Source organism: Marinomonas ostreistagni (genome assembly GCF_016888445.1).
GTDB classification, from domain to species: Bacteria; Pseudomonadota; Gammaproteobacteria; order Pseudomonadales; family Marinomonadaceae; genus Marinomonas; species Marinomonas ostreistagni.
On sequence record NZ_JAFEKF010000004.1, the window covers coordinates 1 to 57385 of the forward strand.

At 47.8% G+C, this 57385-nt stretch carries 57 protein-coding genes, 3 tRNA genes and 1 rRNA gene (1 of these 61 cut by a window edge); 46 read left to right on the top strand and 15 right to left on the bottom strand.

The window, feature by feature from the left end; translation table 11 throughout:
* The first annotated feature begins 96 nt into the window (after positions 1-96).
* A 5S ribosomal RNA gene (gene rrf / locus JQX58_RS11395) occupies positions 97-211 on the top strand.
* Between the two features lie 739 nt (positions 212-950).
* Positions 951-1574: a hypothetical protein gene (locus tag JQX58_RS11400; protein ID WP_204146990.1), complete on the top strand. Its 624-nt coding sequence runs from the start codon at positions 951-953 to the stop codon at positions 1572-1574.
* Here JQX58_RS11400 and JQX58_RS11405 read toward each other — a convergent pair.
* Complete coding sequence (locus JQX58_RS11405) at positions 1555-2502, bottom strand: LysR substrate-binding domain-containing protein (RefSeq protein ID WP_204146991.1); 948 nt, start codon at positions 2500-2502, stop codon at positions 1555-1557. The genes JQX58_RS11400 and JQX58_RS11405 overlap by 20 nt on opposite strands.
* 106 nt (positions 2503-2608) lie before the next feature.
* Here JQX58_RS11405 and JQX58_RS11410 point away from each other — a divergent pair, with 106 nt between their 5' ends.
* Positions 2609-3499: a DMT family transporter gene (locus JQX58_RS11410; protein WP_204146992.1), complete on the top strand. Its 891-nt coding sequence runs from the start codon at positions 2609-2611 to the stop codon at positions 3497-3499.
* Between the two features lie 44 nt (positions 3500-3543).
* Here the strand turns inward: JQX58_RS11410 and JQX58_RS11415 are convergent, their stop codons facing one another.
* Positions 3544-4095 carry a hypothetical protein gene (locus tag JQX58_RS11415; RefSeq protein WP_204146993.1) on the bottom strand — a complete coding sequence of 184 codons (552 nt, stop codon included), beginning with the start codon at positions 4093-4095 and terminating at the stop codon, positions 3544-3546.
* Between the two features lie 234 nt (positions 4096-4329).
* On the opposite strand from JQX58_RS11415, the gene iscR reads away from it, so the two are divergent.
* The 18 genes from iscR to JQX58_RS11505 all read left to right on the top strand — a co-directional run bounded on the left by iscR (position 4330) and on the right by JQX58_RS11505 (position 22254).
* Positions 4330-4821 (top strand): Fe-S cluster assembly transcriptional regulator IscR, encoded by a 492-nt coding sequence (gene iscR / locus JQX58_RS11420; protein WP_204146994.1) that lies wholly within the window; start codon positions 4330-4332, stop codon positions 4819-4821.
* Positions 4822-4872: 51 nt separating this feature from the next.
* The gene (sufB, locus tag JQX58_RS11425; RefSeq protein WP_204146995.1) at positions 4873-6309 is read left to right on the top strand and encodes a Fe-S cluster assembly protein SufB; all 1437 of its coding nucleotides are present in this window, start codon (positions 4873-4875) and stop codon (positions 6307-6309) included.
* 19 nt (positions 6310-6328) lie between these two features.
* Positions 6329-7114 carry a Fe-S cluster assembly ATPase SufC gene (gene sufC, locus JQX58_RS11430; protein ID WP_204146996.1) on the top strand — a complete coding sequence of 262 codons (786 nt, stop codon included), beginning with the start codon at positions 6329-6331 and terminating at the stop codon, positions 7112-7114.
* A gap of 2 nt (positions 7115-7116) precedes the next feature.
* Complete coding sequence (sufD, locus tag JQX58_RS11435) at positions 7117-8340, top strand: Fe-S cluster assembly protein SufD (protein WP_204146997.1); 1224 nt, start codon at positions 7117-7119, stop codon at positions 8338-8340.
* A gap of 11 nt (positions 8341-8351) precedes the next feature.
* Positions 8352-9569, top strand: coding sequence for an aminotransferase class V-fold PLP-dependent enzyme (locus JQX58_RS11440; protein WP_204146998.1), 1218 nt, complete (start codon positions 8352-8354; stop codon positions 9567-9569).
* Between the two features lie 8 nt (positions 9570-9577).
* On the top strand, positions 9578-9928 hold the full coding sequence (locus JQX58_RS11445; protein ID WP_204146999.1) for a HesB/IscA family protein: 351 nt from the start codon (positions 9578-9580) through the stop codon (positions 9926-9928).
* A gap of 3 nt (positions 9929-9931) precedes the next feature.
* Positions 9932-10462, top strand: a complete 531-nt coding sequence (gene sufT, locus JQX58_RS11450; protein WP_204147000.1) for a putative Fe-S cluster assembly protein SufT — start codon at positions 9932-9934, stop codon at positions 10460-10462.
* A gap of 96 nt (positions 10463-10558) precedes the next feature.
* A complete protein-coding gene (locus JQX58_RS11455) occupies positions 10559-10984 on the top strand; it encodes a SufE family protein (protein WP_204147001.1) in 426 nt (141 codons plus the stop codon).
* A 17-nt stretch (positions 10985-11001) separates the two neighbouring features.
* Positions 11002-12153, top strand: coding sequence for an IscS subfamily cysteine desulfurase (locus tag JQX58_RS11460; RefSeq protein ID WP_204147002.1), 1152 nt, complete (start codon positions 11002-11004; stop codon positions 12151-12153).
* Positions 12154-12300: 147 nt separating this feature from the next.
* Positions 12301-12708, top strand: a complete 408-nt coding sequence (gene ndk, locus JQX58_RS11465; protein ID WP_067206960.1) for a nucleoside-diphosphate kinase — start codon at positions 12301-12303, stop codon at positions 12706-12708.
* A 153-nt stretch (positions 12709-12861) separates the two neighbouring features.
* A complete protein-coding gene (rlmN, locus tag JQX58_RS11470) occupies positions 12862-13977 on the top strand; it encodes a dual-specificity RNA methyltransferase RlmN (RefSeq protein WP_204147003.1) in 1116 nt (371 codons plus the stop codon).
* Positions 13978-14297: 320 nt separating this feature from the next.
* Entirely contained in the window at positions 14298-15317 is a 1020-nt protein-coding gene (locus JQX58_RS11475) for a RodZ domain-containing protein (protein ID WP_204147004.1), read from the top strand.
* 8 nt (positions 15318-15325) lie between these two features.
* Positions 15326-16438: a flavodoxin-dependent (E)-4-hydroxy-3-methylbut-2-enyl-diphosphate synthase gene (ispG, locus tag JQX58_RS11480; protein ID WP_204147005.1), complete on the top strand. Its 1113-nt coding sequence runs from the start codon at positions 15326-15328 to the stop codon at positions 16436-16438.
* A gap of 11 nt (positions 16439-16449) precedes the next feature.
* The gene (gene hisS / locus JQX58_RS11485) at positions 16450-17730 is read left to right on the top strand and encodes a histidine--tRNA ligase (RefSeq protein WP_204147006.1); all 1281 of its coding nucleotides are present in this window, start codon (positions 16450-16452) and stop codon (positions 17728-17730) included.
* Between the two features lie 43 nt (positions 17731-17773).
* On the top strand, positions 17774-18415 hold the full coding sequence (locus JQX58_RS11490) for a tetratricopeptide repeat protein (RefSeq protein ID WP_204147007.1): 642 nt from the start codon (positions 17774-17776) through the stop codon (positions 18413-18415).
* Position 18416: 1 nt separating this feature from the next.
* The gene (gene bamB / locus JQX58_RS11495; protein ID WP_204147008.1) at positions 18417-19544 is read left to right on the top strand and encodes an outer membrane protein assembly factor BamB; all 1128 of its coding nucleotides are present in this window, start codon (positions 18417-18419) and stop codon (positions 19542-19544) included.
* A gap of 94 nt (positions 19545-19638) precedes the next feature.
* Positions 19639-20976 carry a ribosome biogenesis GTPase Der gene (der, locus tag JQX58_RS11500; protein WP_204147009.1) on the top strand — a complete coding sequence of 446 codons (1338 nt, stop codon included), beginning with the start codon at positions 19639-19641 and terminating at the stop codon, positions 20974-20976.
* A gap of 135 nt (positions 20977-21111) precedes the next feature.
* Complete coding sequence (locus JQX58_RS11505) at positions 21112-22254, top strand: enoyl-CoA hydratase/isomerase family protein (protein ID WP_204147010.1); 1143 nt, start codon at positions 21112-21114, stop codon at positions 22252-22254.
* Here JQX58_RS11505 and rsmS read toward each other — a convergent pair.
* Complete coding sequence (gene rsmS / locus JQX58_RS11510) at positions 22196-22354, bottom strand: pleiotropic regulatory protein RsmS (RefSeq protein ID WP_204147011.1); 159 nt, start codon at positions 22352-22354, stop codon at positions 22196-22198. The two genes, JQX58_RS11505 and rsmS, sit on opposite strands and share 59 nt — an antisense overlap.
* 107 nt (positions 22355-22461) lie before the next feature.
* On the opposite strand from rsmS, the gene tmpT reads away from it, so the two are divergent.
* From tmpT to JQX58_RS11525, 3 genes are all read left to right on the top strand, one after another.
* On the top strand, positions 22462-23103 hold the full coding sequence (gene tmpT, locus JQX58_RS11515) for a thiopurine S-methyltransferase (RefSeq protein ID WP_204147012.1): 642 nt from the start codon (positions 22462-22464) through the stop codon (positions 23101-23103).
* Between the two features lie 94 nt (positions 23104-23197).
* A complete protein-coding gene (locus JQX58_RS11520) occupies positions 23198-25489 on the top strand; it encodes a YgiQ family radical SAM protein (RefSeq protein ID WP_204147013.1) in 2292 nt (763 codons plus the stop codon).
* 221 nt (positions 25490-25710) lie between these two features.
* On the top strand, positions 25711-26205 hold the full coding sequence (locus JQX58_RS11525) for a GNAT family N-acetyltransferase (protein WP_204147014.1): 495 nt from the start codon (positions 25711-25713) through the stop codon (positions 26203-26205).
* Positions 26206-26282: 77 nt separating this feature from the next.
* On the opposite strand, the gene JQX58_RS11530 is transcribed toward JQX58_RS11525, so the two are convergent.
* Positions 26283-26960 carry an anti-sigma factor gene (locus tag JQX58_RS11530; protein ID WP_204147015.1) on the bottom strand — a complete coding sequence of 226 codons (678 nt, stop codon included), beginning with the start codon at positions 26958-26960 and terminating at the stop codon, positions 26283-26285.
* Entirely contained in the window at positions 26957-27499 is a 543-nt protein-coding gene (locus JQX58_RS11535) for a sigma-70 family RNA polymerase sigma factor (protein WP_204147016.1), read from the bottom strand. The genes JQX58_RS11530 and JQX58_RS11535 overlap by 4 nt, the downstream gene beginning before the upstream one ends.
* 171 nt (positions 27500-27670) lie before the next feature.
* Here JQX58_RS11535 and efpL point away from each other — a divergent pair, with 171 nt between their 5' ends.
* Entirely contained in the window at positions 27671-28243 is a 573-nt protein-coding gene (gene efpL / locus JQX58_RS11540; protein ID WP_204147017.1) for an elongation factor P-like protein EfpL, read from the top strand.
* A gap of 82 nt (positions 28244-28325) precedes the next feature.
* Here the strand turns inward: efpL and JQX58_RS11545 are convergent, their stop codons facing one another.
* Complete coding sequence (locus JQX58_RS11545; protein ID WP_204147018.1) at positions 28326-30161, bottom strand: ABC transporter ATP-binding protein; 1836 nt, start codon at positions 30159-30161, stop codon at positions 28326-28328.
* A 169-nt stretch (positions 30162-30330) separates the two neighbouring features.
* On the opposite strand from JQX58_RS11545, the gene JQX58_RS11550 reads away from it, so the two are divergent.
* From JQX58_RS11550 to JQX58_RS11585, 8 genes are read left to right on the top strand one after another with little or no spacing between them, the layout of a single operon-like run.
* Positions 30331-32103 carry an AAA family ATPase gene (locus JQX58_RS11550; RefSeq protein WP_204147019.1) on the top strand — a complete coding sequence of 591 codons (1773 nt, stop codon included), beginning with the start codon at positions 30331-30333 and terminating at the stop codon, positions 32101-32103.
* Between the two features lie 43 nt (positions 32104-32146).
* Positions 32147-33472, top strand: coding sequence for a cobyrinic acid a,c-diamide synthase CobB (locus tag JQX58_RS11555; protein ID WP_204147020.1), 1326 nt, complete (start codon positions 32147-32149; stop codon positions 33470-33472).
* Between the two features lie 6 nt (positions 33473-33478).
* Positions 33479-34600 carry a cobalt-precorrin-5B (C(1))-methyltransferase gene (locus JQX58_RS11560; protein ID WP_204147021.1) on the top strand — a complete coding sequence of 374 codons (1122 nt, stop codon included), beginning with the start codon at positions 33479-33481 and terminating at the stop codon, positions 34598-34600.
* A 9-nt stretch (positions 34601-34609) separates the two neighbouring features.
* Entirely contained in the window at positions 34610-35377 is a 768-nt protein-coding gene (gene cobK / locus JQX58_RS11565) for a precorrin-6A reductase (RefSeq protein WP_204147022.1), read from the top strand.
* 5 nt (positions 35378-35382) lie between these two features.
* On the top strand, positions 35383-36024 hold the full coding sequence (locus JQX58_RS11570) for a precorrin-8X methylmutase (RefSeq protein WP_204147023.1): 642 nt from the start codon (positions 35383-35385) through the stop codon (positions 36022-36024).
* Positions 36025-36044: 20 nt separating this feature from the next.
* Positions 36045-37322, top strand: a complete 1278-nt coding sequence (gene cbiE, locus JQX58_RS15535) for a precorrin-6y C5,15-methyltransferase (decarboxylating) subunit CbiE (protein WP_204147024.1) — start codon at positions 36045-36047, stop codon at positions 37320-37322.
* Complete coding sequence (gene cobI, locus JQX58_RS11580) at positions 37319-38035, top strand: precorrin-2 C(20)-methyltransferase (RefSeq protein ID WP_239090329.1); 717 nt, start codon at positions 37319-37321, stop codon at positions 38033-38035. The genes cbiE and cobI overlap by 4 nt, the downstream gene beginning before the upstream one ends.
* The gene (locus tag JQX58_RS11585; RefSeq protein ID WP_204147026.1) at positions 38032-38790 is read left to right on the top strand and encodes a cobalt-precorrin 5A hydrolase; all 759 of its coding nucleotides are present in this window, start codon (positions 38032-38034) and stop codon (positions 38788-38790) included. Before cobI ends, JQX58_RS11585 begins: the two co-directional genes overlap by 4 nt.
* 32 nt (positions 38791-38822) lie before the next feature.
* Here the strand turns inward: JQX58_RS11585 and JQX58_RS11590 are convergent, their stop codons facing one another.
* Positions 38823-39974, bottom strand: a complete 1152-nt coding sequence (locus JQX58_RS11590; protein WP_204147027.1) for a pyridoxal phosphate-dependent aminotransferase — start codon at positions 39972-39974, stop codon at positions 38823-38825.
* A 148-nt stretch (positions 39975-40122) separates the two neighbouring features.
* Between JQX58_RS11590 and JQX58_RS11595 the strand changes: the two genes are divergently transcribed.
* On the top strand, positions 40123-40554 hold the full coding sequence (locus tag JQX58_RS11595; protein ID WP_204147028.1) for an acyl-CoA thioesterase: 432 nt from the start codon (positions 40123-40125) through the stop codon (positions 40552-40554).
* Between the two features lie 64 nt (positions 40555-40618).
* Here the strand turns inward: JQX58_RS11595 and JQX58_RS11600 are convergent, their stop codons facing one another.
* The 6 genes from JQX58_RS11600 to JQX58_RS11625 all read right to left on the bottom strand — a co-directional run bounded on the left by JQX58_RS11600 (position 40619) and on the right by JQX58_RS11625 (position 44879).
* Positions 40619-41131, bottom strand: a complete 513-nt coding sequence (locus JQX58_RS11600; RefSeq protein ID WP_204147029.1) for a chemotaxis protein CheW — start codon at positions 41129-41131, stop codon at positions 40619-40621.
* 105 nt (positions 41132-41236) lie between these two features.
* Complete coding sequence (locus JQX58_RS11605) at positions 41237-42094, bottom strand: TIM44-like domain-containing protein (protein WP_204147030.1); 858 nt, start codon at positions 42092-42094, stop codon at positions 41237-41239.
* A 14-nt stretch (positions 42095-42108) separates the two neighbouring features.
* Positions 42109-43119, bottom strand: coding sequence for a tryptophan--tRNA ligase (locus JQX58_RS11610; RefSeq protein WP_204147031.1), 1011 nt, complete (start codon positions 43117-43119; stop codon positions 42109-42111).
* A 106-nt stretch (positions 43120-43225) separates the two neighbouring features.
* Entirely contained in the window at positions 43226-43840 is a 615-nt protein-coding gene (locus tag JQX58_RS11615) for an alpha-ketoglutarate-dependent dioxygenase AlkB family protein (RefSeq protein ID WP_204147032.1), read from the bottom strand.
* On the bottom strand, positions 43833-44681 hold the full coding sequence (locus JQX58_RS11620) for a methylated-DNA--[protein]-cysteine S-methyltransferase (RefSeq protein WP_204147033.1): 849 nt from the start codon (positions 44679-44681) through the stop codon (positions 43833-43835). Before JQX58_RS11620 ends, JQX58_RS11615 begins: the two co-directional genes overlap by 8 nt.
* A 122-nt stretch (positions 44682-44803) precedes the next feature.
* Positions 44804-44879 (bottom strand) — tRNA-Ala (locus JQX58_RS11625).
* Positions 44880-45070: 191 nt separating this feature from the next.
* On the opposite strand from JQX58_RS11625, the gene JQX58_RS11630 reads away from it, so the two are divergent.
* The 4 genes from JQX58_RS11630 (at position 45071) to trxB (ending at position 48520) form a co-directional block, all read left to right on the top strand.
* Complete coding sequence (locus tag JQX58_RS11630; protein WP_204147034.1) at positions 45071-46297, top strand: EAL and HDOD domain-containing protein; 1227 nt, start codon at positions 45071-45073, stop codon at positions 46295-46297.
* Positions 46298-46354: 57 nt separating this feature from the next.
* A tRNA-Leu gene (locus JQX58_RS11635) sits at positions 46355-46440 on the top strand.
* A 234-nt stretch (positions 46441-46674) separates the two neighbouring features.
* Positions 46675-47427 carry a HesA/MoeB/ThiF family protein gene (locus tag JQX58_RS11640; protein WP_204147035.1) on the top strand — a complete coding sequence of 251 codons (753 nt, stop codon included), beginning with the start codon at positions 46675-46677 and terminating at the stop codon, positions 47425-47427.
* Between the two features lie 124 nt (positions 47428-47551).
* Positions 47552-48520 (top strand): thioredoxin-disulfide reductase, encoded by a 969-nt coding sequence (gene trxB / locus JQX58_RS11645; RefSeq protein ID WP_204147036.1) that lies wholly within the window; start codon positions 47552-47554, stop codon positions 48518-48520.
* Positions 48521-48593: 73 nt separating this feature from the next.
* On the opposite strand, the gene ppa is transcribed toward trxB, so the two are convergent.
* The gene (gene ppa, locus JQX58_RS11650) at positions 48594-49124 is read right to left on the bottom strand and encodes an inorganic diphosphatase (RefSeq protein ID WP_204147037.1); all 531 of its coding nucleotides are present in this window, start codon (positions 49122-49124) and stop codon (positions 48594-48596) included.
* Between the two features lie 207 nt (positions 49125-49331).
* Between ppa and ihfB the strand changes: the two genes are divergently transcribed.
* The 7 genes from ihfB (at position 49332) to JQX58_RS11685 (ending at position 54727) form a co-directional block, all read left to right on the top strand.
* On the top strand, positions 49332-49631 hold the full coding sequence (gene ihfB, locus JQX58_RS11655) for an integration host factor subunit beta (protein ID WP_476703437.1): 300 nt from the start codon (positions 49332-49334) through the stop codon (positions 49629-49631).
* Positions 49632-49705: 74 nt separating this feature from the next.
* A complete protein-coding gene (locus JQX58_RS11660) occupies positions 49706-50026 on the top strand; it encodes a LapA family protein (protein ID WP_204147039.1) in 321 nt (106 codons plus the stop codon).
* A 4-nt stretch (positions 50027-50030) separates the two neighbouring features.
* On the top strand, positions 50031-51203 hold the full coding sequence (lapB, locus tag JQX58_RS11665; RefSeq protein WP_204147040.1) for a lipopolysaccharide assembly protein LapB: 1173 nt from the start codon (positions 50031-50033) through the stop codon (positions 51201-51203).
* 22 nt (positions 51204-51225) lie between these two features.
* Positions 51226-51933 (top strand): orotidine-5'-phosphate decarboxylase, encoded by a 708-nt coding sequence (gene pyrF / locus JQX58_RS11670; protein WP_204147041.1) that lies wholly within the window; start codon positions 51226-51228, stop codon positions 51931-51933.
* A 106-nt stretch (positions 51934-52039) separates the two neighbouring features.
* The gene (locus tag JQX58_RS11675; protein ID WP_204147042.1) at positions 52040-52315 is read left to right on the top strand and encodes a ComEA family DNA-binding protein; all 276 of its coding nucleotides are present in this window, start codon (positions 52040-52042) and stop codon (positions 52313-52315) included.
* Positions 52316-52530: 215 nt separating this feature from the next.
* On the top strand, positions 52531-54561 hold the full coding sequence (gene uvrB, locus JQX58_RS11680) for an excinuclease ABC subunit UvrB (RefSeq protein ID WP_204147043.1): 2031 nt from the start codon (positions 52531-52533) through the stop codon (positions 54559-54561).
* Positions 54562-54650: 89 nt separating this feature from the next.
* Positions 54651-54727: transfer RNA gene (locus tag JQX58_RS11685), tRNA-Val, on the top strand.
* A 59-nt stretch (positions 54728-54786) separates the two neighbouring features.
* Here JQX58_RS11685 and JQX58_RS11690 read toward each other — a convergent pair.
* On the bottom strand, positions 54787-55878 hold the full coding sequence (locus tag JQX58_RS11690) for a response regulator (protein WP_204147044.1): 1092 nt from the start codon (positions 55876-55878) through the stop codon (positions 54787-54789).
* 266 nt (positions 55879-56144) lie between these two features.
* On the opposite strand from JQX58_RS11690, the gene JQX58_RS11695 reads away from it, so the two are divergent.
* Positions 56145-57385, top strand: the 5' portion of a protein-coding gene (locus tag JQX58_RS11695; protein WP_204147045.1) for a response regulator. It continues 742 nt past the right edge of the window; the window shows 1241 of its 1983 coding nt (coding positions 1-1241); its start codon is at positions 56145-56147; its stop codon lies off the right edge, out of view.

Consider the following 57385-nt stretch of genomic DNA (forward strand, 5'->3'; position numbering starts at 1 on the left):
CTGTTTCAAAAGACAATTGTTGAAGACATCAAGTTTATGAACTTGCGTGTTTTGGAAAAAGCAACAAGCTACCCAAAACGAACGCAAACCCGTTTGCTTGACGATCATAGAGGCGTTGAACCACCTGATCCCATCCCGAACTCAGAAGTGAAAGGCGCCATCGCCGATGGTAGTGTGGGAGATCCCATGTGAGAGTAGGTCGTCGTCAAGCTTTTAAATTAAAAGAACCCCGTCCTGCGAAGCAGGGCGGGGTTTTTTAATTTCAGAATCCCGTCACCTATCTGTCCACTACAACGGATCCATGTGATGACACGATGCTCCGAAGGAGCCAGTGGCAGACATCCGAAGGATGCCCGCAGGGGATGAAGCGAAGCTTCAGATCATTGTGGTCGTCGTCTCATAACCCTTCATCATTTCGAGTATCATCGGTCAGGGCTTTTTTACGTCTGGCGAAAAAGCCTAGGCTTGAGAGATTTGTGGTTGAGCGTCGGCGCCAAACACCTTTTACGCGCCACATATCGGCACCACGCGCCAATATGAAATGGGCGCTGCAAAAGGGTTATGACGCCTACCTCAAAGTTTCTTCAGGGCTTCGGTTCTTGTACGAGGGCGTTTCATGCGCGATCGCAAGCAACGCTTGCTGGGCTTAAGCAAAGCGGCTAGCGCCGTTAGTCACGGGCAATAGCCTTTTCACGCAGAGTTCCTTCTCAACACAACCCAGTGTACGAGCGTTCCACGCGCGATCGCAAGCAACGCTTGCTGGGCTTTCGTCCATATTATTTGTCATTTATTTCAGTTAAGTCTTAAGGTGTCGTTAAGAAAGCGTATGTTTGCACGATATCGGCATAAAGCAGGTGTTAATGATAAGTATGTAGGAAGCGTGCATTTTAGCGTGGCAAGGTAGGAAGGTTATCGATTAGAATTCACGCGCTATTTTTTGGAGAGAGTTAATGTTTATTGTTCGTGGTTTGATTTATTTGTTGGCGTTAGCCGCTGTGGCTTATGGAATTGGTATTGAGGCGATCGAGTACGGTCCTAGTGCGGAGTACAGTGAGCAGTCGCTGACAGAAAGGTTGCAAGACTTATTTACCTTCAGCAGTGCAATGTTGTTTTACTTGTGTGCTTACCATTCTAAGCCACTGCGTCAAGCCTGTATCTTGCTGGGCTCTTTAATGCTAATGATGTGGATACGTGAATCCGATTCTTTCTTAGATCAAAATGTGTTTGATGGTGCATGGCAGGTCTTTGTATCTATTGTGTTGGTATGCACGCTGTTTATTTTGCGTAAGCAAGTTAAAGAAAGTTATTTCTCACTACGTCGTTTTTCTCAGACTTCAAGCTTTGGCTTTGTTACCTCTGGTTTGGTGATTATTCTTGCCTTCTCTCGCATGATGGGACGTGGTGAAATATGGGAAAGCTTATTGGGCGAAACCTACATTCGTGCGGTGAAAAATATCGTTGAAGAGGGTGTTGAGCTTCTAGGCTACTCAATTGTTATGATCGCTGCCGTTGAGTTGTGTGCTTTTGTGCTTGCTAACCGTAAGCAAGACAATGCTACTGAAAAGCTGAGCTAAGCTCGTTAAACTCTGTTAAGAGCCAGCGTCTGAGTTGATTCAGCGCTGGTTCTTGTCTTCTACTGCTTTTATAAGCAATATAAAAACTGTCTTTAGCGTCGTGTACAGTACACGGTAGCTTCACTAAGCCGTCTTTTGGCTCCTTTTCGTTAAACATATAGTCATTTACCAGTGCGATGCCAAGCGAATGTATGGCTGCTTCATGGGCCAGCATTAAATGACTGAAACGGTGAAAATTAATCCCCTCAGGTAAATCTGTACCTTGTTGCTCAAACCAACGGCGCCAGTCTTCAGCGTAACGTTCATACATGCTATACGACGTAATCAGCGGGAATTGTGCTAGCGCCTGTGGATTTTCTGCCAGGATTATTTCGAGCTCTTCTAGGGTATTTACTTGTAACTCATGTTGTATGGTTTGGAGCATGGTCTGGCTGCAGACTGGAAACAGTCGTTCGGTATAAAAGTGCTCAAACATGAAGCCACGCTTTTCGCTATCCACGGTAATAAAACAGTCGGCAGTGCGATCTGATAACTCAGGCTCAGAGAAAGTCATTTCTATGGTGATATCTAGGTTTGGGTGTAGCCGTTTGAGTTTAGGGAGACGCGGTATTAGCCAATACACAGCGAATGAGCTGTAGACCGCTAAGCGCAGTTTGGTTTCAGTAACGCCTTTAATGTTTTCGGTCGCTCTGGCTATTTGGTTCAGCGAGCCAGTAATGGAATCCAGATAACCTTTGCCTTCATTAGTCAGTTCTAGCTTACGCCCTTGGCGAATAAACAACTGCTCCCCTAAGTGGTCTTCAAGTTGCTTAATATGATGTGATACAGCGCTTTGAGTGATGTGCAGCTCTTCCGCTGCCAATGAAAAGCTATTGAGACGCGCCACACTTTCAAATACAGGTAAGGACTTAAGAGGGGGGAGGTTCATATTTACTATCTAAAAAATTAATACTAGTTAAATTTATATCATTTTAATGAATTTATAAACCTTCCTATACTGCGGTTATTCAAAGCTCGGGCTATTAGGAGGGGTTATGTCCGGACGTACAGTAAGCAGTGCCATTTTAGTATTGGTGTTAGGGAACTTGATGGCCACTTTGTGTGATGTGCTAATTAAGTTCGCACAAGCAGATGCTGCCGTTTTTCAATTTACTTTTTTTCGAGTGTTATTCATGTGTCTGGTGTTAGCGCCATTTGTGCTCAGTCAACGTGTAGAGCAGCCTTTTGCAGGTCTGCGTTTGCATCTGGTACGCGGTAACTTGTGGGTGTTAACGTCGATTTTATTAGTGATTTCCTTAGCGCAACTACCCTTGGCTACGGCGAATGCCATTTTCTATACCGCTCCTATTTTTATCATTCTCTTAGCTGTCGTGTTTTATAAAGAGAAGTTAACGGCACCTGTCTTGTTGGCGGCTATTTCTGGTTTTTTAGGGGTTTTGGTGATCCTTAAACCGAGTTATTTGGGCTGGGGAATGGTGAGTGCGTTAGCGTTCGCTTTGGCATTAGCGGTAAATAGTCTTTTGGTGCGTAAGCTTCCTGCCGGTCAGAGTGCCATGCATGGTTTGTTGATAGCTCAGGTATGCGCGTTACCGTTGGCGGCTGGGTTGGCTATCTGGGAGGGCGGTTCGCTCTCATGGGCGCAAATTGGGTTTGCGTTTGGATCTTCTATTTGTTCGGTGTTGTATAGCTTAGGTTGTCTAATTGGGTATCGTTATGTTGCCTCAAGCCAAGTAAGCTCAGCAGAGTATTCTGGTCTATTGTTTGCGATGTTTGCAGGTTGGTTCTTTTTTACCGAAACAATCGACTTGAGCCTACTGTTGGGCGCAGCCCTGATTATCACACCACTATTGCTGCTAAGTCGTAAAGATATCGCCTTAGCGAGACAGCGTAAGAGGCAGCTAAAACTGGCTGCCTTGCAAGACTAGTCGTGTCGTTTGCGCAAAAGACTTCGCCCAGTGCGGGCGAAGTTTTAGTTGTTTGTGCTAGGGGATTGGGCGGGCACTGCGTCGCTAGGCTTGGGCGGCTCGCCTGTCTTAAGAAGGCGTAATAAGCTGGCGCGTTCCATGCTGGATTTTAAAGCTAAATCCATTTGGTATTGGTAAGTGGTTTCCCATTCTGTACTACGAGGGACGATTTCTGCCAAATCGCCAATGGCTTGGCGCATGACCGATAAGTACGCCTGTATATTCTCTTCTTGGTTAATCATGATGTTTTTGATGGAATCGGCGCTACTATGACGTAAGTAGGTGCGAAGTGTTTCATTTTCGCCGCGCATAGCACTTAGTGTCGTATTCTGCTGCTCTATACTCTGACGCATGGCGGATAATTGCGTATCCAATTGGCTTTGTAACGTAGTCAGTTGCTGTGAATTGTTTTGGCTTGACGTTAGCCAAAAGGTAATGCCTGCAGACGCGCCAACACTCAGTAGAAAACAGACAGCGAAACCAATGATTAGAGCAATCGGTTTCTTCTTTTTAGCGCTAACATCCAGCGCTTCGTTTTCATCGGTTAGTTTTGCCATTTTACGCTCCTTGGGCAAGCCGTTAACTAGGGTTATTACTATAACGGCCAAAAACCCGAAAGATATAGTAACAAATACGCGTTAAGCGATTCAGTTTTGCCCTCTATACCCTTAAAATACCTCAGTTTTTGCTCTTGTGCGAATACCCTAGTAGGCGACTCAGGTAAATACTTGATCAAAATACTAGGTTTTTGTATGATGCGAGTCATCCATAAGCATTTGAGTGGAGCGTTTATGCGCTTAACAACAAAAGGTCGTTATGCGGTAACTGCAATGCTGGATTTGGCTTTGCATGCAGACAGTGGTCCGGTATCGCTTTCTGACATATCAAATAGGCAGGGGATTTCGCTGTCTTATTTGGAGCAGTTGTTTGCTAAATTACGCAAACAAAAGCTCGTGCTCAGCGTGCGTGGTCCAGGTGGCGGTTATTTATTAAGTCGCGATCGTAATGAAATTTTCGTTGCTCAGATTGTCGATGCGGTCAATGAGTCCGTAGACGCAACTGGGTGCCAAGGGCGCAGTGATTGCCAAGGTGGGCATACTTGTTTAACACATCATTTGTGGTGTGATTTAAGTGATCAGATACATGACTTTTTGAGTCAAATTAGTCTTGAAAAGTTAGTTAAGCGCCAAGATGTTCGGCAAGTTGCTGAACGACAAGATAATGATAGCAAGGTGTCGGCTTCGGCAGCGAAAGAAAAAATTTCCGCGGCCCTCATCGGTTAACGAACACAACTAGTCGGGCGTTGCCCCTAGAATAATGAGTGAGTTTCTAATATGACTGAGCAGATTGATAAGGCGTTAGCTCGAGAATATGAAGCGGGCTTCGTTTCTGCAGTGGAATCAGAAACGTTTGAGCCAGGCCTCAATGAAGATGTAATCCGCCGAATCTCTGAGGTCAAAGGTGAACCTGAGTGGATGCTGGAATGGCGTCTCAATGCGTTTCGTGTTTGGCAAGAAATGGAAGAGCCTGATTGGGCTCACGTGGATTACCCAAAAATCGACTTCCAAGCGATTTCATACTACTCGGCACCAAAAAGTATGAAGGATAAGCCTAAGTCTTTGGACGAGGTTGATCCGGAACTTTTGCGTACCTACGAAAAACTTGGTATCCCACTGGTTGAGCAGCAAATGCTAGCAGGCGTTGCCGTTGATGCTGTATTTGACTCTGTATCAGTCGTAACCACTTTCCGCGAAAAGCTAGAAGAAGCCGGCGTTATCTTTTGCCCAATTTCTGAAGCGCTGCACAAGTACCCAGATCTGGTTAAAAAATACATCGGCAGCGTGGTGCCAACCAAAGATAACTACTTCGCAGCATTAAATTGTGCGGTCTTTACCGATGGTTCGTTTGTCTACATTCCAAAAGGTACTCGTTGCCCAATGGAGCTGTCGACTTACTTCCGTATCAACGAACAAAACACTGGTCAATTCGAACGTACTCTAATCGTTGCCGATGAAGGTTCTTATGTAAGTTACCTTGAAGGTTGTACTGCACCACAACGTGATGAAAACCAATTGCACGCTGCGGTGGTGGAGCTGGTTGCGTTAGATGATGCTGAGATTAAGTACTCAACCGTACAAAACTGGTATCCAGGTGATGAGGAAGGTAAAGGCGGTATCTATAACTTTGTGACCAAGCGTGGCATTTGTCATACCAATGCCAAAATCTCTTGGACACAAGTAGAGACAGGCTCTTCTGTGACGTGGAAATACCCAAGCTGTGTACTAAAAGGCGATAACAGTGTCGGTGAATTCTACTCGGTTGCTTTGACGCGTGGTCGTCAGCAAGCTGACACCGGTACCAAGATGATCCACCTAGGTAAAAACACTAAGTCGACGATCATATCTAAAGGTATTTCTGCAGGTCGCAGTAATAACTCGTACCGTGGTCTTGTACGCATGAATCCAGGTGCGGAAGGCGCGCGTAACTTCACTCAGTGTGACTCGCTATTGATCGGTGATCAGTGTGGTGCCCATACGTTCCCTTATGTGGAAAGTCGCAATCCATCTGCGATTATTGAGCACGAAGCGACCACCTCTAAAGTCAGCGATGACCAAATGTTCTTGTGTCAGCAGCGTGGCGTCGATCCTGAAAAAGCGGTCTCAATGATCGTTAATGGCTTCTGTAAAGAAGTCTTTAAAGAACTCCCTATGGAGTTTGCCGTTGAAGCAGGCAAACTTCTCGAAATTAGCCTTGAAGGCTCTGTTGGTTAGGTTGAGGAACCCATTGAACATGTCAAACGAAAACGTTTTGTTATCGATTAAAGATTTGCACGCAAGTGTAGAAGAAAAAAACATTCTCAAAGGTCTCAACCTAGACATTAAACCAGGTGAAGTACATGCCATTATGGGCCCTAACGGTGCCGGCAAGTCGACTACTGGTTACGTATTGTCTGGCCGTGATGGCTACGAAGTTGACAGCGGTGAAGTAACGCTAGCTGGTGAAAATCTGCTAGAAATGGAAGTAGAAGAGCGCGCACGCGCAGGCCTTTTCTTAGCGTTCCAATACCCTGTTGAAATCCCAGGTGTAAGCAATCTTGAGTTTTTGAAAGCAGCAGTCGACGCCCAGCGTGAAGCGCGTGGCGAAGAAGCGGTTACATCTGCTGAATTTTTGAAAATGGCGAAAGAAGCCTGTAAGCAAGTCAACTTGCCAGTGTCTTTCCTAAAGCGTGGTGTTAACGAAGGCTTCTCTGGTGGTGAGAAGAAGCGTAATGAAATCATGCAGATGATGTTGCTTCAGCCTAAGCTATGCATTTTGGATGAGACCGACTCAGGCCTAGACATCGATGCAATGCAAGTAGTCGCCAACGGTGTAAACAGTCAACGTGATGGTGAGCGTAGCTTTATCGTAGTGACGCACTATCAGCGTCTACTGGATTACATTAAGCCTGACTTCGTACACGTATTGGCGGATGGCAAAATCGTTAAGAGCGGTGATGCATCATTAGCGAAAGAGCTTGAAGAGCAAGGCTACGCTTGGATTCAATCAGAGCCGACTGAAGACGAACTAGAGGATTAATCATGAGTGAATGGTTACAACAAGCCATCGCTCGTGCGGACAGCATTCAAGATGGTTTCTCCGACCAGCGTGCTGCGTCACTAGCGTTGCTAAAAGACACAAAGTGGCCGACGCGTAAAACAGAAGCATGGAAATACACACCGTTACGCGCGGTAGAACGCACTACGGCGGTGGCTAAAGAAGAGCCAGCTGAGTTGGCGCCGGTAGCGATTGACGGTGTTGATTTCTTAGAGTTGACCTTTATCGATGGCCAACTGATTTCACTGCCGGAAGAGCTACCTGAAGGCTTAACGGTTGAGATGCAAGAGTCGACACTGTTCGGCTCCATCAAGCCTAGTCGTCATGTGTTTGGCTTGGTGAACGATGTGTTGGCAGCAGATGTTGCCGTCGTTACGGTAGCTGAAGGCGTGTCTATCGCTCAGCCGCTACGAATTAACAATCTCTTGAGCGAAGGCTCTGAAGGTCATATTCGTGTGGTGGTTGAGCTGAAAGCCAATGCCTCTTTGAGCGTTATTGAAAATGGCGAAGGCTATGGCGCGACATTAGCTACAGCGTTCACCGAATACCAAATTGGTGCGCAGGCCAGCCTTGAGCATTACCGCTTTGCTCTGCAAGTAGATGACAATGTTGCAATCGGTGGCTGTCACTTTAAGTTACTTGAAGAAGCCAAGCTAAACAGCTCTATCATTGGTTTCGGTAGTGCGCTACAGCGTATTGATACCGACATCATTCATGCGGGCGAGAAAGCGGATGCGAAGCTGAACGCTATCTACCTACTGGATGGTCAAGAGCTGTTTGATTTGCATGCGACAGTTGAGCACGAAGTGCCTAACTGCACCACAGAAGAGAATATTCGTGGTATTGCAGCGGATCGCAGTCGTGCAGTGTTTAATGGTCGTATCCACATTCATCGTGATGCTCAGAAAACATTAGCCGAGCTGAATAACCGCAACTTGCTGATGTCTAACAAGGCTGAGATCAATACCAAGCCTGAGCTTGAGATCTATGCAGACGACGTGCGTTGTGCTCACGGTGCAACCGTTGCTGAGATCGATAAGAAAGCGTTGTACTACTTGCAAACACGCGGTGTGAGCCGCTCGCAAGCGCAGTTAATGCTAAGCTTTGGTTTTATTAATGAGTTGATTGATCAGATGCCAAATGAAGCTTTGGCTGAGTGGGTTCGTCCTATCATTCGTGATCGATTTGCCCAGATGGAAGTAAAATAAGCGAGAAGTCCATGAGTCTTGATGTTGCTGCTATTCGTGAGCAGTTCCCTATATTGAAGCGCGAAATTGATGGTAAGCCTTTAATCTATCTAGATAACGCTGCTACCACACAAAAGCCCCAGTGTGTCATTGACGCACTGGTGGAGTACTACTCGCTTTACAACTCAAATGTACACCGTGGGGCACACCGCTTGGCGGATGAGGCGACACGTAAATTTGAAGCGGCACGCGACATCATTAAAGACTTCATCAATGCGCCAGCGCGAGAAGAAGTTATTTGGACCAGCGGTACAACCGAAGGCATTAATATGGTGGCCAACGGTTTGTCAAAACTGCTTAAAGCGACTGATGAAGTGATCGTGACCGGCATGGAGCATCATGCCAATATCGTGACTTGGCAGCAGGCGTGTAAAGCAGCAGGTGCAACCTTGCATACGGTTCCGGTAACGGATAAAGGTGAGCTTGATTTAGAGGCCTATCAAGCGCTACTAAACGACAACACCAAGCTGGTTGCTTTCCCGCATGTGTCGAACTCTCTTGGCACGGTCAATCCAGTAAAATGGTTGACTGAGCAAGCCAAGACTGTCGGTGCTTGGGTGATGATCGATGGTGCTCAAGGTATCGCGCACGGTGATGTTGATGTGCAGGCAATCGGTTGTGATTTTTATGCTTTCTCGGGCCATAAAATTTATGGCCCAATGGGAATCGGTGCGCTGTGGGGCAAGACTGAGCTTTTAGCTGACTGGCCTGTTTGGCAAACCGGTGGCGAGATGATCGCAACGGTTACGTTACAAGATGCCACGTGGAATGTTTTACCGTACCGCCTAGAAGCGGGTACACCGAATGTTGGTGATGCGATTGCACTCGGTGAAGCCATTCGTTGGTTTAATGCCCTTGATCATGCAGCGGTGGCTGAGCATGAGCAGGCCTTGATGGCACGTGCTACTGAGCTTGCCAAAGACTTTGATGGCTTACGTATCATAGGTGAAGCCGAACACAAAGTCGGCGCTCTGAGCTTTGTCTTTGAAGGTGGTCACCCAGCAGACATTGGTTTCTTGTTAGATCGCCAAGGCATTGCCATTCGTACCGGTGACCACTGCGCTCAGCCTCTGATGGCGCGTTTTGGCGTGCCGGGTACGGCGCGTATGTCATTTTCGATCTATAACACAATCGAAGAAGTTGAGTTGTTTTTTAAAGCGCTCAAAAAAGTTCACATGATGTTGGCGTAGGAGGCATTATGGCGACCGAAACATTTGATCCGAATCAGTCTGTTACTCTGACAGACAACGCGCGTAAGTTTTTTGCATCCAAGCTTGCGGCACAAGAAGGCGCATTAGTGCGTTTAAGCACCAAAGAAAGCGGCTGCACTGGTTACGCTTACGTATTAGATATCGTTGCAGCGCCTGAAGCAGGTGACGCAGTCATGGATTTTGATGGCGTTAAGCTCGCGATTGATGATGAGTCGTTAACGCTGTTGCAAGGTACAGAAATCGACCTTGTGCGTGAAGGTATTAACCAAGTCGTAAAGTTCAATAACCCAAACGTAGTAGCTGAATGTGGCTGCGGCGAAAGCTTTAGCGTGAACTAAATTATGCAAAAGATGGTTGTCACTCAACGTGAGTGTCCCGCACGCCGAGTGCCAAGTGGTGAGCCCACGACAATCCCTGAAGGGCAGTTTATTACCATCAATCAAGCATTGGGTGGTAATTATACGGTCACCTTCCAAGGTAATATGCTACGTATTGATGGCACTGATGCGGATGCTATTGGTCAAGAGCCTGAAGTCTTGGCGTTTCTTGATGATGGCTCAGGTCAGATTATTGCAGAGCAGGTTTGGCAGGCTCTGGACAGTGTTTATGACCCAGAAATTCCAATCAGCTTGGTGTCGTTGGGTCTAATCTATGATGTGACACTTGATCAGTCGGCTAAGCAAGTTAATATTCAAATGACGTTAACTGCGCCAGGCTGCGGTATGGGGCCTGTATTGGTCAGTGATGTGAAATACCGCGTCGAAAAAGTACCGAATGTAGACCTAGCCAAGGTTGAGTTGGTCTTTGATCCGCCTTGGTCGCGAGATATGATGAGCGAAGAAGCTCAGCTTGAGGCGGGACTGTTTTTCTAAGCTACAGCCAAACGCCAAAATCTAATACAATACCACACGGCCAATGTTTACCCATTGGCCGTTTCTTTTTTGCTAGAGCAGACCGAGCGAGGCCATATGTCTTTACCGACAACCGAAGAAATTATTGATGACATTTCATTTTTTGATGATTGGGAAGAGAAGTACAGCTACATCATAGACTTAGGTAAATCCTTGCCAGCGTTTGACGAGCAGTGGCGCACCACTGAACGTCTAGTGAAAGGCTGTCAAAGTAATGTATGGATTCAGCCGGGCACAGAACAAGATCCGGTAAAAGGTGAAGTGCTGACTTTTGCTGTCGACAGTGATGCAGTGATTGTACGCGGTTTATTAGGCATTGTTATGGCAGCTTACGATAAGCAAACGCCTGCAGAGATACTAGCGTTCGATATTGATCAATATTTTGCAGAGTTGGACCTTGAAAGCCATCTGAGCCCGACCCGCGGCAATGGTTTACGCTCGATTGTTGGTCGCGTTAAGTCTATTGCGCAAGCTTCTGTATAAGTTTTTTGGAGACTCCCATGCAAACCCCTGTATACCTTGATAACTCTGCTACGACACCTGTAGACCCACGTGTGGCCGAACAGATGATGCAGTGCTTAACCAAGGATGGCAATTTTGGTAATCCCGCTTCGCGCTCGCACCTATTTGGCTGGCGTGCTGAAGAGGCAGTAGAGGAAGCGCGCCAACAAGTTGCCGAGCTTATCGGTGCTGATGCTCGAGAAATCGTTTGGACGTCAGGCGCGACCGAAGCCAACAATTTGGCCTTAAAAGGGGTGGCGCAGGAGTACAAGTCTAAAGGTCGCCATATCGTGACCTCGATGATCGAGCACAAGGCAGTGTTAGACCCGTGTCGTCAATTGGAGCTAGAGGGCTTTGAAGTTACCTACTTAAAGCCAAACGAACAGGGCGAAATTACGGTCGACAGTGTATTGGCAGCGTTACGCGAAGATACTATCTTGGTGTCACTGATGCACGGTAATAATGAGTTGGGCGTGCTCACAGACATCGCAGCCATCGGTCAAGAGACCCGAGCGCGTGGTATTTTCTTGCATGTTGATGCGGCACAAACGACTGGCAAAGTGGCTATTGATGTCAATGCAATGAATGTTGATCTGATGTCACTGACCGCGCATAAAACCTATGGCCCTAAAGGTATCGGTGCGCTGTATGTGCGTCGCTCACCAAAAGTAAAGGTAGCCGCACAGATTCATGGTGGTGGGCATGAGCGTGGAATGCGCTCAGGCACCTTAGCGACCCACCAGATAGTTGGTATGGGCGCTGCGTTCGCTGTGGCTAAGAGCGATATGCTAGAAGACTGCACACGCATTGCGGCATTACGTGAACGTCTTTGGAATGGCTTAAATGCAATGGGTGGCGTACACCTAAACGGTAACTCTAATCACCGTGTTGCCGGTGTAATCAATGTGGGTTTCGATGGCGTTGATGGTGAAATACTGTTGATGTCGCTTGCCGACATTGCCGTGTCTTCTGGTTCCGCTTGTACCTCTGCAAGCTTGGAACCCTCTTATGTATTACGTGCGATTGGCTTGCCAGACGAATTAGCGCATGCCTCGTTACGCATGTCGGTAGGGCGTTTTACAACCGAAGCAGAAGTCGATTTTGTTATCGAAACGGTTACGAACGCAGTGGCACAGCTACGCGCAGTGTAAATGACGCTTTTCAGTACATGAAACACGAAAAAAAGTCATTCATACATACAAATTTAACAAAGACATGCGTATAATCCACGCGCAAATCTTTTAAGTCGAGCTTACTAATATCGGTGAGCTCTTTGAAATACCATTTTGGAGTTTAACATGGCGCTAGAACGCACTCTATCTATCATCAAACCAGATGCTGTTGCTAAAAACGTAATCGGTGAAATCTACACTCGTTTCGAGCGTGCTGGTCTGAAAATCGTTGAAGCGAAAATGATCCAACTAGACGACGAGCTAGCAGGTGGCTTCTACGCTGAGCACAAAGAGCGTCCATTCTACAATGACCTAGTAGCATTCATGACTTCTGGTCCTGTTGTTGTTTCTGTTCTTGAAGGCGAAGGCGCTGTTCTACGTCACCGCGAGCTAATGGGGGCAACTAACCCTAAAGAAGCTGCTGCTGGTACGCTACGTGCAGATTACGCTGAGTCTATCGATGCAAACGCTGTACACGGTTCTGACTCTGTTGAGTCTGCTGCACGTGAAGTTGCTTACTTCTTCGGTAAGTAATTGATCTGCTAGCCTTACTTTCTCATCAAGAGAAAAAGGTTTTGAAGAAGCGGGCCTATGGCCCGCTTCTTTGCAGAGGCTTCTGAAAAGATTGACGCTTTTCAGAAGCTTTTTTGTCTACACTTAACGCTTTATGGCGAATGATATAATCCTATGACTGACACCCAAAAAGTAAACTTACTTGGCCTTTCTCCCGAAAAGTTGATTGCTTTTTTTGAATCGATTGGCGAGAAGAAATTTCGCGCAACGCAAGTAATGAAATGGATTCACCAAAAGGGCGCTGAGTCCTTTGATGACATGACGGATGTCAGTAAGAAACTGCGTGCTAAACTTGAAACCATATGTGAGATCCGTGCGCCAGAGATTGTGTCGCAAAACATCTCAACGGATGGCACACGCAAATGGATTATTCGTACCGAAGGCGGCAATAATAACTGCGTTGAAGCGGTACTCATTCCAGATGGCGATCGCGCGACGCTTTGTGTGTCATCGCAGGTTGGCTGTTCGCTAGACTGCAGCTTCTGCTCGACGGGTAAGCAAGGCTTTAACCGTAATCTAACGCCTGCAGAAATCATCGGCCAAGTATGGATCGCGATCAAATCATTTGGGCCGATGGACCCTAATGGTCCGCGTCGTGTAACCAATGTGGTGATGATGGGCATGGGCGAGCCGCTGATGAACTTCGAGCCCGTGGTCGATGCCATGACCCTGATGATGCATGACAATGCTTACGGTTTGTCTAAACGCCGCGTGACCCTAAGTACGTCTGGCGTAGTGCCGCGTATTTATGAGTTGGTGAAACGCACCGATGTGTCATTGGCGATTTCTTTGCACGCGCCAAACAACGAGCTGCGTAATGAGTTGGTTCCAATCAACAAGAAATACCCAATCGAAGAACTGCTTGAAGCGTGTCAGCACTACCTAGATAACTTGCCTGATAAACGCCACATCACGATTGAATACACTGTCATGGCGGGCGTGAACGATCAGGAAGAGCATGCGCGCCAACTCTCTAAACTGCTGCAGAATTTGGAGTGTAAGATTAACTTGATTCCCTTTAACCCGTTCCCACATTCGGGTTATGAGAAGCCTTCAAATAATCAAACACGTCGTTTCCAGAAAATTCTTGCGGATGATGGGTACACCGTGACGGTACGCACCACCCGTGGTGATGATATCGACGCTGCCTGTGGTCAGTTGGTAGGTGACTTCCTAGATAAAACTCGACGCTCGCAAAAGTACATCGAGCTGCGTCAGGTGTCTGAATAACCAAGCAGAAGCGACCTTAACAACGTTGGATGGTGAGATTTGTCAAAAAGCTGTCAGATGTTGTTAAAAACCGCATTGTGATAGAAAAGATTTTCACCATTTTGGTGGGATTGATTTGATGGCAAGGCGCAATCTTGATTTAATAACAAACTATTAGCAGAAAGCGCCTTTACATCAATATTCAGGCATGACTTGGTCCGTTTCTTTTGGACTTCAGGGCTCATATTCTTGTCTGTCGATAGCCGCCAAGGTTATCGAAGCTGACCTTACATTTTATAGCCCCTCGCGCTTCTGTTTGCCTGAAATATCAAGGTAATACCATGACAACTGAATTAGAGATGGATATCGCTCCTGAGCAAGGTAACAGCGCAATGGATATTGGCCAAGTTTTGCGAACTAAGCGCCTTGCGTTGGCTTATTCTGAGCGACATGTGGCAACTGAGTTAAAGTTGTCAATCGATAAAGTCCATGCACTTGAAAACAACCAATTCCAGCTATTCCGTTCACCTACCTTTGCGCGTGGCTATCTGAAAAGCTATTGCCGTGTCTTAGATATAGATTATCGACCTGTCCTTGAAGCCTACGATCAGCAGCTTTCTTCCAAGGAAACCACTATACGCTCGGTTGATAATGTCAAACATCAGGCGACCGTACGTGATCCGATTGTCATGATAGTATCAGTCATCATTTTGGCGATCATTGTCTTTGTTGCGTTTTGGTGGCCAAGTTTTACCAGTGATGATGAGGCCCCAGCCAACGACGCGCCCGTGGCCGAGCAAAGCGCTGTAGAGCCAGCGGATGAATCAGAAAGTCCTGTCGAGCCAACACTGACGCCAGACGAGAGTGCGGCTCAGGACCCTGATGCTGATTCGACTGCAGAGCAGGTAGGGCTAGATGAGCTGGATTTATCTGCACTGGAAAATACGCAAATTGATGCTTTAGAAGATTTGGACGAAGAGGTCGTTACTGGGCTGTCAGCCGAAACTATGGCTTTGCTAGAAGATGCAGGCTTAGATCCCGATGAAGTCGCTCAGGCGGCGCGCCAAGAGAATGAAACAAGCCAATCTGTAGCATCCGAGGCACCGACGCAACCTGCTTATTCTAACGACATTGTGGTAAACTTCAGCGCTGATTGCTGGACGCAAGTACAAGATAGCACTGGGCGAGTACTGTTCTCCGGTGTTAAATCGTCTGGTAGTACCCTTGAACTCAATGGTGAAGCACCTTATCAAGTGACTTTGGGCTACGCCCCAGGGGTAACAGAATTTATTTATAAAGGAGAGGCGTTTGACTTCTCCTCTAATGTTCGTAACGACCTAGCTCGATTTGAGCTTGAGTAGAGAGATTTATGCATTTCGAATCGCCTATTAAACGACGTCACTCACGTCAGATTATGGTTGGCAATGTGCCCGTTGGTGGTGGTGCACCAATTAGTGTGCAAAGTATGACCAATACCGAAACGTGTGATGTGGCAGCAACGGTAGCGCAAATTCAAGCTATTCAAGATGCTGGCGCCGATATTGTACGTGTATCAGTGCCTTCAATGGATGCCGCTGAAGCATTTAAATCCATCCGTGAACAAGTCAATATTCCGTTGGTAGCCGACATCCATTTCGACCACCGAATTGCGCTGAAAGTGGCGGAATACGGTGTTGATTGTTTGCGTATCAATCCAGGCAATATCGGTAACAAAGATCGTGTCCGCGCGGTGGTTGATTGTGCGCGTGATAAAAACATTCCGATTCGAATCGGTGTAAATGCTGGGTCACTGGAAAAAGATCTGCAGAAAAAATACGGCGAGCCAACTCCTGATGCGCTAGTAGAATCAGCCTTCCGCCAAATCGAATACTTTGACGCGTTGGATTTCCAAGAGTTTAAGCTAAGCCTTAAAGCCTCGGACATTTTTATGACGGTAGAAGCCTACCGTAAAATTGCCTCTCAGATTGATAACCCACTGCACCTAGGGATCACTGAAGCGGGTGGCTTGCGCTCGGGCACAGTGAAATCTTCCATTGGTTTAGGACTTTTGCTAATGGACGGCATTGGTGACACCTTACGTGTCTCGCTTGCCGCAGACCCTGTGCAAGAGATCAAGGTTGGTTGGGATATGTTGCGTAGTTTAAAACTGCGTAGTCGAGGCATTAACTTTATTGCCTGCCCAAGCTGCTCACGCCAAAACTTTGATGTCATCAAAACCATGAACGAGCTAGAAGAGCGCTTAGACGATATTCAAGTAGCTATGGATGTGGCTGTTATCGGTTGTGTCGTGAATGGACCGGGTGAAGCTAAAGAAGCGGATTTGGGGTTAACCGGTGGTTCGCCAAATAATTTGGTATACCTCGATGGCAAACCCAGTTCAAAAGTTAAAAATGAAACCTTAGTAGAAGATCTTGAGCGCCTTATTCGCGACAAAGCTAAGGAAAAAGAGCAACAAGAATCGAATCTGATCGTTAAGTCATAAGGGCACTTACAGTGGGTCGTAAAGTACAAGCAATTCGTGGCATGAATGATATTCTGCCTGGCCAGTCTTCCGTTTGGCAGTATCTAGAAAAAACTGTTGCTCAGGTCGTGAGCAGTTATGGTTACCAACAAATTCGTTTTCCAATTGTTGAGCACACAGAGCTGTTTAAGCGCGGTGTCGGTGAAACCACCGATATCGTTGAAAAAGAAATGTACACCTTTGATGACCGCAATGGGGAGTCCCTAACTTTGCGCCCTGAGGGTACAGCAAGCTGTGTGCGTGCCGCGGACCAAGCCGGATTATTGTTTAATCAAACTCAGCGCCTTTGGTATGTCGGTCCGATGTTCCGCTATGAGCGCCCGCAAAAAGGTCGCTACCGTCAGTTCCACCAAATTGGTGTGGAATCCTTTGGCATGTCGACCCCCGATATCGATGCTGAGCTGATCATCCTAACGGCGCGCTTGTGGAAACAACTGGGTCTTTTAGAGCATGTCGAGCTGCAGTTAAACACCATCGGTGTGGCGGCTGCACGTGAAGCTTTTAAAGCTGCTTTGGTTGAGTATCTGACGCAGTATAAAGATCAGTTAGATGAGGACAGTCAGCGCCGTCTGACGACTAACCCACTACGTATCCTTGATTCGAAAGATGAAAAGACTCAGCAAGTGCTTGAGCAAGCGCCGAGCTTAGAAGACTTCATCGATGACGAGTCGCAAGCGCATTTCGAGCGCCTACAAGCTATTTTGACAGCAAACGATGTCCCATTTGTTATCAATACTAAGCTAGTACGTGGCTTAGACTACTATGGCAAAACCGTATTCGAATGGGTAACCACGCATCTTGGCGCGCAAGCGACAGTCTGTGCTGGTGGTCGCTACGATGGCTTGGTTGAACAACTAGGCGGACGCGCAACCCCAGCAGTGGGCTTCGCGATGGGCGTTGAACGTTTGGTGCTATTACTAGAAACGTTAGACTTGATTCCTGACGCGGCTAAAGATAATACTGATGTCTTTGTGGTCAGCTTCGGTGAGGCGGCGGAAGTGCAATCATTTGTGGTCGCCGAACAATTACGCAATGCCGAGCAAGGCTGGCAGGTACTACGCCACTGTGGTGGCGGTAACTTCAAAAACCAAATGAAAAAAGCCGATAAGTCAGGTGCTCGCTTTACTTTGATTTTAGGTGATACGGAAGTAGAGCAGGGCATTGTTCAGGTAAAAGATATGCTTAACGGCGAGCAAACGTCTTGTGCTACGACAGAACTAGCAGGTTACTTATCGCAACAGCTTAATGGTTGATTGATTAACCTGACGGCGAATTAGGATTATTAAGGAAGGCAGTGTGTCTGAAGTAAAAACTGAAGAAGAACAAATCGAAGCGTTTAAAACCTGGTGGAAAAAGAATGGTACCTCTTTGGTGCTGGCCGTGGCCGTTGGGGTTGGTGGTTACTTTGGTTGGCAAGCTTGGCAGAGTAGTCAAGAAAACCACCTTGCTGAAGCGTCTTCTTTGTATCAGAGTTTGACCGAAGCGTCTGCCAACATTGAGCAAGAAGAAAATCAAAAGACGATTCGTTACTTAGCTGAGCAGCTGTCAGACGAATACGATGACACAGGTTATGCTTTATACGGGCAACTGTTCGTAGCACGTGTTGCGGTGCAAAATGGTGAGTATGAGGCAGCGTTAGAAGCTTTGCAGTCGATCGTAAGTCAAACAGAAGATGCCTCTTTAACGACCATTGCCAATGTACGTATTGCACGACTTCAAGCAGAGCTTGAACAGTACGATGACGCATTGGCTACATTGGACAGCGTTGATGCCCCAGCCTTTGCTGGCCAAGTACAAGAGCTACGCGGTGATATCATGCTAGCGCAAGGGGATCGTGATGGTGCACGCGAGGCCTATGAAGCGGCTGCAGCCAATCTAGGTGAGGATGCACAATCTCCTCTGTTACGAGTCAAACTGAAAGATTTAGTGAGCGGTTAATATGTGGAAACCAATGATTGCGGCCGTGGTGACAAGTGCAGCGCTTTTGCAGGGCTGTTCAAATATGTTGCCGGCGCCTAGTAGCGGTAGCCAAGAAGTCAATTTTCAACCCTCGTGGCATCGTGCATTAGATGGCATTGCTCGCGGCGAGCAGACGGAAACCTTCAATATTGTGGCGCGTAACAATGCCCTTTATTTTGTCACTGACCGTGGCATGCTGTACGAATTTAATACCTCAGGTGATCAGCAGCAGGCGTTTGCCACAGGTATTCGCCCAAGCTCAGGGGTTGCTGTAGGCGAAGATAAACTATTCTTCGGCACTTATGATGCAGAATTAGTAGCGGCCTCTTTGGATCAAAAGTCGGTGCTTTGGCGTAAATCTCTTACCTCAGAAGTGTTGGCTGAGGCGGGGGCTGGGGAAGGCCGTGTCGCAGTACAAACAGGCGATGGCTGGTTAACCGTCATGGACGCCCAAACGGGTAAAACCCTATGGCGTGATAAAGAAGATATCCCTGCACTGACGATCCGTGGTACCACGGCTCCGATCATTGTAGATGGCAAGGTGATTACAGGTTTTGCCTCAGGTAAAGTCAAAGCGTATAACCTGCAAACGGGTGATATGATTTGGCAATACGCCGTGGGTAAACCAGAAGGGCGCTATGAAATTGAGCGTTTGAGCGATGTGAGTCAACGCTTAGTTGTCGCCAACGGTCTGGTATACAGCGCCGCTTATAATGGCACAGTGACAGCGATTGCTCTGCAGTCTGGCCGTCCTATTTGGCAACGTAATATTCCTTCTGCAAACAGTGTCGCGGTCAATGGCTCTGAGCTTGCGGTCGTGGATCAAAATAGTAATGTGCATCTGTTGAACGCGCGTAATGGTTCGACGATTTGGGATAATGAGCAACTATCTGAACGCTCCTTGGCTTCGCCAGCTTTCTTAAAAGATTACGTTGCTGTGCTTGATCGTGGTGGTTGGGTACATTTGATGAATCGTACGACTGGCAATATTGAAGCGTGGACGTTAGCGGATAATAAAGGCCCGGCAGGTAGCCAAATGGTGTCGAGTGATGGGCAATTGTTTATACTGACACCCTCTGCGAGTTTGACTGCGTTGCGTTATTGGTAACAGCGACGCGTCCAAACATAATGCGACAAGCAATTTAAAGAGGCTGCTTTCCTTTTTTGGAAGCAGCCCCTTTGTATTTTTATAGGTTAGAAAAATGATCCCAGTTATTGCATTGGTCGGTCGACCCAATGTTGGCAAATCCACTCTGTTTAATCAGCTTACGCGCACCCGTGATGCGCTGGTAGCTGATTATCCTGGACTGACCCGTGACCGCAAATACGGTGATGGCAAGGCCGGTGAGCATGAATTTATCGTCATCGATACCGGTGGTATCAGCGGTGATGAGCAGGGCATTGATGAGCATATGGCGCGTCAATCACTGCTAGCGATTGAAGAAGCTGATGCGGTGCTGTTTCTTGTAGACGGACGTAATGGCTTAAACCCTGCAGACGAGATGATTGCTAATCACCTACGCCGCTCGGATAAGCCAGTATACATGGTGGTTAACAAAACCGATGGTATTGATGAAGACGTTGCTCTAGCAGACTTTTATGCCTTGGGTATGGGGCAATTGTATCCGTTGGCAGCCGCGCACGGTAAAGGCGTACGCTCGTTAATTGATACAGTCATGTTGCCATTTGCTGACCGTGTTGCCGAGGCGCGCGAGCAGATTGAGTTTAATGCCAAAGGTATTCGTATTGGTGTGATTGGTCGTCCGAACGTGGGTAAGTCAACCCTGGTTAACCGCATGCTCGGGGAAGATCGTGTGGTGGTGTTCGATATGCCAGGTACAACACGTGACAGTGTGTACATTCCCTACAAGCGTCATGACAAAGAATACACCTTGATTGATACAGCGGGTGTGCGTCGTCGTAAGCATGTGAAAGAAGCGGTTGAGAAATTCTCCATTGTAAAAACCTTGCAGGCAATCCAAGATGCCAACGTGGTGATTTGTGTGATCGACTCTCACGAAGACTTGGTTGAGCAAGACTTACACATGATCGGCTATGCCTTGGACGCGGGTCGTGGTCTGGTGATTGCGATCAACAAATGGGATGGCTTAAGCAAAGATGAGCGCGAGCACATGAAAAAAGAAGTCGAGCGTCGCCTTGGCTTTGTACCTTACGCGAAAGTGCATTACATCTCAGCGTTGCATGGAACAGGTGTGGGTGATCTGTATGACACCATCGAAGATACCTATGAATCTTGTTATGCTAAGTGGTCGACTAACCGCCTAACGCGTATTCTTGAAGATGCGGTTGCCGAGCATCAGCCGCCGATGATTAAAGGTCGTCGTATTAAGTTGCGCTACGCTCACCAAGGGGGCTCAAACCCACCGCGTATTGTCGTGCACGGCAATCAGACACATGCGCTACCAGGTAGCTATAAGCGTTATTTGGAGAACAAGTTCCGTACGGTACTTAACATTACCGGCACGCCGATCTCATTTGAGTTCCGTTCTTCTGATAACCCATTCGCGCCGAAGAAGTAGTCACTGCTTTAGCTTTTACAAAACCCTATCTAACTCAGTTAGATAGGGTTTTTTTGTCGACTTTAGTCTTAAGCATGTTGTCGATATCGGTTGGATTCGCTACTTTGGAAAGAAAATAACAAAAATGGAGTGTCTATGTCACAGTCAGTGGAGTTCTCAGAGCACCCCTTTGCCGGACAAAGCAAGCTTGGGCAAGTGCGTCTAAATGCCCCCAAAGCCATTAATGCATTAAGTCTGGAAATGATCGAGGCTATTACTCATCAACTAGAGGTGTGGTCACATGATCCGCACATCGCCGCTATTTGGCTTGAAGGCGCTGGCAGCAAAGGCTTCTGTGCCGGAGGGAATGTGGTGGATGTCTACCATTCACTCAAGCAAGCCGATCAAGGTCAGTTCAGTTATCGTTATTTTCACACCGAATATCAGCTCGATTACTTTTTGGCTACCTATCCTAAGCCGATTATCTGTTGGGGCAACGGCTATGTCATGGGCGGCGGCATGGGGCTGTTTATGGCATCCCAATATCGTTTAGTGACACCGAGTAGCCGTCTGGCCATGCCAGAAATTGCCATTGGCTTGTATCCGGATGTCGGTGCATCCTACTTCCTCAATAAGTTACCTCAGCATATTGCGCGTTTTTTAGCCCTAACAGCCTACCAAGTAAACGCTACCGATGCTTGCGAGCTGGGAATGGCGACGCATTATGTCTGTGATGAGGCGCGTGACAGTGTGCTTAAAGCTTTAGCTCAGGGAGACACGGCAACCCTAAGCCGTGAGCGAGTGGAGACTCATATCGAACGCGTGCTCTATAATTTTAGCATGGCGGATGATTTGCCTCTGCAAAAACCCGAGTTACAGATGTTAGACAAAGACATTGCTCAGCTAATGACGGGCACGATCAGTACGATCGAGCAAGCTATGATGCAACTTGAGACTGAGTGTGATGCTTTACAGCGAGCACGGGAGACGTTTTTGCACGGCAGTGCTTTGTCCGCTGCAATCATTTTAAAGCAGCTTGATTGGGCTGTGGATCAAACACTGGAGCAAGTGCTTGAGCGTGAAACCTTGCTGTCACTGAATGTCTGTCTAAATGGTGACTTTGTCGAGGGGGTACGCGCGTTACTGATCGACAAGGATAAGCAACCTAAATGGCGCTATAGCAGTGTTAATGAGGTGCCTGATGGTCAGTTACACGGCTTTTTTATCGTGCCGGATCACTTTAATCAGTTACAGGCCGCGGCGAAGATTTCGTCTCAAAGTCTTGTAGAACAATCTTAAGTGCTGCAATCGCTGTCTGCTGATCGATCTCATTATCTTCAAGCAGGGCAATCAAATCGACGGCAAGTTTAATATGGTCTGGGGCATTCTCTAGCGACATAAGGATTTTTTCTGCATAGTTGCTGTCATGTTATTGGACTAGAATATTATATACTCTGATAGAAAGCCTAGTAGTACGAAGAATGTTAACACATCCTAGAGGTGAACGTGGTTACAAATGATTTTTGGTTAGAGCGCTGGCAAGCAGGGCGAATTGGTTTTCATCGCGATGAAGTGAATCCTTGGCTGACACAGTACTGGCCACAGGTTGCCCGTGGCGCTAAGGTGCTGGTACCGCTGTGTGGTAAGTCGGCGGACTTGCTGTGGCTTGCTAATCAAGGTTATGACGTAACGGGCGTTGAGCTTTCTCCAATGGCCGTGGTGCAGTTTTTTGGTGATAACGATTTAACCTATCAGACCGAGCAAGTGGGCCACCTTAAAATTCACCAAGCCCATGACCTTCCCCTGCGTATCGTTGAAGGCGATTACTTTGACTTCGACGAAACCGGTTTTGATGCCTGTTATGACCGCGCAGCCATGGTTGCTATGCCCGAAGAAAAGCGTGAGCAGTATGTGCAGCATACTAAGCAACGTCTACAAGCCGGTGCATCATTGTTATTGATTACACTAAGCTATGACGGCGAGCAAGCGGGACCGCCGTTTTCCGTGTTAGACGATGAAGTGCAAGAGCTTTGGGGTGAATGGATACGCAAACTTGCTAGTGAAGATTTATTACAACTAGATGAGCGCTATCAAGGGGCTGAGCGCAGCTTTTACGAAGAAAGCGTATGGCGTATTACAGGACAGTAATGGCACTGTATACCTGAGTAATTTTCTGGGATAATAGCGCCAATTATCCCAGTCACTTCAATGTCCCAAGCATCCAGCTTGGGATCGAGTTTTTATGACCAAACGACACAAGACCGCCCCCGATATCTTTTCTTATCCCCAGTATTGGGCTGAGTGCTATGGTGTAGCACCATTTTTACCTACCACCCGCGAAGAAATGGATGCGCTCGGATGGGACAGCTGTGACATCATTATCGTGACAGGCGATGCTTATGTTGACCACCCTAGCTTCGGCATGGCAGTCATGGGGCGTGTGCTTGAAGCGCAAGGTTATCGCGTAGGGATCATTGATCAGCCAGACTGGCGTAGCACCGATGACTTTATGCGTTTGGGCAAGCCTAACCTGTACTTTGGTGTAACAGCGGGCAACATGGATTCCATGATCAACCGCTATACAGCAGATTTGAAGGTGCGTAACGATGATGCTTACACGCCCTATGGTGTTGGCGGTAAGCGCCCGGATCGTGCCGTCATTGTCTACACCCAGCGCTTAAAGCAAGCTTTCCAAGACGTGCCTGTAATGATCGGCGGTATCGAGGCGAGCTTGCGCCGTATTGCGCAATACGACTATTGGGGCGATGAAGTACGCCGTTCGGTATTATACGATTCCAACGCTGACATCTTGCTGTATGGCAACGCGGAGCGTGCCATTATCGAAGTGACCCACGCCGTCGCGGCAGGTAAGAAAATGCGTGACTTGGTCAATGTGCGTGGTACCACAATTTTGCGTGATGTGCCGCCAGGCGGCTATACAGAAATTGACTCAACTCGTGTCGATTGGCCAGGCAAAATTGACAAGATTTATAGCCCATATGAGTACATCCCAGAAGGGAAATGTCAGACCGGTGAAGCAGAAGACGATGATGTGATGCCGATCCGCGTGATTCCTGCGCCGCTGCGTAAGGGCGAAAGGCTTGACGAAGCAACCACCTATATTCGTCTACCATCGTTCGAAAAAGTGTCTAAAGACCCAGTATTGTACGCCCACACTTCGCGTATTTTGCATATGGAGTCGAACCCTCATAACGCCCGCGCGTTGATTCAAAAACACGGTAATAAAGAGATTTGGGTGAACCCGCCGCCGATTCCGCTGGAGACGTCAGAAATGGATGGCGTCTTTGATTTGCCGTATGCTCGCGTGCCTCATCCTAAGTATAAAAAAGCCCGCATTCCTGCGTATGACATGATCAAAACATCGATCAATATTATGCGTGGCTGTTTTGGCGGATGTACGTTTTGTTCGATCACTGAGCACGAAGGTCGCGTCATCCAGTCGCGTTCTCACGAGTCGGTGCTGAACGAAATTGAAGATATTAAACGCAAAGTGCCAGGCTTTACCGGTCATATTTCCGACTTAGGTGGTCCGACGTCCAATATGTATCACTTGAACTGTAAAGACGATGAGATCCAAGCATCCTGCCGTAAGCTGTCGTGTGTTTATCCTACGATTTGTTCGAACCTTAAGACCGATCATAGCCCTACGACGCAGCTTTATCGTAAAGCGCGTGCGGTAGAAGGCATCCATACGGTATCGATCGCTTCAGGTTTACGCTACGACCTAGCCGTGGAAGACCCTGAGTACGTACGTGAGTTGGTGACGTATCACGTAGGTGGACTGCTTAAAATTGCTCCAGAGCACTCAGAAGCAGGCACTTTATCAAAAATGATGAAGCCGGGGATGGGCACTTACGATCGCTTCAAAAAGATGTTTGATAAGTTCTCTAAAGAGGCCGGTAAGAAGCAGCACTTGATTCCTTACTTTATTGCTGCGCACCCAGGCTCTAGCGATGAAGACATGATGAATTTGGCGGTTTGGCTGAAGAAAAATGACTTCAAGCCTGACCAAGTACAATCGTTTTATCCATCGCCGATGTCGCTGGCGACAGCAATGTATCACTCCGGTAAGAACCCGCTCCATGGTGTCACCTACAAGAGTGAAGATGTGTATACGCCCAAAGACTACAAACAGCGTACCGTCCAAAAAGGCTTCTTGCGCTACCATGATCCAAACAACTGGCCTGCGCTGCGTGAAACATTGCGCGTAATGGGACGTGCCGATCTCATTGGTAATGGCAAACATCAGCTTGTGCCAGACGAAGAGCAAGATAAGCGCACGGGGCGTCGTCCGGTGAAAGCTAAGCCAGGACAAAAAACTGGTGCTTCTCACACCAGTAACCGACCGACCATGCAGAAAAACGCTGAAAACGAGCGTAATCAGCGCAAGTCGAATGCTGGTGGTCAGAGTGTTAATGGCGCAGGCAAGCGTCCTAGCGGAGCTGGGAGTAAGCCAAATAAAGGTGGTGCTAATCGTTCTAAGAGCAAGTCGCCAGCACGTCGTGCGCGTTAACTAAGTTAACAAGTTTGAAGACTAAAGCCCCAGCAAGATTCTTGCTGGGGCTTTTTTGTTTATATCTTTGCAAGCTAGGGAAAGCTGCCCTGTTTTAGTACCCGTGCTGGTTTTGATTAGCGAAAAAGGTGCAAAGCTTGATGGAATTGCGCATAATTCGCTCCCTATAACTGGTATAGAAACTGCATCGACTCATCATAACTCGGTGCCAATGTATCAATATGACCCCTTATTCATTCGAAATAGAGAAGTTTGACCCAAGCAAGGTAAGCTATTGGGCGTTGATTAATGTCTTTTATCGGAGTGTTCATGCACTGCCTGAGGCGATGTATTCGCCTGAGCAAAAGTCAGCTTGGGCGCCAGATGGTATTGATCGTGCGGCTTGGCAAGCACGCATTGAGCAGCACAATGTCTGGGTAGCTGTGGATCGCAATAATCACGAATGCCTTGGCTTTATCGAGCTTGATCAAACCGCTGATCTGGAGTGCTTATACGTCTGTCCGACGGCGCAAAAGCAAGGCATCGCAAAGAGTTTATTAAGCTGTGCGCAGCAACACGTAGCGACCATGAAACCAGAGAAAAAGGCGTGGCTGGTGCGTGCTTCGGATGCGGCCTATGAGTTTTTTATACGCCATGGTTTTATGCCCACCGAGCGTAACGTAATCGAGCGCTTCGGTGTCACTTTGCACAATACCACTATGAGTAAAGCGTTGTAATCAGCGAGTCGCAAGAAGATAAAATTGAGCAAAAGGAGGCCGCAATTCGGCGTTTACCTTTTGCTCAATAGGGTGCTCTAAAGCGTCATAGTATCGGCAACCGCCAGTACTGGCCCAGTAGGCTGGCCAGTAAGCGAGCCGCCTTTGGGCTCCAAGCTAATGGCCATATGGGCGTTGCTCAGCCCACGCATCCAATCCGATTGTAATGAGTAAGTGGTCGTATGGGTAAGGTCTAGCACACCCAAAGAAATCGGCGCCCCCTCACCAACAGCTACCCAGAGTTCGTAATCCCCTTGCTCGGCTACGGTGCCTTCAAGCGGCACGACACGTACTTGTTGGCTGTCAGTATCGACCAGCACGTCCACCGTCAGTGTCACATCAGTTGCTGCTAAATGCGTTTGATAATCCGCTTCAAATCCATTGGGCCAAACCAGCCAAAGTCCTATGGCTAAGATCATGGCAGCGGCCATCGCCCACAGCGGTTGAGGCTTAGAAGATCGTGCCTTAATTGATGTGGCTGGTGTGTGCTCCTCGCTCTCAATGGCCTCTAATAATTGCGCTTTGATGTGCGCAGGCGGAATCTGATCAGGCCATTCGTCACTTAGACTGGCAAAGCGTTCTGACCAATACACATAAGCGTCGTGCAATTCTGGGTTTTGGGACATTTGCTGCGCAAAGGCTTGCGCTTGCTCTGGAGGCAGTAGTCCCAGCGCATACTCAGCAGCCGTCAGATGTTGTTCAGATGATATGCTCATTGCTCAAGGCACCCCTTTAATCGTTGTAAGCCACGACGTAGCCAAGTGCGTATGGTATTGAGTGGGATAGCACATTGTTCTGCCAGCTCAGCATAACTTAAGCCCTCAAGGTACGCACCTTTGATGGCTTCGGCGCGTTCAGGTGGCAAACTATTAAGACAGTCTTCAATGTGTTGTTTCGCCTGCGCAAAAGCCACTTGGCATTCGGGTGAATCATGGTCTTCGATTAACTCAATATCTTCTGATGACATACTTGGCTGTGCCATCAATGCTCGTCGCTTATCGATAGCGCTGTTACGGGCAATCGTCATTAACCACGTCATGGGGCTTAAGCCGTTGCTTTGGTAGCGCTCAGCGTTACGCCAAACCTTCATGTAGGTTTCTTGAAGCACCTCTTGAGCACTGGCGTCGTCTTCTAATACACGTAGGCAAATGCCATAAAGTTTCGTACTGGTACAATCATAGAGTTCAGAAAATGCCCGAGTGTTACCTTGGGCTATGTCAGTAAGCAGCTGCTCAACCTTGGACCATTCATGCATAGAACTTCCTTTTAGAATCTAGATGATGAAAGTATGGGCTTAAGTGTAGAACAATCCGTCAGCATTAATGCATTAAATAGTAGCGCTAAAACGGGATCTCGCTTAGCATCTGCACTAACGCCTATTTGGGGCGTAACACAATGTTTTTCAAAATCGTTAGGACATTCAAAAATGCCAAAAGCCAGTGAGATTAAACGTAACAACGCCGTTGAATATGATGGCAAAACTTACATCGTGCGTGATATTGAGCGCTCAGTGCCGCAAGGTCGCGCCGGTGGTAGCTTATACCGTATGCGCATGTACGATGTGGTCACTGGTCGTAAAATCGATGAAACCTTCAAAGATTCTGAAATGCTAAATTTGGCGGATTTGATCCGTCGTCCAGCAAACTTTTCATACCTTGATGGTGAAGAGTATGTATTCATGGATCAAGAAGACTACACACCGTACAACCTGCATAAAGATGCCATTGCTGACGAAGTTGCTTTCTTCAATGAAGACACAACAGGTATCCAAGTAGTGTTGGTCAGTGATGCACCGGTCGCGCTTGAACTGCCACAAGTGGTTGAATTGACGGTTACAGAAACCGATCCTTCAATCAAGGGTGCGTCAGCGACTTCGCGTACGAAACCAGCACTATTATCGACTGGTGCGACCATTCAAGTGCCTGAGTACATCGCCACGGGTGACCGTATTCGTGTCAACGTCGAAGAGCGCAAGTTCTCAGGCCGTGCCGAAAAATAAGCAACTTTGCTGATTGTCTGCTAGGCAATAAAAAGGGGCCGTGAATGTTAATTCACAGCCCCTTTTGGTTTGGCCAAATGGCCTATTGATAGCCCTTGGCTTGCAGATGGAATAAATGGGCGTAGCGGCCGTCTAAGGTTAGTAATTGCTCATGATTGCCACGCTCGATAATGTATCCGTGCTCCATAACGATGATTTCACTCGCCAAGCGTACCGTGGAGAAACGGTGGGAAATTAATATCGCCATTTTGCTGGCGGTGTGAGTTTGGAAGTGGGCAAAGATGTCTGCTTCAGCGGCAGCGTCCATGGCAGAAGTCGGCTCGTCGAGCACCAAAATATCGGCCTTTTCCCGCATAAACGCTCGCGCCAGAGCGATCTTTTGCCACTGGCCTCCCGACAGTTCTTGGCCACCTTTAAACCAGCGTCCTAGCTGGGTATGAAAGCCATCATTGAGTTGATCGATAAAGTCTGTAGCTTTACCAAGCTGCGCCGCCTTTAGCCAACCTGTTTCATCATCAAAGCGTGTTTCATCGCCGGCACCGATGTTTTCGCCGACGATAAACTGGTAGCGCACAAAGTCTTGAAAAATAACCCCCACACGACTTAATAGAGCCGCTTCGTCCCAGTCTTGTAAATCCAAGCCGTCTAATAAAATACGCCCTTGGGTAGGCGTATATAAGCGCGTTAATAGCTTGATCAGTGTGGTTTTGCCTGAGCCGTTTTCCCCGACGATCGCCAGACTGCTGCTTGGCTTGATATGCAGTGTGATATCTTGCAATGCGAACTGTGAACTACCCGGGTAGCGGAACGACACCTGCTCAAAGCGGATGCCATCGCCTATGTTTGGGCCTTGAGTGAGACCTGTTTGCTTAGTGGGTGTGGCTTGCTCTAAATATTCGTATAAGTTGGACAAATATAGGTTGTCCTCGTACATGCCACTGATGCTGGTGAGTGACGAAGCAACGGCGCCTTGACCTTGCTTAAACAGCAGTAGGTACATGGTCATTTGCCCTAAGGTGATGGCGCCAATGACTGTTGAGGTGACGATCCAGCCATAAGCACCATAAAACACTGCGGTACCTATAATGCCAAGTATAAAACCCCAGGTTTCACGGCGTACAATCAGGCGCTTGTTTTCCCGAAATAGCTTGGCAAAGATCGCACGGTAGCGCCCTAAAAAACGCTCGCTTAGTTGGTACAAACGTACCTCTTTAATATTGTCCTCACGCGCCAGCAAGGTTTCTAAATAGTTTTGTTGGCGAAACTCTGGGGAGCGCCAGCGCGCCAATAAAAAAGCATCGCCGCTAAACTTAGCCTCAGCAATGAAACCAGGCAGAGCGCCGACCACCAAAAGCGCCAGTGCCCAAGGGGAAAACTGCCATAACAGCACAGCGAAGCTTGCTAAGGAGATGCCATTTTGCAGCAAGGCGAAGGTTTTATTCACCAGCGCCAATGGTCGGCTTGAGGCTTCGCGGCGGGCGCGTACTAATTTGTCGTAAAACTCAGAATCTTCGAACTGGCTTAGGGATAAACATTGGGCTTTTTCTAAGATCATCAAATTAACACGCTGGCCCAAGCGCTCCCGTAAAATGGCTTGTAGGCCTGCAAGTCCACGCTGGCAGCCGCTCATTAAGAGAACAATGCCCGCCTCGATGGCAACATAATAAAGCGCTGGGAAATACTCGATCACAGCGTCTTGCTCGTAGCGCTCCATCGCGGCGACGACCGCATCGACGATTAGCTGCCCGACATAGGCCATGGCTGCAGGTAATATCCCCGCCAGCAAGGTGAGTAAGGCAAGAGCAAGAGTCAATCGAGGCGAGGTGGCCCAGACTAAATCGAGGGCGCGTTTGCTGTAACGAAACACGCCTAGCATATTCATATCGATGGTGTGATGAGAGGCGCTTGCGCGTTTCATGACAGAGCTTCCTAGCACTTGAGTAAACACTTATTGTACCGCCAAGCATGGCACATCGAATACACTCAAGTCATAGCGTGTGTTTTCAATTTGACTTGCCCACAGGGCGCGGATAAGGTTCGGGATTAGATTAAAGTTAGGTTTCAAACTGAAACCTGAGGTAATAGGCATGGCAGACGGTTCTTTTTATAACTTTCCTTTTACGGCGGTAGCGGGCCAAGAGTCGCTTAAACTGGCGTTGGTTCTAACGGCGATCAATCCGCGTATTGGTGGGGTATTGATATCTGGTCCACGCGGTAGCGCTAAATCTACGTTGGCACGGGGTTTAGCGGGCGTGATGCCGTCCATTGACCACGAACAAACCGCGTTTGTTACCTTGCCATTAGGTGCCACTGAGGATCGTTTGCTCGGCTCGCTCGATATTGATTCGGTGCTTAATGATAAGCAAGTGAAATTTCAGCCAGGCCTATTAGCGCAGGCGGATCAGGGCGTGTTGTATGTCGACGAAGTGAACCTACTTGCCGATAGTTTGGTGGATGTGCTTCTGGATGTCAGCGCCAGCGGGATTAACCGAGTTGAGCGTGATGGCGTGAGTCATGTACACGATTCACGCTTTGTATTGGTCGGCACCATGAACCCAGAGGAAGGCGAGCTGCGCCCACAACTCAAAGACCGCTTTGGCCTGATGGTGTCTCTGTCTAATGAATACTCGTTGGAAGAGCGCGTGCAAATCGTGCGTTTGCGCGATGAGTACGATCAAGACCCAAAAGGCTTTTGCGATGCCTTCAAATACAAACAGCGTAACTTACGTCAAAGTATCAGCCAGGCCAAAGCACGCTTAGCTTCCATCAAATGTGCGGATGCCTTGCGTATGGACATTGCCACTCGCTGCCAAGCGGCTCATGTGGATGGGGTGCGTGCGGATATTGTCTGGGTGCGAGCTGCGATGGCTCATGCGGCTTGGCGTGGCGCAGACACTGTCTCGGTGGAAGATGTTAAAGCAGTGGAAGCCTTTGTGTTGGCGCATCGTCGTCAAACTCCACCGCAGTCAAAACAATCGCCACCGCCAAGCTCGCCGCCCAATTCACAGCAGCCACCGTCACGACGACCTCCTGAGTCACATAAACAAGATGAGGGCCAAACGCCGGGAAAGTCTTCCCCTTCACCGCAGAATGATTCTGACGGTGAGGCAACAGCAGGAGAGTTTGGTGCGTTGCCGCCTCAGCAGCAGCTGACCAATGATGGCATATTGCTTGGCTCGCGCTTATACAGCCAAGCTGCGGCCATTCCAGATAAATATTCAGCGAGTGCTTTGGCAGGTAAACAGCATGGTGCAAGCCAAGGCGGAAGTCGCTTCGGTAAACGTCAAACGGGCGGCATCGATATGGCGCAAACCTTAAGAAGCAGTGCCGGTGAATGGCCTCCCAAGCAACTGATGCGTCGCAAAGGTCGAGAGGGTAAGCCAGTATTGCATTGTATTTTGCTCGATACTTCTGGCTCGACGTTAGCCGAGCAAATCTTTGCTAAAGCCAAGGGCGTGATTTTAGAGATTGCCGAGCGTGCTTACTTAGAGCGTGAGCAGATCAGTATTTTAGGGTTTGGTGGTGAGCAAGTGGACTGGCTACTGCCGCAAGTACGCGCGCCGCAGAACATTCGTGCACAACTGGACGAGTTCAGCGCAGGTGGCGGTACGCCAATACACCAAGCGTTGGTCGATGCTCAGCAATACTTAGCCCAAGCTGCGCGGCAGCAGCCAGAGCTTGAGCTTAACAGCTATATTTTGACTGATGGTCGTGTGACCGGCGATTTTACGACGGCTGCGTGGCCAGGAGCTTTGACGGTGATCGATACCGAACTGTCGCCAGTTAAACGCGGTCGCGCACAAGAGCTCGCACAAGCTTTCAATGCCGATTACCATTTATTAAGCCAGTTGCTGGCTTAGGTTAGTCGAGCCAACGAAAACGAATTTAAGATAAGTGAATAACATGACAACTCAAGTGGCCCATTGCCCAGCATTATTTCTAACCGCGCCGGCTTCAAACCAAGGTAAAACGACGATCACTGCCGCCTTGGCACGCTACTTTACCGAGCAAGGCAAAGTAGTGCGGGTGTTTAAAACTGGGCCTGACTACCTTGATCCGCAGATTTTGGCGCAAGCTTCCAAGCAACCTGTTGAGCAGCTGGATATCTGGATGGCGGGCGACGAGTACTGCCAAAAAATGCTGTTTGATGCGGCCCAAGAAGCAGATTTGATCTTGGTCGAAGGTGCAATGGGGATGTTCGACGGCGAGCCTTCAAGCGCTGACCTTGCGGCACGTTTTAACATTCCGGCTGCTATTGTCATGGATGTGAAAGGCATGGCGCAAACCGCTGCTGCGGTGGCCACAGGCCTTGCGAACTTTCGCAATGACGTTAAAGTCGCAGGCTTAATTGCTAACCGCTGTGGCAGCGAGCGTCATGCGCAGTTGATTCGTGATGCCTTACCCGAAGATTTACCATTGCTGATTAGTCTAAAACGTGATGATGAAGTGACCTTGCCTGAACGTCATTTGGGCTTGGTACAAGCTTCCGAAGTCGGTGATGAGCTTGAAGAATGCTTCACAGCAGCGGTGCGCTGGTTAACGCAAACCGAAGATCAAACCTTACTGACACTGCCTGAGCCAGTAGCGTTTTACGCGCCAGAGCAAACTGTGGTTGAACAAGACATCGGCACGCCACTGGCAGGTAAAACCATTGCCATTGCCAAAGACGAAGCTTTTAGTTTTATCTACGATGCCAACCTTCGTGTATTAGAAAAATTGGGCGCTGCGGTTACTTTCTTTTCACCGCTTTATGATCAGCAATTACCGCAAGCGGATGCGCTGTGGCTTCCGGGGGGCTATCCCGAGCTTCATGCTCAAAAGCTTTCGCAAAACAGCGCCATGCTCGATCAGATTCAGACGTTTTTTGCGGCTGGTAAACCGATCTTAGCAGAGTGTGGCGGTATGCTTTACAGTCTTGAAACTCTGACTGACCTTGAGTCCAACACCTATCCGATGCTCGGCCTGCTAAAAGGTGATGGCGCCATGCGTGGCAAACGTGGCTGCCAAGGGATGCAAACAGCACCGCTGCCAGAGGGAGATATTCGTGGTCATGCGCACCATCGTTCACTGAGTGAAAATACGCCTGAGCCGTTAAGCCATGGCCGTCGTCAGCGCCACCCAGCGCCGGGCGAAGCCATCTATCGTGAAAAAGGGCTGACAGCGAGTTACTTACATTTATTCTTCGCTTCCAATTTCGCGGCCACGGCTGCGTTATTTAAAGGCGCATAACCAACTATGTGGCCAGAAAGCAGTGACGAACCCAAGCCGCTTCGCTCCGGTTTAACCACCGGTACTTGTGCTACCGCGTGTTCGGTGGCGGCGGCGATGGCGTTGCTGACCAAGCAGCAAGCGCCGCAAGTGTTTGTTACCTTACCCAAAGGCCAAGAAGTGTCTCTTGGGATTATTTCTTATGACATCACTGAGCACTCAGTAAAAGCGGCCACTATTAAAGATGCCGGAGACGATCCTGATGTCACCCATGGTGCAACCGTCTGGGTCGAGCTATCTCTAATCCCAGAGCAGGGCATCAAGTTTGTTGCTGGCCAAGGGGTTGGTACAGTGACCCGCACAGGGCTTTTGCTTGATGTGGGTGAGCCCGCCATCAATCCGGTGCCACGCAAAATGATCACTGATCACCTTAATGCCATCGCCCAAGAGCAAGGTTATCAAGGCGGATTTCAGGTGACCGTTGGTGTGGAGCAGGGCGAGCAATTAGCGCTTAAAACCATGAATCCGCGATTGGGTATTCTCGGTGGCATTTCCATTTTAGGCACGACGGGTATTGTGCGTCCGTTTTCCTGTGGCGCTTACATCGCTTCGATCCAACAAGGCGTTGATGTAGCCCGTGCCAACGGTCATCGATATATTGCAGCGACCACGGGTAATGCCAGTGAAACGGCGATTCGCGACCGTGATGGGTTAGATGATATGGCTTTGATCGAGATGGGGGACTTTGTTGGTGCGCTACTAAAGCATGTAAAACGTTTAGAAGGCCAAGTACCACAGCTTGAGAAGCTCACCATCTGTGGTGGCTTTGGCAAAATCAGTAAACTCGCACAACAGCATATGGATTTAAACTCGCGTGCTTCGTCCATTGACCTAGAAGCCTTGTCAGAGCTCGCTCAAACATTAGGGGCAACTGAGGCGTTAAAAGCTAGCATGTGCCAAGCCAACACCAGTGTTGAAGCGTTAAAATTCGCTCAAGCAGAAGGTGTCCCGTTAGCTGATGCGGTGTGTCAACAAGCCCTCGAATTTTGCCGTCGCTTTGTGCCTGCGCATATGGCGTTAGAAGTGCTTGCCATTGATCGTAAAGGTCAGTTTGTTGGACAAGCCCTTGAACAGAGCCAATCGATTTAAAGGAAAGCCATGAAAATTCTTTTATTAGGCGGCACCGCCGATGGTCGACATTTGGCCGAACGCTTCAGTCAGCTAGGCTTTGAAGTATTGTATTCCATTGCAGGCTTAGTTCGTGTACCGACATTGCCTTGTGAAATTCTCGTCGGAGGCTTTACTCAATTTGGTGGTTTAGCGAGCTTTTTGAAAGACCGTCAAATTGATTTAGTGATCAATGCCACGCATCCCTATGCGGCAACCATGAGTGATAAAGTCGTGACAGCTGGCATAGAAACTAGTGTGCCAGTGTGGCGCTTTTTACGCCCCGCTTGGCAGCCACAAACGGGGGATGATTGGCGTTTCTATCAAGGCGATGATGACTTATTAAAGCAGCTTAATGGCTTTAAGCGCCCACTACTAAGTGCCGGCCAAATGTCGCTAGAGCAATTAATGGCGATCACAGAATTAGAAGGCTTTGAGCAAGGCGTGTGGCGCACGGCCGCTACGCCGAAATTTGATGTGCCAGATAAGATTACTTGGCTCAAAGCCATTGGCCCGTTTGATCTTGAACATGAAAGACACTTACTCAAAGAGCATCAGATCGATGTGATCGTGACCAAAAACAGCGGTGGTGACTCCACTTCAGCGAAGCTTGATGCCGCCCGCGAGTTAGGTATCCGTGTCTTGTTACACCAGCGCCCAGAAGTGAGCGCGGCAGTACGAACTTTTTCCGATTATTCTCAACTTATTGAAGCGGTGCAGGCATTAAAAGCCCCTGCATCCACTGCTCAGGAATCTTAACAACAGTGACTTATCAGTACGATCCAACCCCACAGGGCATTGAAAACGAAAGCTTCCGCCAAATTCGTGAACTGACACAACTTGATCATTTATCCCGCGATGCTCAGCAAGTGGTGATGCGTGTGGTGCACAGCTTAGGCTTACCTGATGTCGCCGAGCAGGTGCGTTTTAGTGACAACGCTTGTGAAGCTGGCCGAGCGGCGCTCGCGCAAAATTGTCCTATTCTTTGTGATGTAGAGATGGTCAAGCAGGGCGTCACCAAGCGCATGATTGAGCGCGAGCCATTGTGTTTTTTAAACGATGCACGCACGGCAGAGCTTGCTAAGTCAAAAGGCGAGACGCGCTCTATGGCAGCGCTAAGTCTATGGCAGGAGCAGCTAGAGGGCAGTGTGGTATTGATTGGTAACGCGCCGACGGCCTTGTTTCGATTATTAGAAATGATCCGCGCTGGTGTGCCAAAGCCTGCGTTAATCATTGGTATGCCAGTGGGTTTTGTCGGCGCCGCGGAGTCTAAGCAAGCGTTATGGGATGACCATAAAGAGCTCGATATTGAGTGCATTACCTTGCTCGGTCGCATGGGCGGCAGCGCGGTGACTTCTGCTAGTTGTAACGCCTTATTGCGTTGCAACATCGGCGAATACTATTAACTAAGCGGTAAGGGCGAACAGTGAAGATTCACGTCATTGGATTAGGTATTAATGAGCACGCGCAGCTGCCGCAAGAAGCGCAGGATGTGCTCGCCAAGCTTAGCGACAACGATAAATTGGTGGGCAGTGAGCGTCAGCTATCGATGGTCAAAACCTACGGCACCAAAGCGCAAACTCATGTGCTGCCAAAGCTTAATGACCTAAAACATCATATGGATGAATGGGCGTCACTGGGCGTTGAGCGTGTGGCGATCTTAGCCTCAGGTGATCCGCTTTATTATGGTATTGGTGCTTGGGTACATCGCTCATTTGCCGATCAAGAAGTGCGCTTTTACCCGAATGTGTCGAGCATTCAAGCCGCTTGTCACCGTCTTGGCATTTCCTTGCAAAACGCCCAAGTGTTCAGTGTTCACGGCAGGCCGCTTGCGTCCATTCGTACCCAATTACACCCTTCCAAGACATTGCTGTTATTGACCGATAAAACCAATAATCCACAAGCGATTGCTAAAGAGTGTGTCGAGATGGGGCTGGGTTTAAGTGAGCTGTTTGTCTGTGAGCGTTTAGGTTATGAACACGAGCGTGTGACCCGCTATACCGCGAATAGCTTAGCGCATGTAGAAGACACGTTTGATCCGCTTAACGTAGTGATCGTCAATACCAGTGCTCAGTCAGGGCGTTTACCGTCGACACCAGGTTTCAAAGACGGTCTGTTTGTGACTGACAAAGGTGATGGCCAAGGCATGATTACTAAGCGTGAAGTGCGCTTAGCGGTTTTGTCATATCTCGGTGTTGAAGCCAAAGAAGTGGTCTGGGACATCGGTGCAGGTTGTGGTGGTGTCAGTGTGGAACTGGCTTACTGGAATCCTGAAAGCGAAGTGTATGCTATTGAGCATCATGAAACGCGCCTGTCTTGTCTAGAAGCTAACCGCGAACACTTTGGTGTGGTGAAAAATCTGCACGTTGTCCATGGGCGTGCGCCAGAAGCCTTCGCCAATTTACCGGCACCGAAGCGTGTGTTTATTGGTGGCAGTGATGGCGAAATGGCAGAGTTATTAGACGATGTATGGCAACGCTTGCCACTTGGTGGTGTGTTGTTAGTCAATGCTGTCACCGATGCTACCTTGATGGAAGCCATGACGTTTCTTGCCAAGCGTGACGCGGCACAAGATGCCTATGATGAAAGCTCAACCATTCAGGTTTATCGTAGCGAGCGTTTGGCGGGTAAGCGTATTCGTCGCCCCCATTTGCCTGTGAGTTTATGGCGGTTTGAAAAATGTCTACCAGGAGAGCGTCTATGAGTGGCACATTCTTTGGCGTCGGTGTCGGCCCTGGCGATCCAGAATTAGTGACCTTAAAGGCCATGCGGTTGATCCAGCAGTCGGACGTATTGGCGTATTTGGTGGGCGAGTCAGGTCAATCGCAAGCCAAGCAAATTGCGGTACTAGCGCTAGAAGGGCGTCAAGCACAGCACGCTGATATTGTCATTCCTATGCCCATGTCGACCCGTCGTGAGGCGGCTAACCAAGCCTATGATGAAGGCGCGCAAGCCATCGTAGCAGCGCTTGATAAAGGGCTTAATGTGGCGTTTTTGTGTGAAGGCGATCCATTGTTCTTTGGCTCTTTTACCTACTTAATGGAGCGTCTTGAAGGCTCTTGTGCGATTCAAGTGGTGCCAGGGGTTTCCAGTATCCATGCGGCAGCGGCCGAGCTTCAGCATCCGCTGACGGTCTTAAAAGAATCCTTTTGTGTGGTGAGCGGTCGTCATAAAGAAGAGCAGCTGGTAGAAGCATTGCGTTTACATGATTCGATTGTGATTATGAAAGCAGGGCGTGCTCGTCCGACGATCTTAAAAGCACTCGAGCTAACCGAGCGCATAGAAGACGCTAAGTATGTGGAATACGTGGGCCGTGAAAATCAGTTTGTGGAGAGCGATGTACGTCGGTTAGAAAGTGAGCCTGGTCCATACTTTTCCCTGTTTATCGTCTCACGCAAAGAGCGTGGCACGCGATGATTCGTATTATTGCGTTAACTGATGCAGGGCAAGCGTTAGGAAAGCGTCTGGAAGCGTTACTGTCAGACAGCCAAATGCACTTTAAGCCTAAGCCGTTTGCTGAGACCGTGCAGGCCTTTTTTGGCAATGGTGATTCGTTGATCTTTATCTGCGCCACAGGCATTGTCATGCGTACCTTAGCGCCGGTTATTGAGAGCAAGCTACAAGATCCGCCAGTGCTGGTATTAGACGAACTGGGGCGCTTTGTTATTCCCTTGTTGTCAGGTCATGAAGGTGGTGCTAATCAGTGGGGCAGTGAAGTGGCTGAGGCACTGAATGCAGAGCTGGTGATGACTACAGCCAATGCTTATCTGAATCCTGTCTATACGCTGGGTATGGGGTGTGAGCGTAACTGCCCGTTAGAGTATTTGGAAAGCTTGATGCTTGAAGCCCTAGCGCAAGCGGATTTAAAGCCTGAACAGATTGCAGGGCTGTACAGCATTGATCTCAAAGCCGATGAAACGCACTTGATTGAGTTGGCTGAGAAATATCAATGGCCTTTTATCACTTACGATGCCGAGGCGCTTAAGACCGTAGAGCCTTTATTAAGTACGCGCTCTGAGTATGTGTTTAAAACGGTTGGGGTGTATGGTGTGGCCGAGTCAGCGGCGCTTGTGGGTGTTCAGAATATGACGCAGACGAGCCCAGAACTTTGCTTAAATAAAATCAAAAACCCCAAAGCCACCTGTGCGGTGGCTCGGGCCTATCAGTCCTGAAATTTTAAAGCGCTCTTTTTAAAGAGTTCTCTTTAAAGCAAGGTAAGGTTTTGTGTCGCCGCACTTAGCGTGCTGGCTTGTTTAGCGAAGCAAAAACGAATTAAGCGCATGTCTTCTGGTGGCGTTTGGTAGAACACTGAAATTGGTATTGCTGCAACGCCCGCCGCTTCAATCAACCATAAGGCAAATTCAGTATCTGGCACATCTTTGATGGCGCTGTAATCCATTAATTGGAAGTAAGTACCAGGGGAGGGGGTGAAAGAGAAGCGGCTCTCATTCATGGCTTTGTTAAAGAAGTCACGCTTTTGTTGGTAGAAACTTGGCAGCACTTCATCGTGTTCAGGGTGAGCGTTTAAGAAATCCGCCAGAGCGAGCTGCATCGGTGTACTGGTACTAAAGGTCAGATACTGGTGCACCTTGCGTACTTCTGCCATCAGTGGCGCGGGTGCAACACAGTAGCCGATTTTCCAACCGGTGGTGTGGTAAGTTTTACCAAAAGAAGAGACCACCACGCTGCGCTTCGCGAGTTCTTTGTGGCGCAATACGCTTTGATGCTCCGCCCCTGCAAACACAATGTGCTCGTATACTTCATCGGATAACACCAACAAATCATGCTGATTGGCAATGGCATAAAGTGCGTCTAGATCGTCGGCTGAAAACACTGTGCCGGTCGGATTATGGGGCGAGTTGACGATGATGGCTTTGGTATTGGGGGTAATCGCATTAGCGACCGTTTGCCAGTCAATGGCAAAACTTGGAGGAAGTAGAGCGATATGTACTGGTGTTCCACCATTTAAGCGAATCGCGGGATCGTAGGAGTCGTACGCAGGGTCAAACACAATGACTTCATCGCCAGAGCGAACAAAAGCTGAGATAGTGGCAAACAGAGCTTCGGTGGCGCCAGAGGTTACCGTGATGTCTGTATCTGCATTGGCTTGATAATCGTAGCAGCGCGCTAGCTTATCACCGATTGCTTGGCGTAGTGTGGGCACACCAGTCATCGGAGCGTATTGATTGGCGCCTTGCTGAATATAGTGATCCACTCGATTTAATAGCTCGCTAGGTCCATCAAAATCAGGAAAACCTTGGGATAAATTGATGGCTTGATGCTTGGCAGCCAATTCAGACATCTGCGTGAAAATGGTGGTGCCGGTACTAGGCAATTTACTGTCGAATTGACGCATAAGGCTGAGATTCCTTGTTAAGTGAACAGATAATGATCGCTAATGCTAATGGAACATAAAAAATAGATAAATAGTCGTAATCAACTGCTGATTCTCGCGCCCAGCTTTGTTATAAAGTGCACCGTTCCGACAGAGGAGAAAACAGAACATGTCTGGAGAACATAACGAGACACAAGGTCGTTTGACAACACGTACCGTAGCAATGCCAGGTGATACTAACCCAGCAGGCGATATTTTTGGTGGATGGGTCGTATCTCAAATGGATATTGCCGCGGGAATTTGTGCGGGTCAACGCGCTCAGTCCCGTGTCGTGACCGTTGCCTTAGACGGTATGAGCTTTATTCGCCCAGTGAAAGTGGGTGATATTTTAGGTGTATATACTTTTGTAAAATCTGTAGGACGCACGTCCATGGATATCCACGTTGAGGCGTGGGTGCGTCGCGGACGTATTGGTATTCGCGAAAAAGTGACGGAAGGAATCTTTAAGTTTGTTGCTATTGACGAAAATGGTAAATCAATGCCGATCCCGGCAGAAAAAGATTTGCCAGATTACGTGCATGAAGCAATGAACGAGCTTTAATTACTTTGTATGACAAGCAAAAAAAAGCAGCCAATTGGCTGCTTTTTTTGTGATTAAAACGCTATTAGATGACGGAACCAATGGCGAGCTGCTCATTATCCGAATCAATCATTTTGTTCAGATCGAGTAGGATGACTAGCTCTTCATCTTTTTGGTAGACACCTTGGATAAACATCAAGGCTTCATCGTTGCCGACGCTTGGGCTTTGTTCGATTTCGCCTTGGTATAGGTAGAATACTTCTTTAACAGCATCTACCAACATACCAATTTGCTCACCGTCGTGTTCGATAATGATGATACGCGTGTCATCGGTAATGGTGCATTCAGGCAAGCTGAATCGTACGCGTGTATCGATGACAGTGACTACGTTACCACGTAAGTTCACGATCCCCAGCACATAAGACTGCGCACCAGGCACGGGTGCGATCTCACTGTAACGCAAAACCTCTTTGATCTGCATTACGTTGATGCCGTATGTTTCATCCAATAATTTAAAAGTAAGGTATTGTAGCAATTCGCCTTTCTTACTTTCTGCTGGCAAGTTTCCTGCTTCTTTGATCGTCGCTAATTCAGACATGGCTTACACCCATTATCAATCCGGTGATGTACGCTAACGCGCTGCTAATTTGTCTCTCAAGAATAGACGAAATGCAGCGCATTGGCTTGATAAAATACGTAACAATTAGTTGTCTTGTTGTATGCCTACAACTGTCCAATTGCCCTGAGCATCCGTTAGGCTTTTCTCTAAGTGCCAGATTTCGTTGGTCTCAACGGTTTGGTCGCCTTCCTTAATCCAGCCATTAAAGCGTAGAGAAATGGAAGCGGTTGAACCGATGAATTCACCACGAACTAAATCCACCATTAGAGAGACAACCTCTGTACGAGGTTTGTCAGCGCCGTATTTTGCTCGCTCCTCGCGCAACATAGCACAAACATCTGCGCTAAAGTAATCACTTATTTCAGCAAAGTTGTTGTCATCCCATGCTTTTTGCAGGGTGATGTAGTGATTTTTGGCTTCAGCAACGAACGCTTGTTCGTTAAAGCCAGGTGGTAGTTGCATCTCTGGCTGACCGCCAAAGCCTGCCATGCCAGACATCGGTGATGGTTGTACCTCATCACGGGTAGAGTTTGGCATCTCACGGTACATGCCGTTGCCGCCCGCAGGACGTTGTGCTTGACGCTTTTTGGCAAAGAAGAATTTGTAAATCAAGAAGCCGATCAGGGCGAATAGCAGAATGTCGCCAAAAGCTAGGCCATCAAACGCGCCGCTACCCAGTAGCGCTGCAAATAGACCGCCTGCTAGTAGGCCACCTAACAGACCACCACCTAGACCACCTAAAAAGCCAGACTTCTTCGTAGTACCTGAAGTCGCTGTGGTGCCAGAAGTCGTATTAGATTTGGTTGGGGTTTTGCTGATCGAGTAACTTTTACCGAAGCTTTTGCTGCCACCTAGGCGCTTAGCTTCGGCAGTCGAGGCAAAGCCACCCATACCAATAGCCAGTACAAATGCCACCAGTAGGGCATATACAGATGTTTTCACGTAGTGTCTCCAAATTAGACGAAGTTAACCAAACCCACAGCGTTACGAAGATCGGCGATCATCGCACGTGCGCGTGTGCGGGCTTTTTCGGCGCCGGCTTGTAGCACGGCTTCGATCTCAGCCGGATTGGCCATTAGCTCAAGGTATTTTTCTCGAGGCTCTGCTAGTTGACCATTAATAAGCTCGAAAAGTTCCTTCTTAGCTTCTCCCCAAGCAATGCCGTCGGCAAATTTTTGGCGCATTTCTGCAGTTTGCTCTGCGCTAGCGAAGGCCTTGTAAACATCAAACACAGTTGAATTGTCTGGATCTTTAGGTTCGCCTGGCTCAAGTAGATTGGTCACGATCTTGTTGATGCCTTTTTTGAGTTTCTTCTCAGTATCAAACAGTGGGATCGTATTGTTGTAACTCTTACTCATCTTACGACCATCCAGACCTTTCAAGATGGCGCTGTCATCTTCAGCCACCACAGCTTCTGGCATCACAAAGTGCTCACCAAATAAATGGTTGAAGCGCGAGCCGATGTCACGGGCCATTTCAATGTGTTGGATTTGGTCACGGCCAACCGGCACTTTATTCGCATTGAACGCCAAGATGTCCGCCGCCATCAAAACTGGGTAACAAAATAACCCCATGTTAACGCCATAGTCTGGATCTTGATCGTTGGCAACGTTGTCATCGACGCTGGCTTTGTAGGCGTGCGCGCGGTTCATTAAGCCTTTCGCTGTAACACAGGTCAGCAGCCAGTTAAGCTCAGTGATTTCAGGGATGTCTGATTGACGGTAAAAAGTTGCTTTATCTGTATCAAGGCCACACGCCAGCCATGTCGCAGCGATTTCTAAGCGAGATTGTTTGACACGTTCTGGATCTTGGCATTTGATCAAAGCATGGTAATCAGCCAAAAAGAAAAACGATTCTGTATCCTCGCGACGACTTGCTTCAATAGCAGGGCGGATCGCGCCAACGTAGTTGCCTAGGTGCGGGGTACCTGAGGTCGTAATACCGGTTAAAACAATTTCTTTACCCATTGTCCCTTACTCAATCATATAAAAAGGTGTGTGTACCCTATCATAAAAGCCCAGGTATACGTAGCCTAAAACCGCGTCCAATTTGTTGCCTTTAAGACCTATGATATTAGGCGGTTTTAATACGGCGAAAGGTCAGATTGATGCGTGCTTGAGTGGCTTTTTTTGTGGTCGGGAGTTGGTGTAGCCAATGTTGCTGGGTTTGGCCTTTCATAATCAGCAAACTACCGTGCTCAAGAATCACAGAGCGGGTTTCTTTTGACTGCTTATGCTTAAACGAAAACTTGCGCTCACAACCTAAGCTTAATGAGGCGATAGCCCCCTGCTCAACTAACTCTTTTTCTGCGTCACTGTGCCAAGACATGCCTTCGCTGCCATCGTGATAAAGATTGAGTAAGCAAGAGTTAAAGTATTCACCACTGTGTCGCTCGATCAAGGCTTTAAGCGCTAACAGGCTCGGGGTCCAAGGTTGTGCGGTTTTGGTGGTTTTTGAATAAGTGTATTGGTAGGGCTGATCGGCGTGCCAAGCCACTTTGCGCTTGGTGACGATGTGCTTGCCAAAAATAACCGCCTGATCGGGTTGCCAGTCGATCTCATGGCGCAACGCTTGAAAGTAATGATCGGCTTCAAGAGCATTTAAGATGCTGCCGAAGTAGACCACATCGCCATCATATGGGAGTAGGGCGATAGTGTCGCTTTGTTCGGCAAACAAATCATCAATCATCGGCGGTAGTCTCCTTAAAGTGTCGCGCACTTTCCCAGCCAAGAATGGCTTGCTTGCGCGTGCGGCCCCAGCGGTAGTCACCAAATTGACCTGATTGACGGATCACACGATGACACGGAATTAAATAGGCGATCGGATTATTACCGATAGCGGTGCCTACCGCGCGGGCAGCAGAGGGGTTGGCAATGCTTTGCGCAATCTTGCCATAGGTTGCGACTTGAGCAAATGGAATGTTAAGCAAGGCTTGCCATACATTGAGCTGGAATGGGGTGCCGATGAGGTGCAGTTTAAGCTGTTGCAGATCGCCGTTTGGATTTACTAGTAGTGTTGCGGCAGCCTCTTGATAAGAGGTGATTTGTTGCTTGAGTTGGCTTTGCGGGTAGCGCTGCTGCAGTGCAATTAAGGCACTTTTTGGATCATCGACAAACGCGATATAGCAAATGCCGCGTTCGGTATTGGCGATCAAGCTTAGACCAAACAAGGTCTCGTAAAAATAATATTCTAAAGTCAGGCCGCAGGCGCCTTGTTTGAACTCCCCAGGTGTCATGCACTCTAGTTTGATAAAAAGGTCGTGCAGACGGCTGGTTGAAGATAAGCCTGTATGATCACTTGTGTATTGTAATGAGTGCTGCTTAGACAGTAGCTGTTTGGCATGGTCTAAGGTCAGAAATTGCAAAAACTGTTTTGGGCTAACCCCCGCCCATTCTGTAAAGAGTCTTTGGCAATGAAATGGACTCAGATGAATGGCACTCGCGACATCGTCAAGACGTGGTTGATCATGCGTATGTTGCGCTAAATATTCGATGGCTAGAGCAATGCGTTGGTAATCATGGTCGCGCATAATGAGAGTAGTCTCAAATCAAATGCAAGGACTCATAATAGTAATGAAACTTGGAGTAGTGTCGACCCGAAACTTGCTGGATCTAAATAGAGAAAAGAGAAGAAATGCGCTGGGTAAGAAATTGGTGGAGCTAAGCGGGATCGAACCGCTGACCTCTTGCATGCCATGCAAGCGCTCTCCCAGCTGAGCTATAGCCCCAAATTGGCGGCTATATTATTGGCAAATAATTGTGGCGTCAATAGTTTTTTTATGAACTAAGACAACTAATTAAAACTGCTAAATGAAAGCTGTACACGGATTGAACTTTTATAACTATTGATAGAGTATGTTACAGATAACGTATTAATGCTGTGAGACATGCCAGTAACAAGCAGCAGGGAAGTTTACATATGGAAATACAAGAACAAGCGCTGGACGATCTTATGATGGCGCAACAACCGATTTACGATCGTCAACAACGGTTATTTGGTTATGAGCTGTTGTTTCGCGGAGAGAGTGAGCATTGCGCTGTTTTCGATAATGCTGAAGCAGCCACTAGTCAGGTGTTAGTGAATCTATGCATTGGCATCACCGCGCTTGAACCAGAGCGTCGCCAACCCTTCTTTATTAATATGACCACAGATTTAGTGGTGTCAGACGCGTTTTTCCCGATTTCGCCAGAGACGGTGTACATCGAAATCCTTGAAGATCAGGAAATTACACCAGAATTCATTGCAGCTGTGGAACGATGGCATCGCTTCGGTTTTCGCTTTGTATTGGATGATTACCAATTTAAAGAGACGTACGACCCACTGTTACCTTTTATGTCGATGGTCAAAATTGATGTATTGGCGACGCCACCACGCACCGTTTTGTCAGACATTAAGCGCCTGCAGAGCTATGACTTAGCGTTGGTAGCTGAAAAGGTGGAAGACGAAGCCATGTTTAACGATTGTTTAGGGCTCGGCTTTCAATATTTTCAAGGGTACTACTTACAGCGTCCGCAAATCGTTAAAGGCAAGCGTGTTAAAGCCGATGAACACAGCGCTGTGCGTTTACTAAATGTACTGCAAAAAGACGATGTCGAAATTGAGCGCGTTGCCAGTATCGTTGGGCAAAACCCAACCTTGGCTTATCAAATGCTGCGTTTACTCAATAGCCCCGTGGTGGGCTTGGCACGTCGTGTGGAGTCGATCAAAGAGGCAGTTGTGTATTTGGGGCTGACACAAATACGCCGCTGGGCGACTTTAATTACTTTAAGCGCGGTACCCACACACAATGTTTCGATATTGCGAGTGCTATTGATTCGCGCTCGTTGTTGCGAACTGTTGGCGCAAAAGTCTTCTAATATCTGTTCTGATAAAGCATTTACCGTAGGCTTGATGTCGGGTTTGGACTTGATGCTGGGGATCAATCAGAAAGAGCTTATGGGGCAAATTATGCTTCATGATGATCTCAAGTCAGCCATTTTGGAGCATAAAGGGCCCTTGGGTAAGTTACTATACAGCGCAAAAAGTATCGAAGAAGAGCGCTGGGATCGTATTAGTGTCATGCCCGCTAAAATCCGAGGCACGGTAAATCATGCTTTCTTTGATTCCTTACAGTGGGCCAATAAAATTATTGATACCATAAATTAGTATTTAACCCATTGACAAACCAACTAAAAACAATAGAATACGTCTCACGTTTTCCAAGCCAGTGTGGTGGAATTGGTAGACACGATGGATTCAAAATCCATTGCCTATAAAGCGTGCCGGTTCGAGTCCGGCCACTGGTACCATCTTCTAAAGATGCGAAAAGCCCCGCGGTTACTGACCTCGGGGCTTTTTTTGTGTCTGTCGTTTGTCATCTCATCTATGAGATTCGTTCATGCTGTAGGTGCTTTGTCACCTTGGTCTGTCACGTTCATGGCTAGGTTTGCCTGCGTATTTCGGATACCATGACGCGCCATATTAGGCTGCAATCGGCAAATAGTAGGCGATTGGGTGCATGTGAGTAAAAGCAGGTGGTAGATATGAATGAGCAGGCGCTGCTACGTTACAGTCGACAGTTGTTGCTAAGTAACTTTGACGTCAATGGTCAGTTGTCACTCTCCAATAAGCGGGCAGTGATTGTCGGGGCGGGTGGCTTAGGTAATATTGCTGCCACCTACTTAGTGGGGGCAGGCGTTGGCTCATTAGTTTTGATTGACGATGACTGTGTCGATCTTAGTAATCTACCTCGCCAAGTACTCTATAGCGAAGCTGATATTGATCAGCCAAAAGTGTTAGCAGCGCAAGCACAGTTGCAGGTGCGCAATCCATCCGTTGAGATAATCCCGATACAAGCTCGCCTGAACGCGGAAAACGTTTCCCAATATTTGGCAGACGCCGATGTCATCCTAGATTGTTGCGACAACTTTGATACACGCCGTCTTGTGCACCGTTGGGCGCAACAGCATCAATGCCCTTTAGTGAGTGGCGCCGCCATTCGTTGGGAAGGGCAGTTGGTTACCTTTCGCTATGATCAAACGCTTTCACCTTGCTATGAATGCCTTTATCCCGATCTTTCTGACCAGCAGTTAAGCTGTAATGTCAACGGTATCATTGGTCCTGTGGTTGGCACGATTGGTGTGCAACAAGCACTTGTCGCGCTGAAGCTTCTGAGTGGCACAGGTCAAGTTAAGCACGGTGTGTTGCAATTATTTGATGGCTTAGGTGGTGATTGGCGCAGCATGCGTTTATCACAAGATCCCGACTGCCCAAACTGTCGAGTTGAAAAATCATAGCGAGCCCCTATGTAGGGTATTAATTTTTTTCGGTGTCTATTTGCGCGCGGTTTCTTTATCCTACGCCCATTATGAAGCCGTATTACACCTCGGCGAGGATAACTAATTTAAGGAGCATTCCAAGATGAGCGATGTTAAACACGCTAAATTAATGATTCTAGGTTCTGGCCCTGCTGGTTACACAGCAGCGGTTTACGCAGCGCGTGCCAACCTAAGCCCAGTAATGGTTACCGGTATGCAGATGGGTGGTCAGCTGACCACGACCACTGAAGTGGACAACTGGCCTGGCGATGTTAATGGCGTACAAGGCCCTGAGCTGATGGAGCGTATGCGTCAACACGCAGAGCGTTTCGAAACTGAGATTGTATTCGATCACGTTAATAAAGTAGACCTGCAGAATCGTCCTTTCCGTCTAGAAGGTGATAGTGGTGTATACACCTGTGATGCCTTGATCATTGCGACCGGTGCGAGCGCGCAATACTTGGGTATGGAAAGCGAGCAAAAATACATGGGCCAAGGCGTGTCTGCCTGTGCGACGTGTGATGGTTTCTTTTACCGTGGCCAAGATGTTGCGGTCATCGGTGGTGGTAACACTGCAGTAGAAGAAGCTCTGTACCTGTCTAACATTGCTAAATCTGTAACCGTGATCCACCGTCGTGATAAGTTCCGTTCAGAAAAAATCTTGTCGGACAAATTGCTAGAAAAAGCAGCAAACGGCAACGTAAACATCGAGTGGCACAGCGAGCTTGATGAAGTGCTAGGTGATGATGGCGGCGTAACTGGCGTACGCATCAAAAACAACCAAACTGGCGAGTTCAAAGAGCTGGCGGTAGCGGGTCTATTTGTAGCGATTGGTCACAAGCCAAATACGGATATGTTTGTTGGTCAGTTGGATATGAATGATGGCTACATCAAGGTGCAAACAGGCCTTCACGGTAATGCGACGCAAACCAGCATCGAAGGTGTTTACGCTGCAGGTGATGTAAGTGATCACATCTACCGTCAAGCCATTACATCTGCCGGTACTGGCTGTATGGCTGCATTGGACGCAGAGCGCTTCCTTGATGGCCTTGTAGATGGCGTTGAGAAGTAAGCTTGTTAGTCAAATAGCATAAAAAAAGCCGATCCACTGGATCGGCTTTTTTGTGTTTGTCGTAATCGATTGATTACTGAGCGTTGTAAGCTTCTACGCCTTCAACTAGGGCTTTGCGTGCTTCATCAGCATTCGCCCAGCCTTCAACTTTTACCCACTTACCTTTTTCAAGCTTCTTGTAGTTTTCGAAGAAGTGCTCGATTTGGTCGCGTAGTAGTTGTGGAATGTCGTTCACGTCTTGGATGTGACCGTATTCTTTGCTTAGCTTCTCGTGTGGTACAGCGACAAGTTTAGCGTCCATACCAGCTTCGTCAGACATGTTTAGTACGCCAACTGGGCGGCAACGAATCACAGAGCCAGGAACCACTGGGTATGGCGTGATGACTAGAACGTCAACTGGGTCGCCGTCGTCTGCTAGAGTATTGTTTACGTAACCGTAGTTAGCTGGGTAGAACATAGGCGCAGTCATGAAACGGTCTACGATTAGCGCGTCCATGTCTTTGTCTACTTCGTATTTAACTGGGTTTGCCTCAGCAGGGATTTCGATGATTACGTTAATATCGTTTGGCACATCGCGGCCAGCAGGAATATCTTTGAAGCTCATGTTGTCGTTTCCACTTGTGTTAAGGAATGGCGCCAATTATAGAAGCTCAACCACACGGATGCTAGTCATCCAAAAGTTTCATGAGAAATAATCGCAATAGATTGCTTAAAAAACCGTGAAATTTGGCTGTTTTAAGCGTTAAGTTATTGCTTTCTTTCTAAATTTAGCTAGTCTTAAACAAGTGATCAAAATATAGTCGAGAGGACAGTGATGACCAAATCTGAGCTGATTGAAACACTGATAGACCAGCAGTCACATCTTCCTGTAAAAGATGTCGAGCTTGCCGTGAAGGCGATGTTGGAGCATATGTCGGAGGCGCTAGCGAATGGCGAGCGTATCGAAATTCGCGGCTTCGGAAGCTTCTCGCTACATTATCGCGCCCCTCGAATTGGTCGTAACCCGAAAACTGGTGAGTCAGTTGAGCTGGGTTCTAAGTATGTGCCGCATTTCAAACCAGGCAAAGAGCTACGTGAGTTAGTTAACTCTGTCGCAGATGGAACAGAGTAACGCTGTTTTTTTTATCGAAATTTTCGCTGTTCAACGGCATAATGAGCTAAACAGCATCGCATGTAGGTCTTTCTATGCTTAAGTGGATTAAACGAGCAGCACTGTTCTGTGTGTTAGCTCTATTTTTGTTTATTGGTATTTTCTTCGCGATTCGCAATGGTCAGGTCATGACCTTGGACTTGGTGCTTTGGCAGGGTCCTGAGTTAAGTATTGCCCTGTATATGATTCTTTCGTTTGCCGTGGGTGCCGTGCTAACGCTGATCGCTTCTAGTTTACTATTGTTACGCAGCGATCGCTGTGTTCGTAAACAACGCAAGCAGCTAGAGCGCCAACAAAGCGAGATTGATAACCTGCGCAAAGCGTCGTTATCAACTGAGTTAGCGGAGCGGGAGTAGTCCCTTGACCGAATGGGGATTGTTCGCGGTTCTTTTTATCGCCTTATTTATTGGCTGGGTGCTCGGCCGTCGACGCACCCCTGAACCGACTAAAAAAGAACTTAAGAAAGTACCCAATGATTACTTTCGCGGGCTCAATCACCTTTTAAACGGTCAGCAGTCTGAAGCCATTGATGCTTTCGTGGATTCATTGGAAGTTAACTCAGACACCTTTGATATTCATCTCACCTTAGGCAACTTGTTTCGCAAGAAAGGCGAAATTCAAAAAGCCATCAATATTCATCAAAGCTTATTGGCGCGTCCGGATATTTCACCAAGAGACACGCGTCTGGTGCAGCTTGAGCTAGCCAGTGACTTCATGTCAGCCGGTCTTTTAGATCGGGCAGAACGCTTATTGCTTAATATTGCGTCACGTAAAACTGAGTTTCAAAAAGAAATTTTCACGCTCTTAGTCGACTTATATGAGTTTGAGCAAAGCTGGGATAAGGCGATTAAGATAGGGCATCAGCTGCAGCTGGACTATCCGACCAAAAAACAAGCCCAACGTTTAGCGCATTTTCACTGTGAACTCGCCGAAGAAGCGTCGCGCAAAGAACTATGGCCGAAAGCCTACCAGCAATACAAAGAAGCGATTGAGGCAGATTCTGATTGTGTCCGTGCCAGCATGGGCTTGGCGGATCTGTACATGTTTCAGCGCCGCTATCGTGATGCGATTAAAGAGCTTAAAGCGATCGCTGATCAAGATCATGAATTTTTACCTGTCATTATTCCTAAACTCAAAGAAAGTTATCAAAGTGTTTGGGGGAGTGGCGGTTACATCAAATTTTTGCAAGAGCAATTAAATAAACACCCCTCTGCGACGCTTATTCGTGCGCTGACAGAACATTATGCCCATGATGACAAAGAGTTCGCAGAACAGTTTATAATAGATCAACTTCGTGCCCACCCAACCATCAAAGGCTTCCAAGAGCTGATTGATATGCAGCGTGCTGACGCGCAGGGTCATGACTTGGAAAACCTAAGCGTGTTGTACGGCTTGATCGAACAATTAACGTCTTCTAAACCCAAACACCGCTGTCGACAGTGTGGTTTCGCCGGCCTGCAATTGCACTGGCAGTGCCCAAGTTGTAAGAGTTGGGGCACCGTGAAACCAATCCATGGTTTAGAGGGCGAATAACTTATTATTCAGAGGACTTTAAATGACCTGCCAATCTCCTATCGTTGTCGCATTGGATTATCCAACCATTGAACAAGCTACAGCGATGGCTAAGCGCTTGGACCCTCAACTATGCCGTGTGAAAGTCGGCAAAGAGTTATTTACTAAAGCGGGCCCAGCGATTCTAGATCAATTACACGGCTTAGGCTTCGATGTATTCCTAGATCTTAAATTCCATGATATCCCGAATACCGTGGCGAATGCAGTCTCTGTTGCCGCAAAAGCCGGTGTTTGGATGGTCAACGTCCATGCGACCGGTGGTCGTCGTATGATGGAAGCTTCAGCCAATGCGCTGGCGCAGATTCATGATCATAACACCTTGTTGATTGCGGTGACGGTTTTGACCAGCATGGATCAATCGGATCTTGCAGAAGTAGGGATTGATTTGTCGCCTGAAGAGCATGTGATGCGTTTGGCAAAACTTGCGCAATCCTCGGGTATGGATGGCGTAGTATGTTCAGCACAAGAATCGACCATGCTGTCAGAAACCTTGGGTAAAGACTTTGTCCTAGTGACACCTGGTATTCGCCCTGCGGGGGCAGACCAAGGCGATCAAAAACGTATTATGACCCCAGCGCAAGCGATGGCTGCAGGTAGCCATTACCTAGTCATGGGACGTCCGATTACTCAAGCTGCGGATCCGATTGCCGTACTTGAGCAAGTCAATACTGAGTTAGGAATCCAGATCTAAGCTTGAGTCGTGAATGAAATGTGGTAATCTTAAAAGGCTGATCGAAGATTGATCAGCCTTTTTCTTTGGCATGAAGCCATTTTAACAAGCATAAGGAGTATGCATTATGATCCTATCTATGAAGCGTTTTCTGACCGCGTGTGCACTAGCATTGCCTCTAATGGCCAGTGCCGCTGATCCACTTGATATCAACGCCGCCACTGCAGACCAATTGGCCAGTGTGTTAAATGGTGTAGGTGAAGCAAAAGCCGATGCCATCGTTGCCTACCGTGAAGCCAATGGTGAATTTGCTTCGGTCGATCAATTGCAAGAAGTGAAAGGCATTGGACCCGCGCTATTGGAAAAGAACCGCGTACTCATCCAAGTGAAAGACTCAGAGTAATGAGATACACCAACAGTAAGCGACTTTAAGCTTACTGTTGGTAGCTTTGATGTCTTTTCACATGCCATATCGTTACTTAAGCTGATAACGATTAAACCTCAAAATTTGGCCTTTTCTTAAGCGTTTTTTGTTTATTATCTGCACTTAGGTAAGACGAAAAATCGGAAATTTGTTACCCTGATTAACTGCTTAATAAATTTATAAAGGTCGAAACGGTGTCGCACGAATTTGAAGTGGTCTCACAATATCAACCCGCGGGTGATCAACCTAAAGCGATTGAAAAACTTGCCCAAGGCATAGAAGCAGGGCTTGCTCACCAAACGCTGCTAGGGGTGACTGGTTCTGGTAAAACCTTTACGGTTGCTAACGTTATCGCCAAGGTGAAGCGCCCGACGATTATCATGGCGCACAACAAAACCTTAGCGGCACAGCTCTATGGCGAGTTCAAAGAGTTTTTTCCTAACAATGCTGTCGAGTACTTCGTCTCATATTACGATTATTACCAGCCAGAAGCTTATGTGGCGGCATCCGATACGTTTATCGAAAAAGATGCCTCGGTAAATGATCACATCGAGCAAATGCGTTTGTCGGCCACCAAAGCGCTACTTGAACGTGAAGACGTAATTATCGTCGCCACCGTGTCGGCTATTTATGGCTTGGGTGATCCACAATCGTATTTGAAGATGATGCTACATTTGGATCGTGGTGATCGTATTGATCAGCGTTCGATCTTGCGTCGGTTGGCTGAGTTGCAATATACGCGCAATGATATGGTGTTTGAGCGTGGTAATTTTCGGGTACGTGGTGATGTCATCGATATTTTCCCAGCAGACTCTGAGGACGAAGCGATTCGTATTGAATTGTTCGATGATGAAGTGGACAACTTGGCGGTATTTGATCCGTTGACCAATCGTACTATTCGTAAAGTGCCACGTATTACGGTGTATCCTAAAACCCACTATGTGACGCCGCGCGAGACCATTCTAGAAGCGATTGAAAAAATCAAAGCCGAGCTAGATCAGCGTCTTGAGCAATTAAAATCCATGAACAAGCTGGTAGAGATGCAGCGCTTAGAGCAGCGCACCAGTTATGATCTCGAGATGATGCAAGAGCTTGGTTATTGCTCTGGCGTGGAGAACTATTCGCGCTACTTGTCGGGTCGGCCCGAGGGTGCGCCGCCGCCAACGTTATTTGACTACTTGCCAGCCAACGCCTTATTGGTGATCGATGAATCCCACGTGACTGTGCCGCAGGTGGGTGCTATGTATAAAGGTGACCGCTCGCGTAAGGAAAATCTAGTGGAGTATGGTTTCCGACTGCCTTCGGCGCTAGATAATCGCCCCATGAAGTTTGAAGAATGGGAGCAGATCAAGCCACAAACCATCTTCGTTTCGGCCACGCCCGGTAAATATGAAGAAGAGCACCAGGATTGGATTGTCGAGCAAATCGTTCGACCAACTGGATTGGTGGATCCTGAGCTTGAAGTACGTCCTGTTGCCACGCAAGTCGATGATCTGCTGTCAGAGATCAACAAGCGTCTACCAGCAGGCGAAAGAGTCTTGGTCACTACGTTGACCAAACGCATGGCCGAAGATTTGACTGACTATCTGCATGAGCATGGCATCCGCGTACGTTACCTGCACTCCGACATCGATACTGTTGAGCGTGTCGAGATCATCCGTGACTTACGTCTTGGTGAGTTTGATGTGCTCGTGGGGATTAACTTGCTTCGAGAAGGTTTGGATATTCCTGAGGTGAGTTTGGTAGCTATTCTCGATGCCGACAAAGAGGGCTTCTTGCGTTCTGACCGCTCGCTGATTCAGACCATTGGCCGTGCTGCGCGTAACGTTAATGGTAAGGCAATTTTGTACGCCGATCGCATTACTGGCTCGATGCAGCGAGCGATGGATGAAACCAATCGTCGTCGTGCCAAACAGGAAGCTTTCAACGAAGAGCATGGCATTACGCCTCAAGGGATTACCAAATCCGTTGAAGACATCATGGAGGGTGCTTATAACCCTGGTGCGGGCGGGCGCAATAAATCTAAGCAAACGCGCAAAGTGGCAGAGAAAGTTAAAGACTACGAGATCGAAAACATGGACGATGTGGCAGAAGTGCGTAAAGTGATCGTACAGCTACAAAAAGAGATGACAGTCGCCTCTGAAAACTTGCAGTTTGAGCTGGCAGCAGGCTATCGCGACCAGATTCGTACCCTGCAGAAAAAGTTAAACGAGGTAGGTGAGTAGGGTTTTCTTTTTGGAAAACAATTTGTTAAAAAGTTTTCTAGAAAGACTTGATCTAAACAAAGTGCTGCGTATAATAGCCAGCACTTCGTAGGTCTATAGCTCAGTTGGTTAGAGCGCTACCTTGACATGGTAGAGGTCAGCAGTTCGAATCTGCTTAGACCTACCAACGAATTCCTTACTCAGTAAGATAAGAAAGCCGATCCTTATGATCGGCTTTTTTTGTTTCTAATCTTGGTACTTTTTAGCGGTATCGATAAAGCCCTGTTCAACGCTTATAAACGCGGCAACAATTTTAGGGTCGAAGTGGCTACCATTACCTTCTAAGATAATAGATTTGGCTTTTTCGTGGGGAAAGGCTGGCTTGTAGATGCGCTCAGAGATTAGTGCGTCATATACGTCTGCTAGGGCCATGATCCGACCTGATAGGGGAATATCTTCACCTTTTAACCCTTTCGGATACCCAGTGCCATCCCATTTTTCATGATGAGCTTCGGCGATGTCACGAGCAAAGCGTAAAAATGAACTTTCCTTTTCGCCGACTTCTTGCTCGGCTGCAATCAAGGCTTGTGCACCCAATGGTGCGTGATCTTTCATGATTTCAAATTCTTCAGGCGTCAGGCGTCCAGGCTTAAGTAAAATTTTATCAGGAATGCCGACTTTGCCGATGTCATGCAGTGGCGCAGAGCGAAACAGTAGGTCGATATTTTTGGCATTGAGCTGATCAAGATAATGGCCTTGTCGCAGTAACTCTTCGGCCAGTAGTTTGACGTAAAATTGGGTGCGGCGAATGTGGTTGCCAGTTTCGTTATCTCGAGTTTCGGCCAAGGATGCTAGCGCGTGAATAGTGACATTTTGTGTCAGATGAACTTCTTTGGTGCGCTGTGCTACCGTCTCTTCGAGTTGCTCATTTTGTTCAAGCAATGCGCGCTGAGCATCCTGTAGAGCCAAAATATTGTGTACTCTGGCCAGTACAATCGCCGGTGAAATTGGCTTGGTGATGTAATCCACTGCGCCTAAGCTAAGGCCGCGCTCTTCGTCAATATGCTCAGACATAGCCGAAACAAACACCACCGGAATCGATTGGGTCTCTGGTTCTGCTTTTAACTTTTCGCATAGCTCGTAGCCGTCCATATCTGGCATCATAATATCGAGCAAAATCAGATCTGGTAGGCCGCTATTACTTATACGCTCCAATGCTTGATAGCCATTTTTGGCGATCAAAACACGATAGTCATTACGCAAAATTCCCGACATAACGGTTATGTTGACGGGCTCGTCATCCACGACCAAGATCGTTTTCTGTGCTACCTCGTTCATGTAATTCCCTTTAGTTGTAGCGCCTAGTTAATGTATTTCACAACATTTAACAATTCTTAAATACTAACTTGATGCTGTTCTTTTTAGCATAGCCTACATTAAATAATTGGTGTTAACAGCTTAACCTAAAGTCTACATGACAAGGCGATACGAGTGTTAGGTGCTGTATATAAAATGTTCACAGGTGAGTGGCATTTAAAAAGTTTGAGTGCACTGTTTTCTTTATTGCACGATGCACTTCTGGTGAGGCTGTCTGGTTAACTATTATGAATGACGCAAAAGCTATTTTAGAGCGGCGCTTGGCGCAAGAAATACGCGAGCGAGAGCAGCTGCAAGCACAACTTGAGGCGCAAACCGCGCAGCTTGATGAGACAAGTCAACGCCTAGAAACCTTGCTTCAGCGTCAAGAGGAATGGTTGCATCTGCGCACCGAGGAGCTGAGTTCAGCGTTGGAGCTAGCGCAATCGGCAAGTCAGCATAAAAGTTATTTTTTGGCCAATATGAGCCATGAAATACGTACCCCAATGAATGCCATTTTGGGCTTGACGTACTTGCTTCAGGATACGAGTTTGTCACCCAAACAGCAGGATTATTTGAGTAAGATTCAGGCCGCAGCAGATAATTTGTTGGTGATCATCAACGATATTTTAGATTTCTCCAAAATTGAGTCAGGTCGTTTGAAGCTGGAGCAACAAAGCTTTTCGTTACGCGAAGTGTTGCAACGTGTTCACGATGTAAATTATTTGGCTGCCGAGCACAAAGGGATTCAATTGAGTGTTGCGTCTGATCCAGACATACCTGAGCACCTATTGGGAGATGCGACACGACTAGGGCAGATCCTCACTAACCTTGTTAACAATTCCGTAAAATTTACTCACGCTGGCTTCGTCAAGCTTGAGGCACGCTTGATACAGGTGTGGCGCCAGAAGGTGCACTTTGAGTTGGTTGTTGAGGACTCTGGTATTGGTATCTCTGTGCATCAGCAACATACATTATTTGATGCGTTTACCCAAGCAGATGATTCGACCAGCCGTCGATATGGTGGTACGGGGTTAGGATTATCCATCACTCGACAACTGGTGGATCTGATGGGAGGAGAGTTAGAGCTTACCAGTGTGTTGGGCGAGGGAAGTGTATTTCGTCTACAGTTAGTATTGCCAACGGCACAAGCGCGCGAAGATTATTCAGTGTCCAAGCGGTTTGTCGAACAAACCGAAGGTCTTGATCGTACTCGTGTTTTGGTTGTTGAAGATAACGATGTGAATCGTCTTATTGTTAAAAGCTTGTTGGAAAAACTGGGGGTTTTGGTGGATACCGCGGATAACGGTCAAGAGGCGTTAACAGCGATTGCCAACCAAAGCTACCAACTTGTGTTTATGGATCTACAAATGCCAGTGATGGATGGTTTTGCGGCGACTCAAGCCATTCGTTCTCGCTTTGGCGACGATTTACCGATTGTTGCCCTGACGGCCCATGCTATGAGTGGTGATTATGAGCGTAGCATTAC

Coding starts and splice junctions, on each gene's coding strand:
- JQX58_RS11400 (WP_204146990.1), top strand. CDS start 951: ATGTTTATTGTTCGTGGTTTGATTTATTTGTTGGCGTTAGCCGCTGTG.
- der (WP_204147009.1), top strand. CDS start 19,639: ATGATCCCAGTTATTGCATTGGTCGGTCGACCCAATGTTGGCAAATCC.
- JQX58_RS11455 (WP_204147001.1), top strand. CDS start 10,559: ATGTCTTTACCGACAACCGAAGAAATTATTGATGACATTTCATTTTTT.
- cobI (WP_239090329.1), top strand. CDS start 37,319: ATGAGTGGCACATTCTTTGGCGTCGGTGTCGGCCCTGGCGATCCAGAA.
- ispG (WP_204147005.1), top strand. CDS start 15,326: ATGCATTTCGAATCGCCTATTAAACGACGTCACTCACGTCAGATTATG.
- sufD (WP_204146997.1), top strand. CDS start 7,117: ATGAGTGAATGGTTACAACAAGCCATCGCTCGTGCGGACAGCATTCAA.
- JQX58_RS11555 (WP_204147020.1), top strand. CDS start 32,147: ATGACAACTCAAGTGGCCCATTGCCCAGCATTATTTCTAACCGCGCCG.
- JQX58_RS11550 (WP_204147019.1), top strand. CDS start 30,331: ATGGCAGACGGTTCTTTTTATAACTTTCCTTTTACGGCGGTAGCGGGC.
- cobK (WP_204147022.1), top strand. CDS start 34,610: ATGAAAATTCTTTTATTAGGCGGCACCGCCGATGGTCGACATTTGGCC.
- JQX58_RS11675 (WP_204147042.1), top strand. CDS start 52,040: ATGATCCTATCTATGAAGCGTTTTCTGACCGCGTGTGCACTAGCATTG.
- JQX58_RS11590 (WP_204147027.1), bottom strand. CDS start 39,974: ATGCGTCAATTCGACAGTAAATTGCCTAGTACCGGCACCACCATTTTC.
- JQX58_RS11460 (WP_204147002.1), top strand. CDS start 11,002: ATGCAAACCCCTGTATACCTTGATAACTCTGCTACGACACCTGTAGAC.
- trxB (WP_204147036.1), top strand. CDS start 47,552: ATGAGCGATGTTAAACACGCTAAATTAATGATTCTAGGTTCTGGCCCT.
- ndk (WP_067206960.1), top strand. CDS start 12,301: ATGGCGCTAGAACGCACTCTATCTATCATCAAACCAGATGCTGTTGCT.
- JQX58_RS11440 (WP_204146998.1), top strand. CDS start 8,352: ATGAGTCTTGATGTTGCTGCTATTCGTGAGCAGTTCCCTATATTGAAG.
- ppa (WP_204147037.1), bottom strand. CDS start 49,124: ATGAGCTTCAAAGATATTCCTGCTGGCCGCGATGTGCCAAACGATATT.
- sufC (WP_204146996.1), top strand. CDS start 6,329: ATGTCAAACGAAAACGTTTTGTTATCGATTAAAGATTTGCACGCAAGT.
- rsmS (WP_204147011.1), bottom strand. CDS start 22,354: ATGTCGCTAGAGAATGCCCCAGACCATATTAAACTTGCCGTCGATTTG.
- JQX58_RS11530 (WP_204147015.1), bottom strand. CDS start 26,960: ATGAGCATATCATCTGAACAACATCTGACGGCTGCTGAGTATGCGCTG.
- JQX58_RS11585 (WP_204147026.1), top strand. CDS start 38,032: ATGATTCGTATTATTGCGTTAACTGATGCAGGGCAAGCGTTAGGAAAG.
- sufB (WP_204146995.1), top strand. CDS start 4,873: ATGACTGAGCAGATTGATAAGGCGTTAGCTCGAGAATATGAAGCGGGC.
- JQX58_RS11545 (WP_204147018.1), bottom strand. CDS start 30,161: ATGAAACGCGCAAGCGCCTCTCATCACACCATCGATATGAATATGCTA.
- JQX58_RS11640 (WP_204147035.1), top strand. CDS start 46,675: ATGAATGAGCAGGCGCTGCTACGTTACAGTCGACAGTTGTTGCTAAGT.
- JQX58_RS11615 (WP_204147032.1), bottom strand. CDS start 43,840: ATGATTGATGATTTGTTTGCCGAACAAAGCGACACTATCGCCCTACTC.
- sufT (WP_204147000.1), top strand. CDS start 9,932: ATGCAAAAGATGGTTGTCACTCAACGTGAGTGTCCCGCACGCCGAGTG.
- JQX58_RS11405 (WP_204146991.1), bottom strand. CDS start 2,502: ATGAACCTCCCCCCTCTTAAGTCCTTACCTGTATTTGAAAGTGTGGCG.
- bamB (WP_204147008.1), top strand. CDS start 18,417: ATGTGGAAACCAATGATTGCGGCCGTGGTGACAAGTGCAGCGCTTTTG.
- JQX58_RS11410 (WP_204146992.1), top strand. CDS start 2,609: ATGTCCGGACGTACAGTAAGCAGTGCCATTTTAGTATTGGTGTTAGGG.
- efpL (WP_204147017.1), top strand. CDS start 27,671: ATGCCAAAAGCCAGTGAGATTAAACGTAACAACGCCGTTGAATATGAT.
- JQX58_RS11610 (WP_204147031.1), bottom strand. CDS start 43,119: ATGGGTAAAGAAATTGTTTTAACCGGTATTACGACCTCAGGTACCCCG.
- JQX58_RS11620 (WP_204147033.1), bottom strand. CDS start 44,681: ATGCGCGACCATGATTACCAACGCATTGCTCTAGCCATCGAATATTTA.
- JQX58_RS11415 (WP_204146993.1), bottom strand. CDS start 4,095: ATGGCAAAACTAACCGATGAAAACGAAGCGCTGGATGTTAGCGCTAAA.
- JQX58_RS11630 (WP_204147034.1), top strand. CDS start 45,071: ATGGAAATACAAGAACAAGCGCTGGACGATCTTATGATGGCGCAACAA.
- JQX58_RS11445 (WP_204146999.1), top strand. CDS start 9,578: ATGGCGACCGAAACATTTGATCCGAATCAGTCTGTTACTCTGACAGAC.
- pyrF (WP_204147041.1), top strand. CDS start 51,226: ATGACCTGCCAATCTCCTATCGTTGTCGCATTGGATTATCCAACCATT.
- JQX58_RS11600 (WP_204147029.1), bottom strand. CDS start 41,131: ATGTCTGAATTAGCGACGATCAAAGAAGCAGGAAACTTGCCAGCAGAA.
- JQX58_RS11560 (WP_204147021.1), top strand. CDS start 33,479: ATGTGGCCAGAAAGCAGTGACGAACCCAAGCCGCTTCGCTCCGGTTTA.
- JQX58_RS11595 (WP_204147028.1), top strand. CDS start 40,123: ATGTCTGGAGAACATAACGAGACACAAGGTCGTTTGACAACACGTACC.
- JQX58_RS11525 (WP_204147014.1), top strand. CDS start 25,711: ATGACCCCTTATTCATTCGAAATAGAGAAGTTTGACCCAAGCAAGGTA.
- rlmN (WP_204147003.1), top strand. CDS start 12,862: ATGACTGACACCCAAAAAGTAAACTTACTTGGCCTTTCTCCCGAAAAG.
- JQX58_RS11660 (WP_204147039.1), top strand. CDS start 49,706: ATGCTTAAGTGGATTAAACGAGCAGCACTGTTCTGTGTGTTAGCTCTA.
- JQX58_RS11520 (WP_204147013.1), top strand. CDS start 23,198: ATGACCAAACGACACAAGACCGCCCCCGATATCTTTTCTTATCCCCAG.
- iscR (WP_204146994.1), top strand. CDS start 4,330: ATGCGCTTAACAACAAAAGGTCGTTATGCGGTAACTGCAATGCTGGAT.
- JQX58_RS11505 (WP_204147010.1), top strand. CDS start 21,112: ATGTCACAGTCAGTGGAGTTCTCAGAGCACCCCTTTGCCGGACAAAGC.
- JQX58_RS11535 (WP_204147016.1), bottom strand. CDS start 27,499: ATGCATGAATGGTCCAAGGTTGAGCAGCTGCTTACTGACATAGCCCAA.
- JQX58_RS11690 (WP_204147044.1), bottom strand. CDS start 55,878: ATGAACGAGGTAGCACAGAAAACGATCTTGGTCGTGGATGACGAGCCC.
- JQX58_RS11475 (WP_204147004.1), top strand. CDS start 14,298: ATGACAACTGAATTAGAGATGGATATCGCTCCTGAGCAAGGTAACAGC.